51 protein-coding genes (1 of these 51 only partly in view) are annotated in these 55,470 nt (G+C 67.8%); 27 read left to right on the top strand and 24 right to left on the bottom strand.

What is annotated here, in order from left to right; translation table 11 throughout:
• The 3 genes in view from DDE23_RS23295 to DDE23_RS23285 are tightly spaced (at most 7 nt apart) and all read left to right on the top strand, a layout consistent with a single transcriptional unit that may run on beyond the window.
• A protein-coding gene (locus DDE23_RS23295) for an aromatic ring-hydroxylating oxygenase subunit alpha (protein ID WP_107750902.1) crosses the window boundary here: on the top strand, nucleotides 1–1,000 show its 3' portion. It extends 221 nt beyond the left edge of the window; 1,000 of the gene's 1,221 nt are visible here — the last part of the coding sequence; the start codon falls outside the window, past its left edge; it ends in the stop codon at nucleotides 998–1,000.
• Between the two features lie 2 nt (nucleotides 1,001–1,002).
• Complete coding sequence (locus DDE23_RS23290; RefSeq protein ID WP_107750903.1) at nucleotides 1,003–2,451, top strand: glutamine synthetase family protein; 1,449 nt, start codon at nucleotides 1,003–1,005, stop codon at nucleotides 2,449–2,451.
• A 7-nt stretch (nucleotides 2,452–2,458) separates the two neighbouring features.
• Nucleotides 2,459–3,061, top strand: coding sequence for a hypothetical protein (locus DDE23_RS23285; RefSeq protein ID WP_107750904.1), 603 nt, complete (start codon nucleotides 2,459–2,461; stop codon nucleotides 3,059–3,061).
• 6 nt (nucleotides 3,062–3,067) lie between these two features.
• Here the strand turns inward: DDE23_RS23285 and DDE23_RS23280 are convergent, their stop codons facing one another.
• The gene (locus DDE23_RS23280) at nucleotides 3,068–3,538 is read right to left on the bottom strand and encodes an Lrp/AsnC family transcriptional regulator (protein ID WP_107750905.1); all 471 of its coding nucleotides are present in this window, start codon (nucleotides 3,536–3,538) and stop codon (nucleotides 3,068–3,070) included.
• An 89-nt stretch (nucleotides 3,539–3,627) separates the two neighbouring features.
• Between DDE23_RS23280 and DDE23_RS23275 the strand changes: the two genes are divergently transcribed.
• Nucleotides 3,628–5,043, top strand: a complete 1,416-nt coding sequence (locus DDE23_RS23275) for an aminotransferase class V-fold PLP-dependent enzyme (protein WP_107750906.1) — start codon at nucleotides 3,628–3,630, stop codon at nucleotides 5,041–5,043.
• A gap of 63 nt (nucleotides 5,044–5,106) precedes the next feature.
• Here DDE23_RS23275 and DDE23_RS23270 read toward each other — a convergent pair whose 3' ends face one another.
• From DDE23_RS23270 to DDE23_RS23260, 3 genes are all read right to left on the bottom strand, one after another.
• Nucleotides 5,107–6,828 (bottom strand): OFA family MFS transporter, encoded by a 1,722-nt coding sequence (locus DDE23_RS23270; protein ID WP_107750907.1) that lies wholly within the window; start codon nucleotides 6,826–6,828, stop codon nucleotides 5,107–5,109.
• Nucleotides 6,829–7,085: 257 nt separating this feature from the next.
• Nucleotides 7,086–9,035, bottom strand: a complete 1,950-nt coding sequence (locus DDE23_RS23265) for a sensor histidine kinase (protein ID WP_107750908.1) — start codon at nucleotides 9,033–9,035, stop codon at nucleotides 7,086–7,088.
• A complete protein-coding gene (locus DDE23_RS23260) occupies nucleotides 9,036–10,391 on the bottom strand; it encodes a sigma-54-dependent transcriptional regulator (RefSeq protein WP_107750909.1) in 1,356 nt (451 codons plus the stop codon).
• Nucleotides 10,392–10,706: 315 nt separating this feature from the next.
• Here DDE23_RS23260 and DDE23_RS23255 point away from each other — a divergent pair, with 315 nt between their 5' ends.
• On the top strand, nucleotides 10,707–11,747 hold the full coding sequence (locus DDE23_RS23255; protein ID WP_107750910.1) for a tyrosine-type recombinase/integrase: 1,041 nt from the start codon (nucleotides 10,707–10,709) through the stop codon (nucleotides 11,745–11,747).
• 46 nt (nucleotides 11,748–11,793) lie between these two features.
• On the opposite strand, the gene DDE23_RS23250 is transcribed toward DDE23_RS23255, so the two are convergent.
• Both DDE23_RS23250 and DDE23_RS23245 read right to left on the bottom strand, forming a co-directional pair.
• Nucleotides 11,794–12,879: a ParB/RepB/Spo0J family partition protein gene (locus DDE23_RS23250; protein WP_107750911.1), complete on the bottom strand. Its 1,086-nt coding sequence runs from the start codon at nucleotides 12,877–12,879 to the stop codon at nucleotides 11,794–11,796.
• Nucleotides 12,876–14,180: an AAA family ATPase gene (locus DDE23_RS23245; protein ID WP_107750912.1), complete on the bottom strand. Its 1,305-nt coding sequence runs from the start codon at nucleotides 14,178–14,180 to the stop codon at nucleotides 12,876–12,878. Before DDE23_RS23245 ends, DDE23_RS23250 begins: the two co-directional genes overlap by 4 nt.
• A 534-nt stretch (nucleotides 14,181–14,714) precedes the next feature.
• Between DDE23_RS23245 and DDE23_RS23240 the strand changes: the two genes are divergently transcribed.
• From DDE23_RS23240 to DDE23_RS23195, 10 genes are all read left to right on the top strand, one after another.
• Nucleotides 14,715–15,395: a hypothetical protein gene (locus DDE23_RS23240; protein WP_107750913.1), complete on the top strand. Its 681-nt coding sequence runs from the start codon at nucleotides 14,715–14,717 to the stop codon at nucleotides 15,393–15,395.
• 120 nt (nucleotides 15,396–15,515) lie between these two features.
• The gene (locus DDE23_RS23235; RefSeq protein WP_107750914.1) at nucleotides 15,516–16,652 is read left to right on the top strand and encodes an efflux RND transporter periplasmic adaptor subunit; all 1,137 of its coding nucleotides are present in this window, start codon (nucleotides 15,516–15,518) and stop codon (nucleotides 16,650–16,652) included.
• 3 nt (nucleotides 16,653–16,655) lie between these two features.
• A complete protein-coding gene (locus DDE23_RS23230) occupies nucleotides 16,656–19,775 on the top strand; it encodes an efflux RND transporter permease subunit (RefSeq protein WP_107750915.1) in 3,120 nt (1,039 codons plus the stop codon).
• A gap of 115 nt (nucleotides 19,776–19,890) precedes the next feature.
• A complete protein-coding gene (locus DDE23_RS23225) occupies nucleotides 19,891–20,982 on the top strand; it encodes an aminotransferase class V-fold PLP-dependent enzyme (RefSeq protein WP_157958112.1) in 1,092 nt (363 codons plus the stop codon).
• Nucleotides 20,979–21,440: a RidA family protein gene (locus DDE23_RS23220; protein ID WP_107750917.1), complete on the top strand. Its 462-nt coding sequence runs from the start codon at nucleotides 20,979–20,981 to the stop codon at nucleotides 21,438–21,440. Before DDE23_RS23225 ends, DDE23_RS23220 begins: the two co-directional genes overlap by 4 nt.
• Nucleotides 21,437–22,168, top strand: coding sequence for a helix-turn-helix transcriptional regulator (locus DDE23_RS23215; protein WP_107750918.1), 732 nt, complete (start codon nucleotides 21,437–21,439; stop codon nucleotides 22,166–22,168). The genes DDE23_RS23220 and DDE23_RS23215 overlap by 4 nt, the downstream gene beginning before the upstream one ends.
• A gap of 157 nt (nucleotides 22,169–22,325) precedes the next feature.
• On the top strand, nucleotides 22,326–23,360 hold the full coding sequence (locus tag DDE23_RS23210) for an amino acid ABC transporter substrate-binding protein (protein ID WP_107750919.1): 1,035 nt from the start codon (nucleotides 22,326–22,328) through the stop codon (nucleotides 23,358–23,360).
• Between the two features lie 14 nt (nucleotides 23,361–23,374).
• The gene (locus tag DDE23_RS23205; RefSeq protein ID WP_107750920.1) at nucleotides 23,375–24,502 is read left to right on the top strand and encodes an ABC transporter permease subunit; all 1,128 of its coding nucleotides are present in this window, start codon (nucleotides 23,375–23,377) and stop codon (nucleotides 24,500–24,502) included.
• Nucleotides 24,499–25,620 (top strand): amino acid ABC transporter permease, encoded by a 1,122-nt coding sequence (locus DDE23_RS23200; protein ID WP_107750921.1) that lies wholly within the window; start codon nucleotides 24,499–24,501, stop codon nucleotides 25,618–25,620. Before DDE23_RS23205 ends, DDE23_RS23200 begins: the two co-directional genes overlap by 4 nt.
• A complete protein-coding gene (locus tag DDE23_RS23195; RefSeq protein ID WP_107750922.1) occupies nucleotides 25,620–26,381 on the top strand; it encodes an amino acid ABC transporter ATP-binding protein in 762 nt (253 codons plus the stop codon). The genes DDE23_RS23200 and DDE23_RS23195 overlap by 1 nt, the downstream gene beginning before the upstream one ends.
• Nucleotides 26,382–26,385: 4 nt before the next feature.
• Here DDE23_RS23195 and DDE23_RS23190 read toward each other — a convergent pair whose 3' ends face one another.
• A complete protein-coding gene (locus tag DDE23_RS23190) occupies nucleotides 26,386–26,895 on the bottom strand; it encodes a MarR family winged helix-turn-helix transcriptional regulator (protein WP_238150095.1) in 510 nt (169 codons plus the stop codon).
• 191 nt (nucleotides 26,896–27,086) lie between these two features.
• Here DDE23_RS23190 and DDE23_RS23185 point away from each other — a divergent pair, with 191 nt between their 5' ends.
• Nucleotides 27,087–27,506, top strand: coding sequence for a putative antibiotic biosynthesis monooxygenase (locus DDE23_RS23185; RefSeq protein ID WP_107750923.1), 420 nt, complete (start codon nucleotides 27,087–27,089; stop codon nucleotides 27,504–27,506).
• A gap of 3 nt (nucleotides 27,507–27,509) precedes the next feature.
• Here the strand turns inward: DDE23_RS23185 and DDE23_RS23180 are convergent, their stop codons facing one another.
• From DDE23_RS23180 to DDE23_RS23165, 4 genes are read right to left on the bottom strand one after another with little or no spacing between them, the layout of a single operon-like run.
• A complete protein-coding gene (locus DDE23_RS23180; RefSeq protein WP_133239606.1) occupies nucleotides 27,510–27,950 on the bottom strand; it encodes a hypothetical protein in 441 nt (146 codons plus the stop codon).
• An 8-nt stretch (nucleotides 27,951–27,958) separates the two neighbouring features.
• On the bottom strand, nucleotides 27,959–28,951 hold the full coding sequence (locus DDE23_RS23175; RefSeq protein WP_192883750.1) for a PhnD/SsuA/transferrin family substrate-binding protein: 993 nt from the start codon (nucleotides 28,949–28,951) through the stop codon (nucleotides 27,959–27,961).
• On the bottom strand, nucleotides 28,948–30,129 hold the full coding sequence (locus DDE23_RS23170; protein ID WP_107750925.1) for a Gfo/Idh/MocA family oxidoreductase: 1,182 nt from the start codon (nucleotides 30,127–30,129) through the stop codon (nucleotides 28,948–28,950). Before DDE23_RS23170 ends, DDE23_RS23175 begins: the two co-directional genes overlap by 4 nt.
• The gene (locus DDE23_RS23165; RefSeq protein ID WP_107750926.1) at nucleotides 30,119–31,063 is read right to left on the bottom strand and encodes a PDR/VanB family oxidoreductase; all 945 of its coding nucleotides are present in this window, start codon (nucleotides 31,061–31,063) and stop codon (nucleotides 30,119–30,121) included. Before DDE23_RS23165 ends, DDE23_RS23170 begins: the two co-directional genes overlap by 11 nt.
• A gap of 112 nt (nucleotides 31,064–31,175) precedes the next feature.
• Here DDE23_RS23165 and DDE23_RS23160 point away from each other — a divergent pair, with 112 nt between their 5' ends.
• The 3 genes from DDE23_RS23160 (at nucleotide 31,176) to DDE23_RS23150 (ending at nucleotide 35,710) form a co-directional block, all read left to right on the top strand.
• Entirely contained in the window at nucleotides 31,176–32,456 is a 1,281-nt protein-coding gene (locus DDE23_RS23160) for a Rieske 2Fe-2S domain-containing protein (RefSeq protein WP_107750927.1), read from the top strand.
• Nucleotides 32,457–32,804: 348 nt separating this feature from the next.
• The gene (locus DDE23_RS23155; protein WP_107750928.1) at nucleotides 32,805–33,791 is read left to right on the top strand and encodes a TAXI family TRAP transporter solute-binding subunit; all 987 of its coding nucleotides are present in this window, start codon (nucleotides 32,805–32,807) and stop codon (nucleotides 33,789–33,791) included.
• Nucleotides 33,791–35,710 carry a TRAP transporter permease gene (locus DDE23_RS23150; RefSeq protein WP_202863315.1) on the top strand — a complete coding sequence of 640 codons (1,920 nt, stop codon included), beginning with the start codon at nucleotides 33,791–33,793 and terminating at the stop codon, nucleotides 35,708–35,710. Before DDE23_RS23155 ends, DDE23_RS23150 begins: the two co-directional genes overlap by 1 nt.
• A gap of 148 nt (nucleotides 35,711–35,858) precedes the next feature.
• Here the strand turns inward: DDE23_RS23150 and DDE23_RS23145 are convergent, their stop codons facing one another.
• From DDE23_RS23145 to DDE23_RS23110, 9 genes are read right to left on the bottom strand one after another with little or no spacing between them, the layout of a single operon-like run.
• Nucleotides 35,859–36,839 (bottom strand): asparaginase, encoded by a 981-nt coding sequence (locus DDE23_RS23145; RefSeq protein ID WP_107750930.1) that lies wholly within the window; start codon nucleotides 36,837–36,839, stop codon nucleotides 35,859–35,861.
• Nucleotides 36,836–37,150, bottom strand: a complete 315-nt coding sequence (locus DDE23_RS23140) for a non-heme iron oxygenase ferredoxin subunit (protein ID WP_107750931.1) — start codon at nucleotides 37,148–37,150, stop codon at nucleotides 36,836–36,838. Before DDE23_RS23140 ends, DDE23_RS23145 begins: the two co-directional genes overlap by 4 nt.
• Before the next feature lie 7 nt (nucleotides 37,151–37,157).
• Nucleotides 37,158–38,099: a dihydroorotate dehydrogenase gene (locus DDE23_RS23135; RefSeq protein WP_107750932.1), complete on the bottom strand. Its 942-nt coding sequence runs from the start codon at nucleotides 38,097–38,099 to the stop codon at nucleotides 37,158–37,160.
• A complete protein-coding gene (locus DDE23_RS23130) occupies nucleotides 38,093–38,950 on the bottom strand; it encodes a dihydroorotate dehydrogenase electron transfer subunit (protein ID WP_107750933.1) in 858 nt (285 codons plus the stop codon). The genes DDE23_RS23135 and DDE23_RS23130 overlap by 7 nt, the downstream gene beginning before the upstream one ends.
• Complete coding sequence (locus DDE23_RS25235) at nucleotides 38,947–39,477, bottom strand: nuclear transport factor 2 family protein (RefSeq protein WP_157958111.1); 531 nt, start codon at nucleotides 39,475–39,477, stop codon at nucleotides 38,947–38,949. The genes DDE23_RS23130 and DDE23_RS25235 overlap by 4 nt, the downstream gene beginning before the upstream one ends.
• Nucleotides 39,474–39,764: a cupin domain-containing protein gene (locus DDE23_RS25230; protein WP_157958110.1), complete on the bottom strand. Its 291-nt coding sequence runs from the start codon at nucleotides 39,762–39,764 to the stop codon at nucleotides 39,474–39,476. The genes DDE23_RS25235 and DDE23_RS25230 overlap by 4 nt, the downstream gene beginning before the upstream one ends.
• The gene (locus DDE23_RS23120) at nucleotides 39,761–40,180 is read right to left on the bottom strand and encodes a cupin domain-containing protein (protein ID WP_107750935.1); all 420 of its coding nucleotides are present in this window, start codon (nucleotides 40,178–40,180) and stop codon (nucleotides 39,761–39,763) included. The genes DDE23_RS25230 and DDE23_RS23120 overlap by 4 nt, the downstream gene beginning before the upstream one ends.
• Before the next feature lie 10 nt (nucleotides 40,181–40,190).
• Nucleotides 40,191–40,541 carry a hypothetical protein gene (locus tag DDE23_RS23115; protein ID WP_107750936.1) on the bottom strand — a complete coding sequence of 117 codons (351 nt, stop codon included), beginning with the start codon at nucleotides 40,539–40,541 and terminating at the stop codon, nucleotides 40,191–40,193.
• Nucleotides 40,542–40,552: 11 nt separating this feature from the next.
• Nucleotides 40,553–41,836, bottom strand: a complete 1,284-nt coding sequence (locus DDE23_RS23110; RefSeq protein ID WP_107750937.1) for an SRPBCC family protein — start codon at nucleotides 41,834–41,836, stop codon at nucleotides 40,553–40,555.
• 251 nt (nucleotides 41,837–42,087) lie between these two features.
• Here DDE23_RS23110 and DDE23_RS23105 point away from each other — a divergent pair, with 251 nt between their 5' ends.
• From DDE23_RS23105 to DDE23_RS23075, 7 genes are all read left to right on the top strand, one after another.
• Nucleotides 42,088–42,756: a GntR family transcriptional regulator gene (locus DDE23_RS23105; protein WP_170121797.1), complete on the top strand. Its 669-nt coding sequence runs from the start codon at nucleotides 42,088–42,090 to the stop codon at nucleotides 42,754–42,756.
• Nucleotides 42,757–42,834: 78 nt separating this feature from the next.
• Nucleotides 42,835–44,058, top strand: coding sequence for an NAD(P)/FAD-dependent oxidoreductase (locus DDE23_RS23100; RefSeq protein WP_107750939.1), 1,224 nt, complete (start codon nucleotides 42,835–42,837; stop codon nucleotides 44,056–44,058).
• Between the two features lie 218 nt (nucleotides 44,059–44,276).
• The gene (locus DDE23_RS23095) at nucleotides 44,277–44,729 is read left to right on the top strand and encodes an SRPBCC family protein (protein ID WP_107750940.1); all 453 of its coding nucleotides are present in this window, start codon (nucleotides 44,277–44,279) and stop codon (nucleotides 44,727–44,729) included.
• A 232-nt stretch (nucleotides 44,730–44,961) separates the two neighbouring features.
• Nucleotides 44,962–45,453: a TRAP transporter small permease gene (locus DDE23_RS23090; RefSeq protein ID WP_107750941.1), complete on the top strand. Its 492-nt coding sequence runs from the start codon at nucleotides 44,962–44,964 to the stop codon at nucleotides 45,451–45,453.
• A 1-nt stretch (nucleotide 45,454) separates the two neighbouring features.
• A complete protein-coding gene (locus tag DDE23_RS23085; RefSeq protein ID WP_107750942.1) occupies nucleotides 45,455–46,771 on the top strand; it encodes a TRAP transporter large permease in 1,317 nt (438 codons plus the stop codon).
• Complete coding sequence (locus DDE23_RS23080; RefSeq protein WP_170121798.1) at nucleotides 46,768–47,613, top strand: FAD binding domain-containing protein; 846 nt, start codon at nucleotides 46,768–46,770, stop codon at nucleotides 47,611–47,613. The genes DDE23_RS23085 and DDE23_RS23080 overlap by 4 nt, the downstream gene beginning before the upstream one ends.
• Nucleotides 47,610–50,432, top strand: coding sequence for a molybdopterin-dependent oxidoreductase (locus tag DDE23_RS23075; RefSeq protein WP_107750944.1), 2,823 nt, complete (start codon nucleotides 47,610–47,612; stop codon nucleotides 50,430–50,432). The genes DDE23_RS23080 and DDE23_RS23075 overlap by 4 nt, the downstream gene beginning before the upstream one ends.
• A 67-nt stretch (nucleotides 50,433–50,499) precedes the next feature.
• On the opposite strand, the gene dctP is transcribed toward DDE23_RS23075, so the two are convergent.
• The gene (gene dctP / locus DDE23_RS23070) at nucleotides 50,500–51,453 is read right to left on the bottom strand and encodes a TRAP transporter substrate-binding protein DctP (RefSeq protein ID WP_107750945.1); all 954 of its coding nucleotides are present in this window, start codon (nucleotides 51,451–51,453) and stop codon (nucleotides 50,500–50,502) included.
• A 344-nt stretch (nucleotides 51,454–51,797) separates the two neighbouring features.
• A complete protein-coding gene (pcaD, locus tag DDE23_RS23065) occupies nucleotides 51,798–52,577 on the bottom strand; it encodes a 3-oxoadipate enol-lactonase (RefSeq protein WP_107750946.1) in 780 nt (259 codons plus the stop codon).
• Nucleotides 52,578–52,696: 119 nt separating this feature from the next.
• On the opposite strand from pcaD, the gene DDE23_RS23060 reads away from it, so the two are divergent.
• The gene (locus tag DDE23_RS23060) at nucleotides 52,697–53,614 is read left to right on the top strand and encodes a LysR family transcriptional regulator (RefSeq protein WP_107750947.1); all 918 of its coding nucleotides are present in this window, start codon (nucleotides 52,697–52,699) and stop codon (nucleotides 53,612–53,614) included.
• Here DDE23_RS23060 and DDE23_RS23055 read toward each other — a convergent pair.
• Both DDE23_RS23055 and DDE23_RS23050 read right to left on the bottom strand, forming a co-directional pair.
• Entirely contained in the window at nucleotides 53,587–54,222 is a 636-nt protein-coding gene (locus tag DDE23_RS23055) for a glutathione S-transferase family protein (RefSeq protein WP_107750948.1), read from the bottom strand. The two genes, DDE23_RS23060 and DDE23_RS23055, sit on opposite strands and share 28 nt — an antisense overlap.
• A gap of 2 nt (nucleotides 54,223–54,224) precedes the next feature.
• On the bottom strand, nucleotides 54,225–55,388 hold the full coding sequence (locus DDE23_RS23050; protein ID WP_107750949.1) for a muconate/chloromuconate family cycloisomerase: 1,164 nt from the start codon (nucleotides 55,386–55,388) through the stop codon (nucleotides 54,225–54,227).
• Nucleotides 55,389–55,470: the final 82 nt, after the last annotated feature.

Genomic DNA, 55,470 nt, shown 5'->3' with positions numbered 1-55,470 from the left:
GCATTACCCGGCCTCCGACGCGATCCAGATCGACCCCACCGGCCCGGTCTATCCGACCGAGACCCGCGCCGGGCTGGTCTTCGCCTATCTCGGCGATGGCGCCCCGCCGCCCTTCCCCGCCTTCGACTGCTTCCGCGCGCCCGACACCCATGTCTTCGCCTTCAAGGGCCTGTGGGAGTGCAACTGGCTGCAGGCTTTGGAGATCGGCATCGACCCGGCCCATGCCTCGTTCCTGCACCGCTTTCTGGAGGACGAGGATCCGGCCGACAGCTATGGCAAGCAGTTCCGCGACAAGGCCGGCGCGACCGAGATCCCAATGACCAAGCTGCTGCGCGACTATCCGCGCCCCGAGATCAAGGTGGACGAAACCGACTACGGGCTGAAGATCACCGCGCTGCGCCATATGGAGAACGGCCATACCCATGTCCGCGTCACCAACCAGATCTTCCCCGAGGCGATCTGCATCCCCATGTCGCGCGAGATGACCATCACCCAATGGCACGTCCCGGTCGACGATCAGACCTGCTATTGGGTCACCGTCTTCACCAGCTTCGACAAGCCGGTGAACAAGGACTTGATGCGCGCCCAGCGGTTGAAGGAACACCGCCTGCCCGATTACGCACCGCTGAAGAACCGCCGCAACGATTACCATTACGACCCGGCCGAGCAGGCGGCGCTGACCTATACCGGCATGGGGCTGGACATCAACGTCCACGACCAATGGGCGGTCGAGGGGATGGGCCGGATCCAGGACCGCACGCAGGAACACCTCGGCCGCTCGGACGTGGCGATCATCCGCTACCGGCGGATGCTGCGGCGGATGATGGACGCGCTGGAACAGGGCGACCGGGCGGCGCTGCCGATGCATGGCGCGGGCGCCGCAGGGATCCTCGGGCCCTTGTCCAACGACGCGATTGCCGAAACTGCCGACTGGCAGGCGGTGAGCCGGGCGGCCGATCTGGCGCGGCGGGCGGCCTGTCCCTGGGACGCGACGGTGTGAGCATGGACGGGGCGATCAAGGGAGCACTCTTCGAGCGCGGCTTGCTGAGCGAGGATCAGGCACAGGCCGGGGTCGAACTGGTCGCGCGGGTGATGGCCGAGGGGTTTGAGACGGTGCGCCTGCTGTTTGCCGACCAGCACGGCATCCTGCGCGGCAAGGCCATCGCGGCGCGGACACTGGGCTCGGCACTGGCCTCGGGGCTGTCGGTGCCGTCGACGCTGATCCTCAAGGACACGGCGCATCGGACGGTGTTCGACGTCTGGAAGGACGGGCTGACGCTGGACGGCGTGTCGCTGGCGGGGGCGGGCGATCTGCTGCTGGTGCCGGATGTCGCCACCTTCACCCCCCTGCCCTGGTCGCCGCATTCCGCGCTGATCCTTTGCGATCTGGCCTATCGCTCGGGCCAGCACGTCTCGGTCTCGCCGCGCGGCGTGCTGCGCCGGGCGATGGAGGCGCTCGCGCGCACTGGCCATGACGCGGTGATGGGGCTGGAGGTGGAGTTTCAGGTCTTCGCCATCGAGGATGACGGCCTTTCACACGATCAGGCCACCATGCCCCCCGCCGCGATCACCACCCGCAACACCACGCAGGGCTGGGCCTTCCTCACCGAAACCCGCTATGGCGCTGTCGAGCCCCTGCTCGACGAGATCCGCCGCGCGGCCGAGGCGATGGGCCTCGCCCCCCGCTCGATGGAGATCGAGATGGGGCCGTCGCAGTTCGAATTCACCTTCGACGCTTCGGACCCGCTGACCCAGGCCGACCGCTTCGTCCTGTTCCGCATGATGGTCAAGGACATCTGCCAGCGGCAGGGCCTGCACGCGAGTTTCATGCCGAAGCCCCGGGTGGCGAATGCGGTGGCCAATGGCTGGCACATCCATCAATCGCTGGTCTCGCGGCAGACCGGGCGCAACGTCTTCACCCCTTCGGTCGATGGCGAACCGACGGCCGAGGCGGGCGCCTGGATCGCCGGGCTTCTGGAGCACGCACCCGCCACCTGCCTGCTGACCAATCCCACGGTCAACGGCTACAAGCGGTTCAGTGCCTTCCAGCTGGCCCCGAACCGCGTGCAATGGGGCACCGACAACCGCGGCGCCATGCTTCGTGCGCTGCTCTATGCCGGTGATCCGGCATCCCGGATCGAGAACCGCGTCGCCGACACCGCCGCCAATCCCTATTACGCGCTGGCCGGGCAGATCCTGTCCGGGCTGGATGGGCTGACCCGTGGCGCCACGCCCCCGCCGCCGACGCTGACGCCCTATGCCGAGGATCAGGCGAGCCTGCCCGCCACACTGGACGCGGCCATTCAGGCGTTCGAGGCCTCCCCCCTCTATGCGCAGGCGCTGGGGCCGGATTTCGTCCGCTACCTCGCGCATCTGAAGCGGGCGGAATGGGGCCGGTATCTGGCGACCGTCTCGGAATGGGAACAGGCCGAGTATTTCACCCTGTTCTGAGGCGCGCATGGCCGATCTTCTCGTCGCCGGGCATTTCTTCGAGGATATCATCGACGGCTATTTCCCGCTGGGCGAGAGCCTGCGGCAGATGCTGTCGCGGCAGGGCTTCGGCGCGGCGCTGGTGGTGATTACCCATGCGCCGGTGCTGCATTGGCCGGGCGATGACGGGCAAGGCCCGGTCCCGATGCGGCTGAGGGCGGCAACGGCGGGATTGCTGCGGTGGTCCCTCGCCCTCGCGGTGCTGGACGGCAACGGCATGCGGCTGAGCGGCGTGGCCGACTGGCGCTGGCCCGAGGGCGAGCGCGGGTTCGGCCCGGAGACACGGCTGGCCGAACCCGCCTTCCTGCGCGGGATCGGGCTGCACCCGGGGCCGGAGGACGGCGGCGCCTTTGGCCGGGTCCGGCGGGACAACGCCTCGCGCCTCGGCATCGCCGGGCCGGGCGTGCCGGGCTGGGGTTTCACCCGCCCGGTTGACGGGATTGTCCGCGACACCGGGGCCATCGCCGCGCCGCACAGGCAGGGCGGCACCGGGCCCCGGCTTTCGGTCGATCTGACGGACCCGGACCACGCCAGAGCCTCGCACGCCATGGCGCGCGACCTCGGCCTTTGATCCCCGTCAGATCGGAATGTCGCGCCCGGCGGCAATCGATTCCATGGTGATAAGCGACGTCACATTCTCCAGCTCCAGCCGGGCGATCAGCCGCTGATAGACCTGATCGAACCCGTTCATGTCGGCGGCCACGACCTTGAGGATGTAATCGTATTCCCCGGCGATCCGGTACATGTCGATCACCTGCGGGATCGCCAGAACCTCGCGCCGGAAGGTTTCCAGCCACGGGCGGGAGTGGTTGCGGGTACGGATCATCATGAAGACGGTCAAGGGCAGGCCCAGCTCGGCCGCATCCAGCCGGATTGTCTGACCCTTGATGACCCCCTCGGCCTGCAAGCGGTTGAGCCGCCGCCAGCAGGCGTTCTGGCTGAGGCCCACGGCCTCGGCCAGCGCACGCTGCGGCTGGGATGCGTCCCGTTGCAGCGCGCGCAGGATACGGCGATCAATCTCGTCCAATTTTGGGGCTTCATCGTTCATGTGATCGAAAATAGCCGAAGGCCGGACAAAGTTCGATGAAATTTTTTGTGTCCAGCTTGGGTAGCCTTTGCCCAACGACAGGAGCCCCCATGCCCGAGACCCCTTTCTTCGACCGTTTCCGCAACCAGCTCGACGGCCCCGATTGCCTCCAGCGTCTGCGACAGGGGCTGATCGGCGACGGGCAGGTCATCGACGGGCCTTTCGGGCCGCGCCCGCTGATCTACGCCGATTACGTCGCCTCGGGCCGGGCGCTGCGTCAGGTGGAAACGACAGTGCTGGAAGAAGTGCTGCCCTTCTATGCCAACAGCCATACCGAGGGCTCGCATTGCGGCGCCTTCGTCACGCGTCTGCGGCGCGAGGCGCGAGCGGTGATCGCCCGGCATTGCGGCGCGGACCCGCGCTTCGCCACGATCTTCGCGGGCTCGGGCGCCACGGCGGGGCTGAACCGGCTGGTCGCGTTGCTGGGCGTACCGCAGGACGTGGCGGCGGGGCGGCGGCCGCTGGTGCTGATCGGGCCTTACGAGCATCATTCCAACATCCTGCCCTGGCGCGAATCCGGCGCCGAGCTGCGCGAGATCCCCGAGGATCCGGCGACCGGCGGCCCGTGCCTGAGCACACTGGAATCGGAACTCAAAGCGGCCAAAGGCCGGCCAGTGATCGGCGCCTTTTCCGCCGCGTCGAACGTCAGCGGCATCCTGACCGATACGGTGGCCGTGACGCGCATCCTGAAGCGCCACGGGGCGCTGGCGGTCTGGGACTACGCGGGCGGCGCCCCCTATATCGCCATGTCGATGGACGCGGGCACCGACCACGAGAAGGACGCCATCGTCTTTTCACCCCACAAGTTCATCGGCGGACCGGGCGCCTCGGGCGTGCTGATCCTCAGCAAAGACGCCGCGCGGCGCGATACCCCGGTCTGGCCGGGCGGCGGCACGGTAACCTATGTCTCGGAATGGGGACACGATTACAGCGCCTCGCTGGAGACGCGCGAGGAAGCGGGCACGCCCAACGTCCTGGGCGACATCCGCGCGGCGCTCGCCGTCACGGTGAAGGAGGCGATGGGCCAGGACTGGCTGGACGCCCGCCACGCCGCGCTGCGGGCCCGGGCGGTGGCAGCCTTCGACGCGCTGCCCGGCTTCCATTACGCGGGCAAGGGCACCTCGGCGCCCGCCCTGCCCTTCTTCTCGTTCTGGCTGGAGGGGCGCGACCGGCATCAGCAGATCACACGGGCGCTGTCCGATCATTTCGGCATCCAGACCCGCAGCGGTTGTGCCTGCGCCGGCCCCTATGGGCACCGGCTGTTCGGCATCGATCAGGCGGAAAGCGACCAGATCCGCCGGCGCATCCAGGCGGGCGACGACACCGCCCGGCCCGGTTTCACCCGCTTCAACCTGAGCGCGCTGATGACCGACGGGAAGGCCGATCTGATCCTCGACGCCATCGCACAGATCGCCCGGGACCCTGCGCGGTTCCTGGCCCCCGCCCCCCTCGCCCGGGTCGGCTGAAAGCAGAAACGGCCCCCGTGAGGGGGCCGTTCGCCGGACAGCGGTTGGGACTGTCCGCCCGGGTTATTCGCCCGGAACTCGGGCGGCCGCAGGCGCGTCGTGGTGATGGTGCTCCTTCACCGGCCGCATCATCATGTTGGCGATGAAGCCCACCACCAGCAGCGCCGCCATGCAATACATCGTTGTGTTGTAGAGCGAGGGCGTCGGGTCGATGGTCCCTGCGGGCGCAATCTCCATCAGCCGGGCGATGGTCACCGTCCGCGCCGCGACCAGCTGGTCGAGCTGGGCCAGCGGCGCGCCGAACCGCTCGGCAAAGGACGCCGCATCGACGCGCGAGGCGAGGTCGCGGATCGCGCTGTTGACGGACATCTCGCGCAGCGAGGTGATGGCCAGCGGCCCCAGCACCCCGGCCAGCGACCAGGCGGTCAGCAGGCGCCCGTGGATGCCGCCCACATGCATGGTGCCGAACATATCGGCCAGATAGGCCGGGATCGTGGCGAAGCCGCCGCCGTACATCGAGAAGATAATCATCGTCGCGATGTAGAAGCCGACCAGATAGATGATCGCCGGGTTGGTGGCCACCGCGCTCGCGAAATAGGGGATCGAGAGATAAAGCAGCGTCCCCAGCGCGAAGAAACAGGTATAGGTGGCCTTGCGCCCGATGTAATCCGAGGTCGAGGCCCAGAAGAACCGCCCCACCATGTTGAAGACCGAGATCATGAACACATAGGTCGAGGCAAAGGCGGCGGTCACGATCAGCGGCATCACCGAACCGAAGATCTCGGACATCATGGTCTTGGCCACGCCGATCACGCCGATCCCGGCGGTCACGTTGAAGCACAGCATGATCCACAGCTGCCAGAATTGCGGCGTCTTCAGCGCCTGGTCGATATGGACGTGGTTCTGCGAGACCATACCCGAGGCGACGGGCTTGGGCTCCCATCCCGCCGGTTTCCAGTTGGGCGCGGGCACGCGGTACTGGAAGGCGGCCAGGATCATGACGATGAAATAGACCACGCCCAGCGTCATGAAGGTGCCCGCAGCGCCGGTGTTGCCGGTACCGATGACATAGACGCCCGCCTCGCCGCCGAAGGGCGCGGCCTGGGCGGCGGTGGCGATCACCACCTCGACCCGGCCGGCGGCGGTTTCAGCGAAGACGCGGCCGTTCTCGACGATGGTGGCGACGGCATCCTGCGCGCCGAGGAAATCGGGCGCCGTCTGGAACATCTCCAGCAGCCAGCCCTTGACCGGCGTGGCGATCATCGCGCCGCCGCCGAAGCCCATGATGGCCATGCCGGTGGCCATGCCGCGGCGGTCGGGGAACCAGCGGATCAGCGTGGAGACCGGCGAGACATAGCCCAGCCCAAGCCCGCAGCCGCCCAGCACCCCGTAGCCGAGGTAGAGCAGCCAGAGTTGATGGGTCGAGATCCCGAACGAGCCGATGATGAACCCGCCGCCCCAGAGGATCGCGGCGACGACACCGACCATGCGGGGACCGACCTCTTCCAGCCACTTGCCGGCGAAGGCGGCGGCGAGGCCCAGGAAGACAATGGCGACCGAGAAGATCCAGACGACCGAGCTGAGGCTCCAGTCCTCGGCCGAGGAGGCGACGACGCCCAGTTCCCGCGTCAGCGGCGGGTTGAACACCGACCAGGCATAGACCGATCCGATGCACAGATGGATGGCGATGGAGGCGGGCGGCACCCGCCAGCGGTTGTATCCCGGTTCGGCGACGATGTGGCTCTTGTGCAAGAACCCCAGCGCGCCCCCTGACGCTTTGCTCATTCTCGATCCTCCCTGTCGGTTCCCCGGGGTCGCGGCCTCCTACCGCGGGTCCCTGTGGCAGCATGCGACGGCATGCCACAGACGAATGGCACCGTCCGCACCTTTCCTGTCAAGAATTTTCTACATAAATAACAATGACTTAGATTGGCAATATCGGACATTCTGTCCGCCTGCGCATGCCCCGGCCCGCCCCGTTTGGGACATTCTGTCCCGCGGGCACCGCGCCGACCGCGCCGATTTGCGTCAAAGTGACCGGATCACCCGCCCGGGGCGAGGGGCAAAGAAATTTCGAACCGCGTGCCCTTGCCGGGCTCGGACCGGGCCGAGATCCGGCCGCCGACCTGCCCCACCAGCTGCTGGCTGATCGACAGGCCCAGCCCGGTTCCCTGCGCCTGCTTGGTGGTGAAGAAGGGATCGAAGATCCGCGACAGGACCTCCGGCGGCATGCCGGTGCCGGTATCGGCCAGCGTGATGACCAGATGCCCGTCCCGCGCCTCGGTGCCGACGCTCAGCACCCCGCCCTCGGGCATGGCATGGACCGCGTTCAGCACCAGATTGACGATCACCTGCTGCAGCTCGGTGCGCGACATGCTGACCTGCCCGGCGCTGTCGAACCGGGTCTCGACGCGGATTCCCGCCGCCTCCAGCTGGCGCCGTGTCAGGACCAGACAATCGCGGGCCACATCGGCGGGGACGATCAGGGTGCGGGCGCCGGAATAATCCTCGGGCCGGGCGAATTGCAGCAGTTTCGAAACGATGACGCTGATGCGGTAGACCTGATCGTCGATCAGCCGGAATTCCTCGCGCACCGGAGCGGCCGCCTCGCCCAGGATGCTGCGCGCGAGGTCCAGATTGCCCTGGATCACCGCCACCGGATTGTTGATTTCATGCGCGACCGAGGCGGTGATCTCGCCCACCGTGGCCAGCTTTTCGGACATGATAAGCCGCTCGGTTGTGCGCTCGATCTGCCGGTTCGCCTCGCGCAGATCGGCGGTGCGTTCCTCGACCTTGGCTTCCAGGCTCTCGGCCCAGTCGCGCAATTCGCGGTCGCGCGCCTGCACCTGATCGAGCAACGTGTCCAGATGCGCGGCCACCTGCGTGATCTCGTCGGGATGGCCGTCCACGTTGTTGCGCGCCTGAAGGTCCCCCGCCTCGACCTGGGCCATCGTGCGGTTCATCCCCTCGAGCGGCAGAAAGATACGGCCCGCCCACCGCAGGAAGATCGGGATAGACATCAGTGCGATCAGCAGGAAGGCCCCGGTCAGGGCCAGCGCCGAATTGCGCTTGGCCTCGCGAAACGGGGTTTCCAGAAAGCCGACATAAAGCATGCCGACCCGCTGGCCGAAGCTGTCGACGATCGGCTCATAGGCCGAGATATACCAGTCGTTCACCACGAAGGCCCGGTCCAGCCAGATCCGCCCCTGATCCAGTACCTGCGCCCGCACCTCAGCCGAAACCCTTGTGCCGAGCGCGCGCACATTCTCGAACAGCCGCACATTGGTCGAGACGCGCACATCCTCCAGGAACAGCGTGGCGGTACCCTGGCTGCCCTCGGGCAGGCTTTGCTCGCGGTAGACGAGGTCGTTGATTGTGTCGATGAAGCCGAGGTTCTGGTTCAGGAGCGTCCCCCCGACCAGCGCCGCCAGCCCACCCCCGGGCAGCCGCACGGGCGCCGCGGAATGGATGACGATCCCGCGATTCTCGACGCTGCGCTCGGTCGGCACGGCGCCGCGGGTCGGCACCAGCGGCAGCGCGGCGCGGATCGCCAGCGCCGGGTCCAGCGCGGACAGGTCCTCGGCCGTGAAGATGTCGACGGCGCTGTGCCAGCGGCCATTCAATGCGGCGGTGACGACCGGCCAGCGCCCGGCGGCCTCTGCATCGGCCAGATAGAGGAAATCGAGGCCCAGCCGCTGCCGCTCCCCCTCAAGAAAGGCCGCCAGCCCCTCGGCCGTGATCGCATCCCGCAGATCGGTCGAACGCGCCACCGCATCGACCCGCTCCCCCGAGAATTCGACCAACCGGCGCAGGTATTGATCGGCGATCGTCAGATCGCCCGTCACCTTGTTGATGAGGATGTCGTCGATCTTGCCCGACCAGCGCCACATGGTCCCGCCCAGCATCAGGGGCAGCAGCACCACCATCGGCAACAGCGCGATGACCAGAAGCCGCACGCGCACCGAAGTGATCCAGCGCTTCTGCCGCTCCATTCAGAACCCCCAGGCCGCGCATTTCCGGTCGATGGTCTTGCGCGAAACACCCAGAAGCCGCGCCGCCTCGCTCCGGTTGCCGCCGGTCAGATCCAGCGCCCGCAGGATCTCGCGCCGCTCAAGATCTTCCAAGGGCGTGATCGGCGCATCGCTCGACGGCGCGCTCAGCGTCTCGATGGGGAAATGGCCGAAGATCAGCGAGCGTTCGATGAAATTGCGCAATTCGCGGATGTTGCCCGGCCAGTCGTGCCGCAGCAGCGCGGATCGCAGAGCGGGCGACAGGTCGAGCTTCGGCAACGAATGCGCGGCCGAGATCTCGCTCAGGAACAGTTCGGCCAGCTCCAGGATGTCGGTGCCCCGTTCGCGCAGCGATGGCATGGCGATCTCGACCACCGTCGTACGGAAATAGAGGTCCTCGCGAAAGGCCCCGCTTTCCACCGCGGGCAACAGCGGGCGGCTCGACGACAGCACGAAGCGCAGATCCAGCTGCTGGTCGCGCTCTGTCCCCACGGGGCGGATCACGCCATCCTCCAGCACCCGCAAGAGCGCATTCTGCGCCCCGGGGCTGAGTTCGGCGACCTCGTCCAGAAACACCGTCCCCCCGGCAGCCGAGGCCAGCAGCCCCTCGCGCGCATCCTTGGCCCCGGGGAAAGCGCCCGCCGAATGGCCGAATAGCTCCACCTCGATCATCTCATTGGGGATGGAGCCGCATTGGATCGCGACGAATGGCCCCGAGGCCCGGGCCGAGCGCGCGTGCAGATGCCGGGCCGCGACTTCCTTGCCCGACCCGCAGGGGCCGGTCAGCAGCACCGGCGTCGGCACATTTGCCACCCGCTCCAGCAGGGTCCGCACCTCGGACACCGCGGCCGAGGCGCCGACCAGCTCCGTGCGTCGCCGTTTTCCCAGACCGACCGTCTCCAGCTCGCGTAGCAAAAGCCGGTTTTCGCGCCGGAGCCGGGCGATCTCCAGACAGCGGCGCAGCGCGGTCAGGATCTGATTCGAGCGGAAGGGCTTCAGCACGAAATCCGATACGCCCGCCCTCACCGCCTCGATCGCGGTTTCCAGATCGGCATAGGCGGTAATCATGATCGTATCGCCGAACCCGCCCCGGAACCGCTGTTCGGCCAGCCAGTCGAGGCCGCGCTGACCGGGCATCATGTTGTCCAGCACCATCACATCGTACTGGCGCTGCCGCAGCAGGACCGAGGCCCCTTCGGCCGTCGCCGCCTCGTCCACCCGGCGGCAGAGCGGCTCCAGCGTCTTGACCAGAAAATGGCGCATCCCAGGCTCGTCATCGACGACCAGAACGCTGGCGCTGGCCAAGGGGTCCTGCCCCGGTGTTCCGCCCGCGCCCATGACGCAATTCCCTCCCCCGCCTGAGGGCCGAACGCTACCCGCCCGGCGTCGAGGTTGTCCAGCCGTGAGGCTCGGAACCGGGAACCAGGGTGGGTGCGGCGGATTTCAATCGCTCAATAGCATCAGAACATACGATCTTCAGTGCGCATAATTCTGATACTTTGAGCATCACATTGGTGGATGCTGGTATGACCAGTTACTCACGATAAGTATCCTTTATCGTGACTCTTGATCCGAGCGAGAAAATGCGCAAGGCTGGGCGCTGAAATCGTCCAGAACGCCCTCCCCCTGCCCGCTTTCGCCATCAGGTGCCCCATGCCTCTGCCCCTTATCCCGGGCTCCGCTCTTTCGTCGGACGACGAAGCGGCGTTGACCGACCTCTACCGCCGGGGCACGCCGGCCAATACGCTGCGCGCCTGGGAAAGCGACCTTGCTTATATCGCCGCCTGGAAGCAGGCGGTCTACGCCCGCCCCCTCGCCTGGCCCGAGGATGAAACCGTCGCCCTGCGCTTCCTGTTGCACCATGCCGAGGATCTGACCGGAGCAACCGGTCCCGCGCGGGACGCGGCCGAGGCGCTGATCGCCCAGGGACTGCGCCGGGCATTGACGCCCCCTGCCCCCTCGACGCTGGACCGGCGGATCGCCAGTTGGCGGGCCTTCCACCGGATGCGGAACCTGCCCTCGCCCTTCTCGGCGCCGCTGGTGCAGCAGGCCCGCCAGAAGGCCCGCAAGGCGCTGGCCCGTCCCCGTAGGCCCAAGTCGCCCCGTCCGGTCACCCGGGAGGTGCTGACCGCGCTGCTGGCCAGTTGCGACGACAGCCTGCGGGGCATCCGGGACCGGTCGATGCTGACGCTGGCCTTCGCGTCGGGCGGACGGCGCCGCTCCGAAGTCACCGGGCTGGATCTGGCGGATGTGGACCTCAGGCCGTTCAAGACCCGGGGGCTGATCTGGCTGCGGCTGCTGGAGACCAAGACCACCGGCAAGGGTGACGCCCCGCGCCTGCCGCTCAAAGGGCCCGCCGCCCGCGCGCTGGTGCATTGGATCGAGACGACGGGCCTGACCGACGGTCCGCTCTTCCGCCCGGTTTCGCGCAGCGACCGAGTGTTGAACCGCCGCCTCGCCCCCGACGCGCTGCGGGTGATCCTGCGGCACAGGCTGGCGCTGGCTGGTCTGCCCGAGGATTTTGCGACCCCGCACGGTCTCCGTGCGGGGTTCCTGACGCAGGCCGCTCTGGACGGCGCGCCGCTCGCCGCGGCGATGGCGCTGTCCTTGCACCGCTCGGCGGTGCAGGCGCAGCGCTATTACGCCGATGTCGAGATCAGCGCCAATCCGGCGACGGATCTGCTGGGGGAATGACCCCCCGGCGATCTGTCCCCCCGACGATCTGTCCCCGCGGGGACACTCACTGATCGAGCGCCGCGAAAAAGGCGGCAACCGCCTTTTCCAACCGCAGCCGGTCGATGGCCGAGAAGTCGCGCGGCAGCCGCAGCTCGACGCGCCCGTCCGAGGCCGTGCATTGCGCGATCTGTGCCCCGTGCGCGACGCGCAGCGTGGTCTTGGCGCCGGGTTTGCGCGGCTTGACCTCGCCCCCGGTCGCAGGCGCTGCCTCGGGCGTATCGGCCAGGACGCGCAGCAAGGACAGCTCGCGCTCGGCGTCCCGCTCGGGTTCGGCCCGCAGGCGCCGGGCCAGCCGGTTGACGAAGCCCGGCTCCTTCTCGACCCGCTTCCACAGCGACAATCCCAGCGCCCGCGGCATCGCCGGGGCATGCGCCAGCTCCTCGCCGATCGCATCGAGCAACATCGCGAAGTTGCGGATGTAGATCCGCTTCTGCCGGTTGGCCGAGGCAAAGAGTGTCTTGATCGCCTCGTCCAGCGACCCCGCCGGGCATTCCGGATCGCGGACATAGGCGCGCGCCAGCTCCGCCATTTCGGCAAAGGAGATGTCGCGCCGAACCAGGTTCTCATCGACCATCCGGCGGTAGAGCAGCTCGATCCCCTCGCCCGGCGGCACCAGCCCGGCCGGGATCGTGGCATAGGCCGCGTCGCCGGTTTCGGCCAGCAACTCCCGATACGCCGTGAGCCGCCGGAAGCCCTGGACCAGTTCATACCCCTCGCCGCGCTGGACGACGCGGATCGGGTTGGAAAGCCCGATCTCGCGGATCGATTCCTTCAGCTCGTCCAGTTCTTCATCCCGCTCGGCCGAGCGGTCCCGGGTGATCTCGTCGGCCCGGATGCGGTCCAGCGGGATCAGATCGACGACCAGCCCCAATTGCCGCAACCGCACGAATTCATGAGCGAGCGAATCATTTTCCTGCCGGATCCGCGCCTCAAGTTCGGCGCGCTCGCGCAGGGCCTCGGCGTTCTCCGAGATGGCCGAGGCCATCGGGCCCCGCCTGCTGGGCGCCTCTGTCCCCGCGGGGACAGCAGGCTCGGCCACCGGCGGCGTGTCGCCCGGAAAGCCGATGTCGAAGATGCGCCGCTTGCTCATGCCTCACCCCCCATCTGGTCCCAGGCTTTCAGCGCATGGGTGCGGAATTCCTCGTAGGCGCGGTCAAAGGACAGCCGCGCCCGGCGCCAGGTTTCGCGGGTCATCTGCCGGTAGTCGATCTCGTAGATCGAGGACAGGAAGCGCCCCGATTGCTCGACCGCGCGGGTCAGCTCTATCGGGTGCTCGGCCATGCGGTCGCCGAAGACCTTGCCGAAAGCCTCCTGCATCGCGCGGTGCAGATCGTTGTTCGGCTCGAACCGGGTCAGCAGGAAGCGGACATCGAGGAAGGTCTTGGGCAGGGTGAATGTCCCCGCGGGGACAATGCCGGAGAAACGGCTCAGATCCTCCAGCGCCTCGGACAGCTGGCCGATGAAGGAGGTGGTCGAATCGTATTCCCAATAGCCGGGGCCCGAGGGGATGTAGAGCATGTCCGCCGCGAAGACCGCGTTCATCGACTGGTAACCGATGGCGGGCGGGCAGTCGAAGATGATGAGGTCATAGCTGTCCGCGGGCAGCTGATCGAGGAACCGTGACACCGCAGCGAAGAAGGACCATTCCGGGTTCAGGTGCCGGTACTGGGCGCTGGCGAATTCCACGAAGGCGGCATTGGCGCAGCTGGGCACGATGTCGATGGTCGGCCAACTGGTCGGCTTGATGAAATCGGCAAGCCTCAGATCGGCGAGCCCCATCTCGGTGATCGAGGCGGGGAGCCGACGCTGGGGCAGGGCGGTGCCGCTCTGCGCACCGCGGGTCGAGGAATTCATCCGCTCTGTCTCACGCGTGAGGTCGCGGGCCATGATGCCCCAGACGGTGAATTCCTCGGCCACGTCCGAGAGGCCCATCGAATGGCTGAGCGTCGCCTGCGGGTCGAAATCGACCGTCAGCACGCGGTAGCCGTCCAGCGCCGCGGCATGGGCGAAATGCAGCGCCACGGTGGACTTGCCGGCACCACCCTTGAAATTGGCGATGGCCGCGCGCAGCGCCCGCTTGCCAGCGGGACGCGCCGGCAGCAGCGACTGGCGGTTGATGCGCAGCCGGCGGCGGATCTCGTTGATCTCGTCGAGGGTGAACCAGCGTTGCCGCCCGTCCTCCTCGACCAGACCCTGGGGCAGGGAGGGGTCTGCCGCGAGTTTGCCCCGCAGCGTCGATTGATTCACTTTGAGGATCAGCTCGCCCAGCTCCCAGCTGGAAAAGCGGCGCAGGGTCTTCTCATTCTCCGGCGAGAAGGTTTGCTGGCGAATCCAGCCCTGCATTTTCAACGATTGCGCCTGCAGGCGCGCCAGGTCTTCGTGTGTGTACATGGTCGCTCAACGCTGTTTGCTCGATGGCGGGAATTTACGCGGAATATCGGAAAACGCAAATCCAGAAGTTCCCCTGAACAACGTTTCCCGCTATTCTGTCCCCGCGGGGACACGGAACAGGCTTTTCCTCCTGTCTTCGCAGGCGTTTCTGCCCTGTCCTGATTCGGGCGCGCAACCGACGGAGCGGGGATCGCTGACCGGCGCTCGGCGCCCCCTGAAAACGGATTGGGGGACAATTCGGCGCCCGTTCCGGGATTTGAGGGGACAAGCGGCGGCCATTGAGGGGACAGTCAAGATGTCCCCCAATACCTATAAACCGGATTTTTCAAATCTGGTTTTGGGGTCTGAATTGCCCCGGTCACAGAATCGTTGACACCATCGAAGCTCCCAACGTAAATTCCCGTCATACCGGGAATAGCGTTGGGATGGCTGGCGAGAAGGCCAACAGCTCTGCGCCATATCCCGGACAATGGGCACCAAGACCCGACGAGAGCAGAGCAGCATCCCCGAATCGGGGACAGCGAAGGGACAGGCATGAGTACCGTCAGACCATTGGGCAACGGGGCGGCAGCGCGCAAATACGATCTGCTGACGGCGCTGGGGACCATGGGCCTTGCCGCGACACCGGGCGAGCAGCGGCTGGTGCTGCGCCTCATGGTGGCCATCACCGCCCGCTACAACTGGGCCAGCGATACGCTCGCCGTGGCGCAGAGCGAATTGGCGAAACTCTGGGCGGTGGACGAACGCACCGTCAAGCGCGCCATGGCCGAATACCGGGCACGCGGCTGGCTGCGGCTGAAGCGGCAGGCGGCGCGGGGCAGGGTGGCCGAATACGGGCTGGGGATCGAGCGGCTGATGGAGGATACCCGCCCGGTCTGGGCCATTGTCGGCCCCGATTTCGCCGCGCGCCTCACCCCGGCCGAACCGGCCCCGGCGCCCGATCCCAAGATCGTGCGCTTCCCGCTGCCCGCGACCGAGGGGATCCTCTGGCCGCGCGTCCTGCAGCTGATCGCCGAAAGCGATGGCGACACCGCCCGCGCCTGGTTGCAGGGTCTGGGCGAGGAACCGGGCCCGCAAGGCGTGCTCAGGCTTGTGGCCCGGGGCCGCTATCAGGCGAGCTATGTGCGAACCCATCTGGCCGGGCGACTGCTGGCCGCGGCCCGGCGTGTCGATCCGGCGATCACCAGCGTCGAGATCGCCTGCGAAACGGCCTGAGGCGCCGCCACCCGGTCAACCCTTCGACAGGACAGTCGAATTGACCTTGTTGCGACGTGCATTCATGTCATCGTACCTGATATCACCTATTTCGTATCTCGATGACGGCGGAACCGGCTCATGGCATTCTGGAAACAGCTCTTTCTGAGCCTCGTGCTGCTTTGCGGTGCCCTGTGGGCCGCCGCGCTCTGGGTGCCGGGGACAGCCGGTCTGCTGCGCTCCTGGGGCTTGGGTCCGGTCATGGATCAGGTGGGCATCCCGGCCGAGGCGGCTGAACCCGCGGCGCAGGACGCAGGACGGCCACGCGGGGCAGGGGGCGGCGCCATGGTCCGCGCGGAACCGCCGGGCGAGGGGCGCGTCGCCGATACCATTGCGGCCATCGGCGATGGGCGGGCGCTGCGTTCGGTGACGCTCTATCCCCAGACGCCCGGGCATGTGGCCGAGGTTCTGGTGCAATCGGGCCAGCGGGTCGAGGCGGGGGCGGTGATCCTGCGGCTGGACAGCGAGGCCGAGGAGATCGGTCTGGAGCGCGCCCGGCTGGTGCTGGACGACGCCCGCACCCGGCGCGACCGGGTGCAGCAATTGCGTGGCTCGGGGGCTGCGACCGATGTGCAGATCCGCGAGGCGGAGCTGGCGGTGCGTCAGGCCGAGCTGGGGCTGCGACAGGCCGAATTCGACCTCACCCAGCGCACGCTGCTGGCGCCGATCGACGGCTGGCTGGGCATCCTGAACGTGGAACCCGGCACCCAGGTCGGCACCCAGACCGAGATCGCCCAGATCGACGACCGCAGCGCGCTGCTGGTCGAGTTCCGGCTTCCCGAAAGCATGGTCGGCCGTGTCGGCATGGGTGACAGTGTCGAGGCCGAGATCCTCGCGGGCGGGCAGGGCAGGGTGACCGGCCATGTCAGCGCGATCGACAACCGGGTCGATGCCGCGAGCCGAACGCTCAGGGTTCAGGCCCGGCTGGAGAACACCGAGGACCGGCTCCGCGCGGGCATGGCCTTTTCCATCCGCATCGCGTTGCCGGGGATCCCGGCGGCCTCGGTCGATCCGCTCGCCGTGCAATGGAGCCGCGAGGGCGCTTTCGTCTGGGTGGTGCGCGGGGGCGTGGCGACCCGCCTGCCCATCGCCATCCTGCAACGCGCCGATCAGGCGGTCATGGTCGAGGCCGATTTCCAGCCCGGCGATCTGGTGATCGTCGAGGGGGTGCAGTCCGTGCGCCCCGGCGCCCCCGTGACCCTGCAGGGCGAGGGCTGAGCCATGGCCACCCGTATCGAGCGCAGCGCGCATCTGTCGGGCACCGCCACGCTGATCCGGCGGCCGATCCTGGCCTTCGTGCTGAACGCGCTGATCCTGCTGGCGGGGATCGCCGGGGGATTGGGCGGCGAGGTGCGGGAATTGCCGGACGTCGACCGCCCGGTCATCACCATCACCACCAATTACGCCGGCGCCGCGCCCGAAACCATCGACCGCGAGATCACCGCCCTGATCGAAGGCGCCGCGGGCCGCGTCTCGGGCGTCAGCGCGATTTCGTCGAGTTCGCGCTTCGGCCGCAGCCGAGTGACGGTGGAATTTTCCACTTCGACGGACCTCGATGTGGCGGCCACCGACATGCGCGACGCCATCGCCCGGATCACCAACAGCCTGCCCGATCAGGCCGACGCGCCCCGCATCGTCAAGGCCGATGCGAATGCCGATGCGGTGATGCGGCTGTCGCTGACCTCGGCCACGCGCAGCCCCCAGGATCTGACCCGGATCATCGAGGATCTGGTGCAGGACCGGCTTCTGTCGGCGGAAGGGGTGGCTGACCTGCAGGTCTATGGCAACCGGCAGGAAGTGTTCCGCATCGACATCGACATGCGGCAACTGGCGGCGCGGGGCCTGTCGCTGGCCAGCATCCGCGATGCCGTCTCGACCGTGTCCTATGATGCGCCGGCGGGCTCGCTGGCTTCGGAAAGCCAGTCGCTGGTGGTGCGCACCACCGCCGCGATCACCACGCCCGCTCAATTCGAGGCGCTGGTGCTGGCCGATGGGGTGACATTGGGCGATGTGGCGCAGGTCAGCATGGGGCCGGGGCTGGGCGAGTCGATCCTGCGGGCCAATGGCGAGGCCGGGATCGGTCTGGGCATCATCCGCGCGGCGCAATCCAACACGCTCAGCATCTCGGCCGCCGTGACCCGCGCCGTCGAGGAGATCCGCCCGCTGCTGCCGCCCGATGTCTCGCTGACCATCACCTCGGATGACGCGACCTTCATCCAGGGCGCGCTGGACGAGGTGATCTCGACCCTGGCGCTTGCCACGCTGATCGTCATCGCGGTGATCTATGTGTTCCTGCTGGACCTGCGCGCGACCTTCATTCCGGCCATCGCCATGCCGGTGGCGCTGATCGGCACGCTGGCGGCGATCTGGATCGTCGGTTTCTCGATCAACATCCTGACCTTGCTGGCGCTGGTTCTGGCCACCGGGATGGTGGTGGATGACGCCATCGTCGTGCTGGAAAACATCGTCCGCCGCCGGGCCGAGGGGATGGGCGCACGCGCCGCCGCGGTTCTGGGCACGCAGCAGGTGTTCTTCGCCGTCGTCACCACCACCGCGACGCTGGCCGCGGTCTTCGTGCCGCTGTCGTTCCTGCCGGGGCAGGCGGGGGGGCTGTTCCGCGAATTCGGCTTCACGCTGGCCATGGCGGTGATGCTGTCCTCCATCGTGGCGCTGACGCTGTGCCCGGTGCTGGCCAGCCGGTTGCTGCGCGACCACAAGGCGCCGACGAAACGTGGCCCGATGCAGCGGCTGGGCGATGCGCTGGCCGGTTTCTACCGGGTGACGCTGAAAGCGGCGCTGGCCGCACCGATGGTGGTGATCGTCGCCAGCGCGCTCTTCGCGGGCGGCGCGTTCCTCTCGGCCGGGCTGATCCATCAGGAACTGACCCCGCCCGAGGATCGCGCCGTCGCCCTTCTGCGCATCTCGGCGCCGCAGGGCGTTTCGCTGGACCATACCGCCGCCGCGATGCGCGAGGTCGAGGATCTGCTGCAGCCGCTGATGGACTCGGGCGAGGTGACGAACCTCTTCTCCATCGCCGGGGCCGGCGGGTCGACGAATTCCGGCTTCATGGTGATGACGCTGGCACCCTGGGACCAGCGGACCCGCAGCCAGCAGGAGATTGTCGGCGAGATCAACGGCTTGATGCGTCAGGTGATCGGTGTCCGTGCTTTCGCCATGCAGCCGAACAGCCTGCGGATCCGCGGGGCAGGGCAGGGGCTTTCCTTCGCCATCGTCGGCCCGAGCTATGACGCGCTGGCCGCGCAGGCCAGCGAGCTTGTCGCAGCGATGGAGCGCAATCCGGCCTTCGGCCAGGTGCGGATCGATTACGACACCACGCAGCCGCAGCTCTTCATCGAGGTGGACCGCGCGCGCGCCTCGGACCTCGGCATCTCGATCGCCGGTCTGGGCGAGGCGCTGCAGGCGGTGCTGGACGGGCGCACTGTCGGCACGGTCTTCATCGGTGACCGCAGCCATGACATCCAGCTCATGTCCACCGCCGATCCGGTGAACGACCCCTCGGATCTGGAACGGGTCTTCATGCGCACCGCCTCGGGGCAGATGGTGCCGATCTCGACCTTCGTCACGCTGGAGGAACGCGCCGTGGCGCCGGAACTGGGCCGCGAATCGCAGATGCGATCGATCCCGATCAGCGCCAGCCTGACGGACGACCTGTCGCTGGGCAGCGCGCTGTCGCAGGTCCAGGCGCTGGCGGCCGAGGTTCTGCCCGCCGGCAGCCGCATCGTGCCGCTGGCCGAGGCCGCGACGCTGGGCGAGACCAACGCCGGGATCTTCCTGACCTTCGGTTTCGCCATCCTGATCGTGTTCCTGGTCCTGTCCGCGCAGTTCGAGAGTTTCATCTCGGCCTTCATCGTCATGTCCACGGTGCCGCTGGGTCTGGCCTGCGCGCTGCTGGCGCTGTTGCTGACCGGGGGCAGCCTGAACGTCTATTCCCAGATCGGGTTGGTGCTGCTGGTCGGCATCATGGCCAAGAACGGCATCCTGATCGTCGAATTCGCCAACCAGCTGCGCGATCAGGGGCGCAGCGTGCGCGATGCGATCATGGAAGGCTCGGTGATCCGGCTGCGGCCGGTGATGATGACCATGGTCTCGACCGTGCTGGGGGGCGTGCCGCTGATCCTGTCGCAGGGCGCCGGGGCCGAAGCGCGCGAGGCTCTGGGCTGGGTCATCGTCGGCGGGCTGGGGCTGGCCACGCTGGTCACGCTTTATCTGCTGCCGGTGGTCTATCTGCTGATCGCCGGGTTCAGCACGCCCAAGGCGGCCGAGGAAGCCCGCCTGCGTCGCGAACTGGATCAGGCGGAAGCCCAGGCCGAGGGCACCTAGCCCAGGATATTTCACAGACTGTCGATCATTCAACTTTTTGTAGACTCGACTCCGGCCCTGTGCCAGTCTTCCGGAACCGCGCCCGATGGCGCCTTCGTTCCGAGGCTTGGTGCCCATGGCCGAAACCCTTGATGTCGACCGGATCCGCCGGGATTTCCCGCATCTCGACCGTTGCGTCTATCTGAACACGGCGGCGACCGGGCTCGCGGCGCCCGGCACCGGCGAGGCGGCGGCGCGGATGTATGCCGAGATGCTGGCGCAGGGCTATGACGCACAACCGCTCTGGATGGCCGAGCGCCAGCGGGTCGCCGGTCAACTGGCGAGGTTGCTGAACGTGGCGCCCGACTGGCTCGATTTCGCCTCGAGCAGCACGGATGCGCTGACCCGGGCGATGCAGGCGCTGCCCCTGACGGCGGGTCACCGCGTGGTGGTGCCCGAGGACGATTTCCCCTCGGTCAAGGCGGCGCTCGACGGGCTGGCGGCGCGGGGTGCGCGGGTGATCCGCGTTCCGGTCCCCGACGAAGCCGCCCGCACCGAGGCGCTGATCGCGGCCCTGCCGGGCGCCGACCTGCTGGCCGTCTCGCATGTCCATTGGGAGACCGGCACGCGGGTGGATCTGCCCCGCCTCGCCGCCGCCTGCCGGGCCGAGGGCACGATCCTCGCCGTCGATGGCGTCCATGCGGTGGGGGCGGTGCCGGTCGATGCCTCGCTGGCCGATCTCTATGTCACGTCCTTCTTCAAATGGACGCTGGCCGGGTTCGGCCTTGGCCTCAGCACGGTCAGCCCGGGCCTGCGCGCCCGGCTTGAGCCGCGGCAACGTGGCTACGCCAATCCCGCGCCCTCGCGCCACCTTGCCCATTCGCACGCCAATTACCCCGGGATCTTTGCCCTTGGCGCCGCGCTCGACTATCTCGACGCTCTGGGACATGGCCGGATCGAGGCCCGCGTGGCGCAGTTGCAGGCCGAACTCACCGCCCGGCTCAGCGAGGCCAGGTTCAGCGTCGCCACGCCCCGGGATGCCGCCGCCGGGATCGTCGCGCTGCGCTTGCCTGACCCCGAGGCAACCGCCCTTGCGCTGGACAGACAGGGCATCCGGACCAGCCCGCGCGGCGCCATGCTCAGGCTCTCGCCGCATTTCTACAATTCATCCGACGATCTCGCTGCCTGTTGCGCGGCGCTGGTCGCCCTCGCCGGACAGGATTCATGACCCCCGAAGACCGACTTTCCGCACTTGGCCTCGCTCTGCCGCCGGCGCAGGCACCGCTGGCCTCCTATCTTCCGACCCGTCAGCACCAAGGGCTGCTGCATCTGTCTGGACAGGGCCCGCTGAAGGGGGGCGCGCCCGTCCTGACCGGGCAATTGGGCGACGAGGTGAGCCTTGAAGCCGGGATCGAGGCGGCGCGCCTGACGGCGCTCAACGCCCTCGCTGCGTTGAAGGCCGAATTGGGCGAATTGTCACGGATCCTGTCGGTCCAGAGCGTGACCGCCTATGTCGCCTCAGCCCCCGGTTTCTACAACCAGCATCTGGTGATGAACGGCGCCTCGGACCTGCTGGTCGCGGTGCTGGGCGAGGCGGGGCGCCATGCCCGGGTTGCTGTCGGCACCAACGCTTTGCCGATGAATCTTCCGGTCGAGCTGTCTATGATCGTGGCGGTCGCCCCATGAGTGTGATCCTGAACCAAAGGCCCGACCCCGTGCCCACCAATGCCGACGCCGTTCCGATCCCGTCCAGCCCGCGGGAATGTGCGCTTGTGATCGCGACGTTGAAATGGGTGGTGAACCATACCAGCGCGCTGCTGGGGCCGGACCTGGAACTGGTGCTGCATGACCTGTCGCGGCCCGATACCTCGGTCGTCGCCATCTCGAACGGGCGGATCAGCGGGCGCGGGATCGGCAGCGCGATCATCTCGGGACCCTTTGACGACAAGGGGCTGAAGGCGCTGATCGAGAATGGCGAGGTCGACGAGGCCTGCACCGTCATCGCCGATTATCACACCCGCTTGCCGGACGGCCGCGCGCTGGATTCGCTCAGCCTGATGTTCCGCGACGACAAGGGGCGGGCCTTCGCCGCGCTTTGCGCCAATGCCGACCGCTCGCGTCTGGTCCAGCTGCGACAGCTGGTCGACGGGCTGTTCGCGCAGCCCATGGTCGCCGCCGCCGAGGCCGAAACCGAGGCTGCGGTCTCGGTCGATGCGATGGTGCAGAAGATCATCGAAGAAAGCATCGCCGCCGTGTCGCCCACGCCCGCCAATCTCAGCCGCGAGGAACGCGCGCAGGCGGTGCGGCTGATGAACGACCGGGGCCTGTTCCTGGTCCGCGCCAGCGTCGAGATGGCAGCCGAGCGGCTGGGGGTCACCCGGCACACGATCTACAACTACCTCGACAAAGAGTAGAGTTTCGCAGCCAAGTTTGCCATGGCGTCGAAGTTTGTGTTGACGCATTCGACCTTGCGTGCCAGTCTTTTACAAAACGTAGAAATGAAGACTGGAATTTCTCAAATAGTCGAATGCCGGAGCGCCGGTTTCGACCAGGCACTGGGGAGGGATAACCATGCCATTGAAGACCGGGACGTTCACCTTGGCCGCCGCGCTGACCGGCGCGACCGCCATGCTGTCGGCGGGCGCGGCAACGGCGCAGCAGGCATCACCCACCCTTGACGCGGTCCGCGCCCGGGGCGAGGTCGCCTGCGGTGTGATCGGCAGCAGCTTCGGCTTCTCGCTGCCGGATTCGCAGGGCGTGATGCAGGGCATGGACGCCGATTCCTGCCGCGCCGTCGCCGCCGCGGTGCTGGGCGACGCCAATGCCGTGCGCTGGGTGCCGCTGGTGCCGGCGCAGCGCCTGACCGCGCTGCAGACGGGCGAGATCGACGTGCTCTATGCCCAGCTCACCTGGACCATGTCGCGCGAGACGGATTCCGGCGTGCAGATGGCCTCGACCAATTATTTCGACGGCACCGGCTTTCTGGTGCCGACCTCGCTGGGCGTCGCCTCGGCGACCGAACTCGACGGCGCCAATGTCTGCTCGATCCAGGGCCCGGGCGAAGTGACAGCGCGCGATTATTTCACCTCGCAGGGGATGAGCTTCACGCCGGTCCTCTTCGCCGAGGGCGAGGAACTGCGCGCAGCCTTCCTCGCCGGTCGCTGCGATGTCTACATGATCGACCAATCGGCGCTGATCAGCTTCCGCGCCTCGCTGGGTGACAACGCCGCGAATTACACCGTCCTGCCCGAGATCATCAGCGCCGAGCCGCTCAGCGGCGCGGTGCGCAAGGGTGACCCGCTGTGGTTCGACATCGTCCGCTACGCCCATATTGCACAGGTCAACGCCGAGAACCTGGGCATCACGGCCGAGAATGTGGACAGCTTCGGCGCCGAATCCAGCCCCGCCATCCGCCGCTTCCTGGGCATGGACGGCACGTTGGGCCAGGCGCTGGGTCTGCAATCCAGCTGGGCGCATGACATCGTGGCGCAAGTCGGCAATTATGGCGAGATGTGGCAGCGCCACTTCGGCCGGACCGGGGCCGACCGCGGGGCCAACCGCCTCGCCCGCGACGGGGGGCTGCAATACCCCTATCCGATGCGCTGACCGGCAGTCGGGCGATGATGGCGAAAGCCCCCGGACGATGGCGTTCCGCCGCAGCACAGGCGCTGGTTTTCGCGCTGGTGGGGCTGGCGCTGCTCTGGGTCTTTGCCATCACCGGGGCCGAACTGCGCAGTCGCGGGATCGAGACGGGGTTCGCCTTTCTGGGGGAGCCCGCCCGCACCGCGCTGGCGAATGCGCCCTTCGCCTTCACGCCGGGCGAGGACAGCAATGCCCTCGCCCTCTGGGCCGGTGCGTTGAACACGTTGAAGATCTCGGCGATGGTCATCGTGCTGGCAAGCATCCTCGGGTTGGGCCTGGGATTGGGTCGGCTGTCGCGCAACCGCCTGTTGCGCGGCAGCTGCCTGTTCACCATCGAGCTGGTGCGCAACGTCCCGGTGCTGATCCATATTTCGCTCAGCTACGCGCTGGTCCTGTCCTTGCCCGCCCCGCGCGAGGCGCAGCCGGTGCTGGGCGTTCTGGTGACCAACCGCGGTCTTTATCTGCCGAGTCCGGTGGCGGAAGCGGGATGGCTGCTCTCGGGCCTGTGCGGGCTGATCGCCTGTCTTGCGCTGATATTCCTGCGCCGACGGGGCGGGCGCTGGTCGCCGGGCAGCGCGGTCATGACCCTGCTGACTCTTGCCGCAATGGCGCTGCCCTGGCTGGTCCTGGGACGGATCCCCGATCTGTCGACGCCCGCCGTTGCCGGTTTTCGGATCAACGGCGGGGTCTCGATCTCGCCGGAGCTGGCGGCCTTCGTCATCGCGCTCACGCTCTACACCTCGACCTTTCTGGCCGAGATCATCCGGGGCGCCATCCAGTCGGTGCCGCGCGGCCAATGGGAGGCGACGATGGCGCTGGCCCTGCCGGGGGCGACGGTGCGCCGCTCGGTCATTTATCCGCAGGCGATCCGCGTCGCGCTGCCCGCCATGGCCAATGAATACATCGGCGTCATCAAGAACAGCTCGCTGGCGGTGGTGATCGGCTATCAGGAGATCGTCGGCATCGGCAACACGGTGCTGTTCGACACCGGGCAGGCGGTCGAGGTGATGGCGGTGATCGCCGGGTTCTTCATCCTGGTCTCGCTGGGGTTCAGCGGGCTGATGAACCTTGTCAACACGCGGCTGAGCTGGGGTGACCGCCGATGACCCGCTTCCTTGCCCAGACCGAGGCCGCTGCCCGTCCCGCGCCCGACCGTCGCCGGGGTCTTCGCCAGATCCTGGCCGAGGATTTCTTCTATGCGCCCGGCGCGACGGTCTGGACCCTGGTCCTGGTCGTGCTGCTGGGGCTGGCGGCCTGGACGCTTTTCGACTGGGCGGTCCTGAACGCCGTCTTCGGTCCGACCGGGACGCTGGACGCCAGCCAGGCCTGCCGCGCCGAGGGGGCCGAGGGGGCCTGCTGGGCGGTGATCGGGGACAAGGTGCGCCTGATCCTCTTCGGTCTCTATCCCTTTGACCTGCAATGGCGGCCGGGCCTTGCCTGCTTGCTGATGATCGCGCTCTACGCACTGTCGGTGCAAAAGGCGCTCTGGCGTCCGGCGCTGGGGGTGATCTGGGCACTGGTCCTGGCCGCCGTGCTGGTCCTTATGCGCGGCGGTGTGGCCGGGCTGGCGCCGGTCGGCGACGATCAATGGGGCGGGCTGCCGGTCACGCTGATCCTGTCGACCTTCGGTCTGGGCCTTGCCTTCCCGGTCGCCATCGCCCTTGCGCTGGCCCGCCAGCAGCGCCGCTTCCCGATGCTGCAGGCCGCCTCGGTCGGGCTGATCGAATTCGCCCGCGCCGTGCCGCTGGTCGTGGTGCTGTTCATGGCCAGCGTGATGATGCCGCTGTTTCTGCCCGAATCCTGGCAGGTGTCGAAGCTGTTGCGCGTGCTGATCGCCTTCACCCTCTTCGGCGCCGCCTATCTGGCCGAGGTGATCCGCGGCGGTCTGCAGGCGATCCCGTCGGGGCAATACGAGGCCGCCTCGGCCCTGTCGCTGACCTATGCCCAGACCATGCGCGACGTGATCCTGCCGCAGGCCCTGCGTATCGTCATTCCGGGCATCGTCAACGTCTTCATCGGCTTCTTCAAGGCCACCGCCATCGTCGTCGTGGTCGGGATCTTCGACCTGATGACCGCGGCCAAGCGCGCCGTGGCCGATCCGCTGTGGCAAGGCTTCGGGATCGAGGTCTACCTCTTTGCCGGGCTGATCTATTTCGTCTTCTGCTTCTCGCTCTCGCGGTTCAGCGCCCGGCTGGAACGCGACCTCGCAAGGGATCGCTCGTGATGACCCAGCCGGACACGCCCCTGCTGTCCATCCGCGGCCTGAACAAATGGTTCGGCGCCTACCACGCACTGCGCGATGTCGATCTGCAGGTCGCAAGGGGTGAGCGGATCGTGGTCTGCGGCCCCTCGGGATCGGGCAAGTCGACGCTGATCCGCTGCATCAACCGCATCGAAGGGTTCGAGGAGGGCAGCATCACCCTCGACGGTCTGGGCACGGCCGCCAAGGGCCGCGCCGCCACCCGCGAGGTCGAGGAGATCCGCCGCCAGGTCGGCATGGTTTTCCAGCATTTCAACCTTTTCCCGCATATGAGCGTGCTGGAGAACTGCATCCTCGCGCCGATGCGCAGCCTGCGCGAGTCGCGGGCCACCGCCGAGGGCCGCGCGCGCGAATTGCTGGCCCGGGTGCGGATCGCCGATCAGGCGGACAAATATCCGGGGCAGCTGTCGGGTGGGCAGCAGCAGCGGGTGGCGATTGCCCGCGCGCTGTGCATGCGGCCGCGTCTGATGCTGTTCGACGAGCCCACCTCGGCGCTGGACCCCGAGATGGTGCAGGAGGTGCTGGACACCATGGTCACGCTGGCCGAAGACGGCATGACGATGATCTGCGTCACGCATGAGATGGGTTTCGCGCGACAGGTGGCCGACCGCGTGGTATTCATGGACCAGGGCCAGATCCTGGAAGTGGCGCCGCCGGGCGAGTTCTTCGACCATCCGCGCCATGACCGCAGCCGCGAATTCCTGGGCCGCATCCTGGCGCATTGAGCCCTCAGACGTCGCCGGTCCAGCCCCGCTTTGGCGGCACTTTCAGGCCCTTCTTCGACGCCTCGGCCTCGTCGCGTTCCAGATTGCGGATCAGGATCAGAAGGTAGCGGCGGAAATCCTCGCGCTCGGTGGCAGACAGGCCCTCGGCGGCGACTTCATTGGCCTCGATCGCCAGCGGTTCGAGGACCGCGCGCAGGGCCTTGCCCTGCTCGGTCAGATAGGTGTGCTGGCGGCGGCGGTTGTCGTCGGGATTCTCGCGCCGGATCAGCCCCTGAAGTTCGAGCTTTTTCAGCGCCGTATGGGTCGTGGGTTCGGTCACATTGGCGCGCTGGCTGAGTTCGCGCTGCGACAGCCCGTCCTCGACCCACAGGATGCGCAGGAAGATCCATTGCCCGAAGGTCACATCATGCTGTTGCAGGCGCAGCGACAATGCCCGGTTGAACCCGCGCGCGGATAGCCGGATCAGCCGCGCCAGCCTCTCGTCATCGTGCAGCTCTGATGCGCCGTCCTGCATGGCCTGATTCCGGTTAAATGTCGCAAGGTCTTCAACGTACTGGACATCAGGACCGGGCGCACCGGGTATTTTCTGTCGGGCCCGTCGGAGGGGAAGTCACCTTGACTGGCAGGCAGGTTGCCAATACTTAGATATCGAAGATAAGGCGCGGCAACCGCGCCGAACCAAGCTGCCTTTCGTCGAGCCTGTGCATGAAACCCGTCCCCCTCCTCGTTCCGCTCGCCAATCGTGACCGGGTTTCCGCCATCCTGTTTGCGCTGAACCCGGCGGCTGTGCCCGCCCGGGACTGGTGCCAGATCGGCGGGCATTGGCTGGTTCTGGCGGAGGGGGTCAGCGGTGCGACACTGCGGCAGGCACTTGCCGGACTCGCCGAGGTGCAGCCGGATCTGACCCCGGCACCGCGGCCGGTTCCCTTCCACAAGCGATGGCTCATCGCCTTTCTGGCGGTCTTTCCGGCGCTGGTTCTGCTGGTTTACGGGCTGGACCCCCTGATCGGCGGGCTGCCACGGCCGGTGTCGCTGCTGGTGGTGGCGCTGGCGCTGACCGGGATCAACACCGCCTGGACGCTGCCCTGGCTGCACCGGCGTTTCCACCGCTTCCTGGCGGGCTGAGGCTCAGCGCGTCAGACCGGCCAGGAAATCCTCGGCGCTCATGACCTCGCGCAGGGGCAGGGCGTCCAGATCCGTACCGGGCGCCACCTCGTAGCGCAGCGAAATGCCATCCCACAGCCACCAGTACAGCACCTCGCCCGACCGTCCCCGGATCGGCATGCGGAAGGTGGGGAAACCCGCGTCTCTGGCCGGGATCGTCTGCACGCCGAGCCGGGTCGCCGGCAGCCCCAACCGCATCAGGACCGACCCCAGCGGCAGCATCGCGGTAAAGGCCGTCGCCCCCGCCGCGATGATGGCCGGATCGTCCGACCGGGTCCGAGGGCGATTCTCCAGCACCCGCACCACCGGCGGATAGCTGGCGTGCAGATGCGTCACCTGCACATGCGCCAGACGATCGGGCAGAGCGATCTCGACCAGTTCGCCGGGTCGGAAGTCCAGTTCCAAGACCGCGCTCACAGGCTGTAGCTTTCGACCGAGGCCGGGTGGAACAGCTCCTCCGGCGTGACGCGGCGGGGTGAGAGGCCTTGCTCATGATGATAGCGCAGGAAGGTGTCCAGCACCGCGCGGTTCTGACCCAGGCCATAGCTCCAGGGATCGGGACCCATCAGCCGCCGCGCGCGGGCCAGCGTGTCCTCGACAAAGGGCATCGTCACCTTGGTGGCCGAGGTATCGGCAAGTGCCTCCTGCGCCAGATCGCGGGCGCGGGTGAAGGCCTTGACCAGCGCGCCGGGCAGCCAGGGATGCGCCTCGGCCAGGCTGCGACGCAGGCCCAGCACATGCATGATGGGGAAGATTCCGGTTTTCCCGAAATATTCCGACGCCTCGGCCACGGTATCGGACCAGAGCCGCCCGATCAGCGGATGCCCCTCGTCGTGGCAGCGCGGCGCGCGCGGGCCGATGAAGCCGTCGATCTCGCCCGCGACCAGCAGGTCGTTGAGCGAGCGGCCCTCGGGCGCGGCCTCCATGCGGATGCTGTCGGGCAGCGCGACCTTGATCTTCTCCGGCCGACCCGAGGTGTTCATGCCACCCCGCACCCACTGCACATCGGCCGGGTCGAGGCCGTAATGCTCCGCAAGGATCCCGCGCACCCAGACATTCGCCGTCAGCTGATACTCGGCGATGCCGATCCGCCGCCCCTTGAGGTCGGCGGGCGTCTGAATCCCGCGGTCGGTGCGGATATAGACCGAGGTATGGCGGAACGCCCGGCTCAGATAGACCGGCACGGCGACGTAATGCGCATCCCCCCGCGCGACCGAGATCGCATAGGACGAGAGCGACAGCTCGCAGATGTCGAAGGCCTGATGGCGGAAGGCGCGGAAGAACATCTCTTCCGGGCTCAGCAGCATCGGGATCGGCGACACGCCGTCGATGGCGACGCGGCCGTCGACGAGCGGGCGGGTGCGGTCGTAATCCCCCATGGCGAGCGAAAGCGAAAGATTGGTCATGGTTCCATCCCTGTGGTGATCTGATGGGAAAGGCGCTGCGGCTGGCCGCTGGCCGCCGAGGCGAGGATCGCGTGGCAGACCTCGAGGCTGGCCAGACCCCAGGCTCCGGTCTGAACCGGCGCGCGGCCCTCGCGCAGCGCGGTGACCAGCGCGTCGAGGACCGGCGCGCGGGGGGCGGCGGTCAGGGGGCAGGGGCGAAACTCGCGCCTCGTGTCGGCCGAGACTTCCACCCCGTCGGGCGTCAGCCGCAGGTCGGCCCGGTCGCACAGCGCGAGGATCGGCCCGAAATGCTCGTGATGCCGCGCGGGCGCGGGCTGATGGCCGCCGCCGAAGGTGCGGGCCTCCTTCAGCGCGATCTCATCGGCAGGGGTGGTGCTGGCCAGCGCCCGGCGGGCGGCGCCGTAGCTGTCGGCCGGTTTGTCGTGGCCCAGCTCGCCGACATTGCCCATCCAGACATCGCTGTCGAAATGCGCCATGCCGGAATAGCTGAGCGAGGCGAAGACGCCGTTGGCGAAGTGCATCAGCGCGGCATAGGCGCCCTCGGCGGGGCGTTGGGGGTCCCAGGCGCCGGTCATGGCGCTGACCTGCGTGACCATCCCCCCGGCCAGCAGGCGCACGATGTCGATCTGGTGAATCCCCTGGCTGAAGATGACGCCGCCCCCCTGGTCCGAGCGCAATTCCTCGGGCCTGCGCGGTCGATAGAGGAAATCGGTGTAGTTCAGCGCCTGCAGCATGCGCAGCCGACCGAATTCGCCGCTGTCGATGATCTGCCGGGCCAGCGCGACCGGGGCGTCGAAACTGTGGCTGGGGCCGACGATCAGATGCCGGTTCGCCTTTCGCGCCGCCTCGACCATGGCGAGGCCATCGGCCAGCGTCACCGCCAGCGGCTTTTCCACCAGCACATGTTTGCCGGCTTCCAGCGCGGCGATCACATGGGCGCGGTGCAGGGCGTGGGGGGTGGCGACATAGACCGCCTCGACCCCCGGATCGGCGCAGAGCGCGGCCACATCGGCGTGGCAGGGCCCGCCGAATTCCGCGGTGAAGGCGGCGGCCTCGCGCGGGGAGGGGCTGGCGGCGGCGACCAGCCGCAGCCGCGGATCGGCGCGGAGGCTGGGCAGCATCAGCACGAAGGCGCGGCCCAGCCCGGCGACGCCCAGCCGGATCGGCTCAGAGGTCAAGGACCAGCCTCCCGCCCTGACTGCGCGAGACGCAGATCATGATATGCGAGGGCTTTTCCTCGTCCATCAGCACCATGTCGCGGTGATCGGCCTCGCCCGCCAGCAGCCGGGTCTTGCAGGTCCCGCAGGTGCCGCTCTCGCAGGAGGAGACCGTGCGCTCCCCCGCCTCGCGCAGGGCCTCCAGGATCGAGCGGTCGGCGGGCACATTCATCACCCGGCCCGAGCGTTTCAGCTCCACCTCGAAGGCCTGATCGGTGGCGCGCACGATCTCGACCGGGCGGAATTCCTCGAAATGCACCCGGCCCTCGGGCCAGTGGCCGGTCAGGGCGGCAATCTCCTCCATCAGCGGTTTGGGGCCGCAGCAGAAGACGTGCTGCGGGCGGGGTTCGGCGAAATGGTCCCAGAAGTCATAAACCTGCGCGGGATCGCCCTGGTCATGGTGAAAATGCACCCGGGCGCCGAAGGCCTGCGCCAGAGCCTCGCGATAGGCGGTCTCCTCGGCGCTGCGGGTGCAATAGATCAGGGTGAAGGGCTTGCTCCGGCGTTCAAGCTCCTGCGCCATGGCATAAAGGGGCGTGATGCCGATACCGCCAGCGACCAGCAGGTAATCGGGGGCCTCGGTCAGGGCGAAGGTATTTTCCATCTCGGTCACGTCGAGGGTGACGCCGGGGAGCGCCTCGTCATGCATCGACCGCGAGCCACCGCGCGAGTCGGGTTCGCGCTTCACGGCGATCACGTAGTCGGTCGGCGCCGTGCCCTCGTTGACCAGCGAATAGCGCCGCATCGCGCCCGAAGGCGTCCGCAGGGTCAGGTGGGCGCCCGCGGCGAAGGGGGGCAGGGCGGAACCATCCGCGCGGGCCAGCCTGAACTCCACCACCGAGGGCGTCAGGTCGCGCCGTCCGGCCACCGTCAGCGCGATTGGAAAATCAAACATGCATCCTCCGCTCAGAAATTCCTTGAAAGACTTAGATAGCTAAGTATTATCTGTCAACAGGCTTGCAGCCGCCCCTTCCGGCGGGCGGTTGCGGAACAGAAGGACCCAAGCAATGCTGACCCAAGAAGAGAACGACCTGCTGACCCGCGTGACCGGCGACGCGCCGATGGCGCGGCTGATGCGCCAGCACTGGGTGCCGGTCTGCCTGATCGAGGAAGTGGCCGTGCCCGATGGCAAGCCCCTGCGGGTCGAGGTTCTGGGCGAGAAATACGTGGCCTTCCGCGATACCGAAGGGCGGCTCGGCCTGCTGGACGAACTCTGCCCGCATCGCAAGGCCTCGCTGGTTTATGGCCGCAACGAGGAATGCGGGCTGCGCTGCCTCTATCACGGCTGGAAATTCGACGTTCACGGCAACACGGTCGCCATGTCCTCGGAACCCGAGGCGAGCCCCCTGAAGAACAAGGTGAAGGCGCGCGCCTATCCGACGCAGGAATGGGGCGGCTTCGTCTGGGCCTGGCTGGGCGACAAGGAGGCGATGCCCGCCTTCATGCCGCCCGCCTTCGCCCCGACCGAAGACACCGATATCGCCATCCTCAAGATCCGCGTGCCGGCGAACTGGGCGCAGATCCACGAGGGGCAGATCGACAGCGCCCATTCCTCGTCGCTGCATTCCTCGGACATGAAGCCCGCGCGGGTCGAAAGCGCCTCGGCCGATGACAAGAGCTGGTATCGCCCCTCGACCGACCGCTCGCCCCGGATGCAGACCGAGACGACTCGCTACGGCTTCCATTACGCCGCGATCCGCACCCCGATCCGCAACGCGGCCACGCATAACTACCTGCGCATCACCGAATTCATCGCGCCCTTCTATTCGCTGATCCCGCCGAACAACGCCTATAACGTCGCCTCGGTCATCGTGCCGATCAACGACACCGAAACCGCCTTCCACTTCATTGCCTGGGGCGACCGCAAGACGCCCACGACCGAAGAATGGCGCCGTTTCAACCATGCCGTTCCGGGCGAGGATCTGGACCCGAAATGGCGCCCGCTCCGCACGCTGGAGAACGATTTCCTGCAGGACCGCGAGGCGATGGCAGCGGGCAATTTCACCGGCATCCAGGGGATTCCCAACCAGGATATCGCCATGTGGGTCAGCATGGGCCCGCGGGTCGAGCGGCATTCGGACACGCTGGGCGCTTCGGATCTGGCCATCGTTGAATTCCGCCGGCTGATGGTCGATGCCGCGCGCAGTGTCGCCGAAGGCGGCCGCGCCATCGGCACCGAGGAGCCGCGCACGCCGCAGGCAAGCATCGCCTCGCGCGAGGGGATCTATCCGAAAGAGGTCGACTGGCGGACGCTGGTCCGCGAGGTCACGAGCACCGCCGCCGAATAGAGCGGCGCCGAACGGGAAGGAGGGCCCCGGCTGCTGCCGGGGCGGAGGGGGAGCGCCTGCCGGGAAACCGGCCGGGCGGGGTGTCCATTTGGCGGCTGAAATCCGGCTTATATCAATGAAAAACAATGATAAAATGTCAAGTCCCCGGTGTTTCCCCTTGACGCAAAGAAAGGTTCCTCGCTACAAAATAGATGTCTAAGTTATATCTTTTCGCCTGCACGGACGCTCTGTGTCACCATGCGACGCGCGCCGGGGAATCAGACGGGAAGACGCAGCCGGACCACCCGGGAGGAGTGTCTCGACCAGGGCCGGTCCATCGCCACGACCATGTCTGAAAGGGAGGATGACATGACTTTCAAACCCCTGGTGACCGCCCTCGCGGTCGCCCTGTCTGCCGGATGCGCCCAGGCTCAGGCGGTGAACCTCAACCTGGCGGGCGCCAGCCCCGGCGGGCTCTGGTCGCTGGTCGGCGTCGGACTGGACCGGGTCGCCAAGGCGGCCGATCCCGCCTCGGTCGTGACCTATCAATCCACCGGCGGCGGTTTCGCCAATATCGGCCTTCTGTCCAGTCACCGCGTCGATCTGGGACTGTCCCATGACGCCGAGGCGACCGTGGCCCTGGCCGGCAGCGCCCCGTTCCGCGAGCCGATCGAGAATCTGCGCGCCATCGGCTACCTCTACAATTGGGCGCCGATGCATTTCTTCCTCGATCGCGGTGTCGCCGAACAATACGGCATCGACAGCCTTGACGATATCGCCACCAGCGGCGCGCCCTTGCGGATCGGGATCAACCGGCCGGGCAACATCACCTCGGACCTCGCGCTCTTCATGCTGGCCGAGGCGGGCGTGACCGAAGAGGCGCTGGCGGCCAATGGCGGGCAGCTGGTGCGGGCCGGGTCGAGCGAACAGGCCGAGCTGATGCAGGACGGCCGCCTCGACATGATAACCAACGGCATCTTCGTGCTGCATTCGAGCTTCCGCGCTGTCGACGAAAACAGCGATGTCGTGCTGCTGGAAGTGCCCGAGGCGGTGATCGAGGCCACCAATGCCCAATACGGCACCGGCCGGATGATCATCCCCGGCGGCAGCTATTCCAACCAGCCCAACGATGTGGCGAGTTCCGCGTTGGGGGCGCTGCTGCTGACCCATGACCAGCTCAGCGACGAGGTGGCCCATACGATCACCGGCGCCCTGATCGAGCATCTGGACGAAATGCGCGCGGTCCATTCCTCGATGGCCGACCTGACGGTCGAGCTGCTGGCGACGCCCAGCGTCATTCCGTTCCACCCCGGTGCCGCCGCTGCCTACCGGGAAGCCGGGTTGCTGGCGGAATGATGTCCGCGCTACTTTCCACGGGCCGCAGACGCGTGTTTGCGGCCCGCTGGAACAGGCTGCTGGTCCTTGCCGCGGCGCTGTTCTCGCTCTGGGTCATCTACGCCAATATCTTCACCATCTCGGACCCGCTGATCCTGGGGATCCTGTTCGTCAACGGGATCTTCACGCTGCTGTTCATCGCCATCGGCGCCACGCCGAACGCGCCCGACCGGGTGCCTGTCTACGACTGGGCGCTCAGCGGCCTGAGCCTGGCCTGCGGCATCTTCTTCTTCACCTCGGCCGAGACGATCTCGCTGCGGATCAGCCTGCTGGACGCGCTGACGCCGGCGCAATTCGGCTTTGGCAGCCTGCTGCTGGCGCTCACGCTCGAGGCGACGCGGCGCACGACCGGGCTGGCGCTGACCCTCGTGGTCAGCCTGTTTCTGGCCTACAATCTTTTCGGCAGCCTGCTGCCCCCGCCCTTCGGCCACGGCGTGGACGAATTCTCGTATCTGCTGGATATCCTGGTCTTCACCACAGACGGCCTGTTCGGCGTGCCGATCAAGGTGGTCGCCAGCTACGTCTTCCTTTTCGTCATGTTCGGCACCTTCCTGGCCAAGGCGGGCGGCGGCGATTTCTTCTTTTCGCTGGCCACGCTGCTGACCGGCCGCACCCGCGGCGGCCCGGCCAAGGTGGCGGTCATCGCCTCGGGGCTCTACGGCACGATGTCGGGCTCGCCCACGTCGGATGTGGTGGCCACCGGGTCGATCACCATCCCGGTGATGAAGAAGCTCGGCTACCGGGCGCGCTTTGCCGGCGCGGTCGAGGTCGCGGCTTCGACCGGCGGGTCGCTGATGCCGCCAATCATGGGCTCGGCCGCCTTCATCCTCGCCGAATACACCAATGTGGGTTATCGCGAGGTTATCATGGCGGCGCTGGTTCCGGCGCTGCTGTATTACCTCGGCGTGTTCCTGCAGGTGCATCTGCGCGCGGTGAACGAGGATCTGCGCCCGGCCGAAGGCGATATCCCCTCGGCGGCCGAGACCTTCCGCACCGGCTGGGTGTTCCTGATCCCCATCGCCATCATCGTCGGCGTGCTGGTCGCGGGCTATTCGCCCAACCTGACGGCAGGCATGGGGGTTCTGTCGGTGGTGGTGGCCTCGGCCATCCTGCCCAGCACGCGGCTCACGCTGTGGAAGATCATCGAGGGGCTGGGCGAGACGACGCTGAGCATCCTGCCCGTGGCCGGAGCCTGCGCCGCGGCCGGGCTGGTGATCGGCGGGCTGACCATGACCGGGCTCGGCATGAAGGCGGCGAGCGTCATCCTGTCGGTCAGCGGCGGGCATGCGCTGCTGACGCTGGTCATCGCCGCGGTGGTGACGATCATCCTCGGCCTCGGGATGCCGACGCCCTCGGCCTATATCCTGGCCGCGGTTCTGGTCGGACCGGCGCTGGCGGCGCTCGGCTATCCGCTGCTGCAAAGCCACATGTTTCTGCTGGTCTTTGCCGTGCTCTCGGCCCTGACACCGCCCATCGCGGTGGCGGCGCTGGCGGCGGCGGCGATAGCCCGGGCCGATCCGTTCAGCATCGCCTTCGACGCGATGAAACTGGCGAGCGTCGGCTTCCTGATGCCCTTCGCCTTCGTCTGGAACCCCGGGCTGATGCTGCTGGCCGACCCCCTCGCCAACACGCTGGCGGTGATCGGCGGGGTGGCGGCGACCGCGGCCATGGCCGTCTCGGTCGAGGGGGTGGCGGGCAATACCCCCGCCCGCTGGCTGCGCCCGCTGTTCCTGTGCGCCGCCGTTGCCGCCGTCGCCCCGCATGTGGTGCTGGCACTTTCGGGCACGCTGATCATCGTCGTGGCGATGGTGGTGGTCCGGCAGGCGGCGCGGGCGACGGGCGGGCAGGGCATGCTGCAACGCGCGCCCGACAACAGCTGAGGCTAGGGTCCCGGCACGGCCGGCGCGGGGCAACCCTGCGCCGGCCTTGTCATGGATGTCAGCAGCGGTTCAGGCCCGCGGAGGGGCAAAGGCCGTCCCTGCACCGCCACGCCGCGGCGCCGGACCCGGGCCCGGCTCGCCGATCGCGCTACCAGGACAGGAGGAGGTCCTGGATCTCGGCCGGCGTCATTCCTTCGGCCAAGGCCAGCATCACGAGGATCCGGGCCTTGGCCGGCGACAGACCGCCGCCCGAGAGGATCCCGGCCTCGGTATTCCAGCGCTGCAAGGGCACCCGGCCCCGGGGCGCGCGCGAGGATTGCACGACCAACACCCCGGCCCCGGCGGCGCGTTGCATCGCCGCGCGCTCGCCGGGGGTGGGGCGGCCGGGGGGGAAACCGGCACTGATCAATGCGGCAACACCCGAGGCGGTCAGCGCCTCGACCACCTCGCCCCCGGCACCTGGATAGGAAAGGACGACCCCGACCCGGGGCAGCGGCGCCCGCGGCAGGGCGAAGACCTGCGGCCTGGGCAGCGGCGCGGCGAACAGGGTCAGCGATCCGTCTGCGTTCACCGCTCCCAAGGGGCCGCTGCTCGGCGCTTCGAAGGCATCGAGTGCGTGGTTCGCGGTCTTGGACGCGCGGTCGGCGGGCAGGATCTGCGCGTCCATCACCAGATAGCCGCCGCCCGGCAGGGTGCCACTGGCGGCGACCGCGATGGCGTGGCGCATGTTGGCGGCGGCGTCGGAGCCTTCGGTGTTCGGCGGCCGCTGTGCGCCAGTCAGGATCACCGGCACATCGGCGCGTTGCGTCAGATGCAGGAAGAAGGCGGTATCCTCCATCGTCGCCGTGCCATGGGTCACCACGATCCCGGCGGGGGCGTCCGCGTGGCAGAGCGTGTCGATGGTCCGGGCGAGATCCAGCCAGTCCTCGGGCGTGATCCCGGTCGAGGGCAGCATGCGGAAGCTGCGCAGGTCCAGCGTCACGCCGGGCAGCCCGAAATCCATGCCAGCGACGATCTCGTCCACCGGGTTGATGATCCCGGTATCGCCGTAATCGACCCAGTCATAGGCATGAGCCCCCGCCATGGCGATGGTGCCCCCGGCGCCGAGAATGACGACGCGCCGGGTCATAGCTGCACCATCACGCGGCCGCCCTCGACCCGGATGGGAAAGGTACGGACGGGCTTTTCCGCCGGGTCGCCCTGCGGCGAGCCATCGCGGTAGCTGAAGAGACCGCCATGCAGCGGGCATTCGAGGACACATTCCTCGGCGTCGAAATACCCGTCGGACAGATAAGCCTGCCCATGGGTGCAGAGGTCGGCGACGACGAAGATCCCGGTCCCGTCATTGACCGCACAGAGCCTGAGCCCGTCGATGGTGAAGCCCCTTGCCTCGCCTTCGGGCAGGGCATCGGTGGGGCAAAGTTCGGTCCAGTCGCTCATCGGATCCTCAGAGAACGGCGCTTTGCAGGGGCGATTTCTGGTCGTGGCGGGGGCTCATGGCCCCGGTCAGGGCGCGGACCTCGGTGACGCCATGGCGGCGGCAATAGGCCTCGATCCAGGCGATGGCGTCCTCCATCGCCGCCGGTTCGATGAAGTTGACGGTGCCGAATTGCACGGCGGTCGCCCCGGCGAGCAGGTATTCCACCGCGTCCTCGCCATTGGCGATGCCGCCGCAGCCGATGATCGGGATCGACACCGCCTGCGCCACCTGGTGAACCATGCGCAGGATGACCGGCTTGACCGCGTTGCCCGTGAGCCCGCCAATCACATTGCCAAGGCGCGGGCGCATGTTCTCGGCATCGACCGCCATACCCAAAAGCGCATTCGACACCACCAGCGCATCGGCGCCAGCGGCCTCGGCGGCCCGGGCGATCTGGGCGATGTCGCCGACATTGGGGGTGAGCTTGGCCCAGATCGGCGTGTCGGTCCTGGCCTTCATGGCGCGGATCACCTCGGCCGTGGCCTCGGGGTCCATGCCGAAGGCCTGACCATGGGCGCGCAGGTTCGGGCACGAGACATTGGCCTCGATCGCCGCAACACCGGGGGCCGAGATATAGGCAGCGAGCGTGCCGAAATCCTCGACGCTGTCGGCCGAGACGCTGGCCACCACCGGCACCCCGAAACCGGCATAGACCGGCAGGGTCGACTCCAGCAGGTAATCCGGTCCCTTGGACGGGATGCCGATGGAGAACAGCGTGGCATCCGTGAACTCGGCCACCCGCGGCGGCTGCGTGCCCTGGCGGATGTCGGGGGTGATGGTCTTCAGCACGATCGCGCCCAGCCGGCCGAGGTCGACGATCTCGGCAAAGCCCTCGGCGATGGTCCCCGAGGCGGGCATCACCGGGTTGCGCAGCGTGACGCTGCCGATCTGGACGGACAGGTCTACCATGACTGGACCTCCTCGATGCTGAAGACAGGTCCTTCGCGGCAGACCCGTTTGAAGATGGTTTCGCCGGAGGGGGCGGTCACGGGCAGCACGCAGGCATAGCACATGCCCATGCCACAGCCCATGAAGGCCTCCATGGCCGCTTGTCCCGCGATCTGCCATTCGGCGCTCAGCGCCTTGGTCAGTTGCAGCAGCCGGTTCGAGCCGCAGGTGGCGGCGAAATCGAAGGGCTGTTCGGCGTGAAGGCGCCGCAGCAGCGCCTCGACCTGCGCCATGTCGCTGTCGCCCGCCGTGTCCGTGACCTCGATCACCCGGGCGCCCTGCGCGGCCAGCTCGTCGCGCGACATGACCATGGCGGGATTGCGGGCGCTGAGGATCGCCGTGACCTCGGCCCCGGCAGCGCGGGCCATCTGCACGAGCGGCGTCAGCGTGGCGAGCCCCACGCCCCGGGCCACCAGAAGGACATGCCTTGTCCCCGCGGGCAGGGTGAAACCCAGGCCCAGGGGACCGATGGCCTCGAGCGTGTCGCCCGGCACCAGCGTGGACAGGCCGCGCGTACCCTTGCCGGTCACCTTGTAGAGAAAACCGATCTGTCCATTCTGCCGGTCGATGCGATAGACGCTCATCGGGCGGCGCAGGAAGGGGCGGTCCAGCGTCGTCGGCGGGCATTTGAGCTGGAAGAACTGACCCGCTTCGGCGGTCAGCGCGGCGGGACCGGCCTCGGCCAGCAGCAGGCGGTATTCGGCGTTCACCGGCTCGTTCGAAACGACGCGGCAGGCGGTGTCGGCGATGGGAAAGGCGGCAGCGGGCGCCGGGTCGGGCGCGGTACTCGGCGCGGGGCAGGTTGCGGTCACGGGGTGTCTCCGGCGGGGATGAGGCAGCTGAGCGCCGCTGTGTCGGTGGCAAGGGTCAGGGCATGGAGCTGGTCAAAGGCCATGACGGCGATGCGCCAGCCTTCGGGCAGAAGGCGCCAGCTCTGGCGGACCACGCCTGTCAACAGCGTGACATGGCCCTGGGTGGCAGGGTTGCTCTCGTCGCGGACGCCCAGCTCCCACAGGCGCCAGCGGGCGTCGGCTGCGGTGCCCGCGACCTCGATCTGCGGCGCCGTATAGAGATGGGTGGCAAAGGACCAAGGGCCTTCACGGAAGAAATCCTCGATCGCCGCGCGGCCGTGCAGGCTGCCGCCGAAACCGCCGGCCTGCCATTCGGCGTCCGGGGTGAAACAGGCAGCCTGCGCGCGCGCGGCCTCGGCCACCCTTTTGGGCGCGGCCTTGCGGTGGCGGGCGGTGTATTTCGCATCCGCCGCCGCCGCATAGACCTGCATCACGGCCTCGATGCCCGCGCGGGCCTCGATCCGGGCGAGGCGGTCTTCGACGCTCATCCGGCGGCCCTGACGCGGTACACGAGGGCGGGGGTCAGAATGGTCCATTCGCGCGCCGAACCGGCCGGGATCAGCACGCCCGTGCCGGGGACCAGCGCATGCTCGCCGTCGTCGGCCCTGAGCGTGGCGCTGCCTTCCAGCAGCGCGACCATCTCCTCGGGCCCGCCCCGGGCCGAGAGCGCCGCCGATGCTCCGACCGGCAGACGTTCCATGGCGACCGAGAGCGCGGCACCCCGGACGGCGAAGGGGGCGGCACCCAGGCCGCTGTCGTGGATCCTGCAGCTCATTCCCTGGCCTCCGGTGCGCCCGGATAGAAGGGTTTGGCATTGCCGCTGGCGCCATATTCCTGGCGCGGCGGCGTCACCACGTTCAGCCGCAGGCATTCGCCCTCGGCGTCGAAACGGTTGATCCCGGAATGGGGCTGTTCGGCGGGCATCAGCATGACGATGCCTTCCTCAAGCTCGACCGAGCCTTCCGGTGCCTCGACCGACCAGCCGAGGTTGACGGTGCAGCCCCCCCGGATCTGCAGCGTCGCCTCCTCGCCATGGGCATGGGCCTTGGCGGCGATGCCGGGGCCGCCGGGCAGGCAGAAATTGACGACCCCGACGCTGAGCGCCTGGCCCACCACGGCTTTCATCCTGAGCCCGCCGGGCACGACCTCATCGAGGCCCTCCCGGAAGGAGAACAGCTGGCATTGCGGCATTGCGGCTTCCTCAGATCGCGGGACGCAGCTTGTGCGTCTCGTCAGGGACGAACTTGCGGGTGTCGTAGCCATCGACCACCTCGACCTCGGGGTCATAGGATTCGATGGCCGGGGCCACTTCGGCCAGCGACAGCAGCATGTGGAACAGGTTCAGGCTTTCGGGGTCATGGCTGCCATCCTCGGCCCGGTGGGCGTCGATATGGGCGCAAATCGCCTCGACCCGGGGCAGCATCGCCTCGGCAAAGGCGTTGATCTCGGCAAAGCCCAGGCTCACGCGGCGCAGGTTGCGCTGGGATTCCAGCGGCAGGCACCAGTCGGAAAAGGGTTCGAGCGCAGCGAAGTCGGGGGGGAGTTTGGACATGGTCTGGTTCCTCATTCCGCGGCCTGAAGCTGGCCGTCGCGGCGCAGGCCCTCTTCGATCAGCCGGTCGATGGCCACCGCCTGGTGGCGCACCATCAGCTCGAAATCCTGGATGACCATTTCCTGCTTGGCGCCGGTCGCCGCGGCGGCTTGCGTGGTTTCCAGCGTGCTCAGATCCTCGAGCAGGACGTCGCGCAACGCCGTCTTCATGTATTCCTGATAGAAGCGGCCGCCCGCGGTCACCATCTCGGGGTAATAGACCCGCGCCTCGAACAGCGTCTTGTCGTGCGAGATCGGGCGGAAGTTGTAGGCCTGAAAATAGTTCGGTCGGCAGGACAGGTAGAAATCCGGGAAGACGACGTTGATGTCGAAGGCCCAGGACGGGTGTTTCGTCCAGTTCAGAAGCTCGGGCAGCTTGATGCCGCTCAGGTCGTGCCGGGTGCCACCCTGCGCCACTTTCAGCGCCTTGGCGGCAATGCGGTGGCCGGTCTGGTTGACGCCCACGTCCTGCTCGGCTGCGGCGGTCGCGGCTTGTGGGTTTCCGTAGACGGTATCCGGATCACCGGCAATCGACAGGCGGCGGTGAAGGTCACCGCAGATCCCGTCGATCGGGTGCAGGTTGCCGTCCTCGTCCTTCAGCAGGGCATAGGCGATCGAGCGGCCGTGCAGGTAGTTGACGTGGTAGGTCTCCTGGAAGGCGTCGAGCGCGACCTTCCAGTTGCAATTGACCACCGCATTCCAGGCGTAACAGGCGGTGAACTTGTCGAACGGGTAGGTCTCGAAGCCGGCATAGACCGGTTCCATGAAGTCCTTGAGCGAGGTGTCGGGCGCTGGATTGGCGTTGATGAAGATGAAGCCGTTCCAGGTGTCGACCGAGACCCGGGTCAGGCCAAGGCAGGATTTATCCAGGTCCATGAAGGACTTCTCGTCGGGAACTCCGGTCAGCGTGCCGTCGAGGTCATAGGCCCAGCCATGGAATTTGCAGAAGAATTTCCGCGTCGTGCCGGTCGGCTGATAGGCGATCTTGTTCAGACGGTGCGAGCAGACATTGTGGAAGGCGTAGAGCTTCTTGTCGCGCGCCCGGGCGATGACGATCTCGGAGTCGAGCACGGGGATGTTGCGCAGCATGTAATCGCCGACCTTCGGCAATTCCTCGACCCGGCCGACATGCAGCCAGGTGTTCTTGAAGAGATACTTCTTCTCAAGCGCGAAATAGGCCGGATCGATATAGGGCGCGACGGGGATCGGACCCGTGCCGAGTTCGGGATAGCGGTCGTGGAGCCGGGCGGCGGTCATGGATAACTCCTCTGCGGATTACGTCTACCGTATACGTTAATTTCCGAATGGCAAGCGAAACCTGCATGCCGGGCCGACAAGCGGCGGGCGCTGCGCAAAGCTGCGTCATCGGTTGCCTGAAACGCCCTGTCGTGCCACATGTCGAGAAACGTCGATCCCGTGATCGTATCCCGTCCCGTCCGTTTTCCGCGTCCCGTCGCGGCCGCGGTCCCCGTGGAACGGCGGCGATCCCCCAGCAACGGACAATTCCCATGATGAATTCCATCCAGCGCGTCGCCGACCTCCGCCAACAGGTCTACGAGACGCTGAAGGCGCGGATCACCGAAGGGGGGTTCGATCCTGACACCAAGTTCCAGGAGATCAACCTGGCCCAGGAGCTGGGCGTCTCGCGGACGCCGGTGCGCGAGGCGCTGGCCATGCTGGTGCGCGACGGGCTGCTGGTTCAGGCGACGCGGGGCTTCCGTTTCCCGAACTTCACGCCGGAAGAGATTTCCGAGGTGATCGAAATTCGCCTGCTGCTGGAGCCGCATGCCGTGGCCAAGCTGGTGCGCGAGACCGATGCGGGGCGACTTTTCGCGCTGGCTGGCCGCATTCACCAGACGCTCGACGAAACGGGCGAGAGTGACGCCTATGTCGAGGCGCATCGCAAGATCCGCGACGACATCTATTCGCATGTCTCGAACCGGCAACTGGTCGCGGCCATCGCGCGGTATGAGGATTTCATCCATTTCATCCGGATAAACACCCTTCGCCGACCGGACATGCGCCGGGTCTCGGTCAACGGCATGGCGAAGCTCGCGCAGGCCATCGGCACCGGCAACGAGGATGAGGCGCGCGCGGTGATGACCATGCTGCTGACGCAGGCGGGTGAGGCCTTCAAGACCTGGGCGGCAGAAAACGCCGAGCCACGGCAAGGCTGAGTATCGGATCAGACCGGCGCCTTCTTGACAGATTTAGCGTATACGGAATACGATAAATCCAGATGTGAGGAGAAGGCGATGCCCGAAGTGACGGACGAGGTGGTGGTGATCGTTGGGGCGGGGCAGGCGGGTGGCCGCTGTGCCCTGGCTCTCCGCAGCGAGGGATTCACCGGGCGAATCACTCTGATCGGTTCCGAACCGCACCCCCCCTACGAACGTCCGCCGCTGTCCAAGGCGGTGTTGAAAGGGGCCGAGGGGGAGGCAGGCCTTTTCCTCGACCCGGACGGGGGCTGGCAGGGCATTGACCTGAGGACCGGCGAAACCGTGGTTGCGCTGGATTGCGCCGGGCGCCGTGTCATCACCGCCGCCGGGGAGCGGATCGCCTACGATCATCTGGTGCTGGCGACCGGCGGCAGGCCCCGCGACCTGCCGGTTCCCGGGGGCGAACACGCCCGCACCCTGCGCAGCCTCGACGACAGCCTGGCGCTGAAGGCGCGCCTCACGCCGGGGTTGCGGCTGGCGATCATCGGCGGTGGGGTCATCGGCATGGAGGTCGCGGCGACGGCAACCGAACTGGGCTGCGCGGTCACGGTGATCGAGGCGGGCGCGCGCGTCATGGCGCGGATCCTGCCGCCCGAAACCTCCACCTGGCTGGCTGCGAAACACGCGGCGGCGGGGGTGACGGTCCTGACCGGAATCGCCGTGCAGGAGATCCGTGAAGACAGCGGCGGCCTGGCGATTCACCTCCGCGATTCGGCAGGGGAATCCCGTGTTGTGGTGGCTGATCTGGTGGTCTCGGCCATCGGCATCCTGCCCGCGTCCGAGCTGGTCCCGGCGGCGAATCGCGGCCCCTCGGGCGGGATCTTGACCGATTCGGCGGGGCGCGTGCCCGGCCTTGCGGGTGTCTTTGCCGCGGGCGATGTCGCCGAAAGCTGGAATCCGCACCTGGGTCGCGAACAGCGGCTGGAAACCTGGCGCAACGCTGATCGGCAGCCGCGCGCCATCGCCCGCTCGATCACCGGAGAGGCGACCGAGCATGCCGAGCTTCCGTGGATGTGGAGCGATCAGCTCGGCCATAACATCCAGGTGGTGGGACTATGGGCCGAGGGCGCCCGGACCGTTGCCCGGGGCGAGGGGGGCGAGATGCTCTTCTGGCTTGACGACGATGGGGCCGTGGCCGGTGGCGTGTTGCTGGACCGCGGACGCGAGCGGCGCTTCCTGGAGAAGCTGGTCGAGGGGAAGGTCAGGGCCGACCCGGCCAAGCTGGCTGATTCGGCGATTCCGCTGAAGGCGCTTGTCTGACCTTGCCGTGCGCCCCTGGTCGGTGCCGCTTTTCCGGGCAGCTCGCCCGAGGCCCGGGCAAGGGAAATCTGCGTCACCGCAGGCGGAGGAAACGGGCGAAAATCGTTGACACGCGGAAATAACGTATACAGCATACACGAAACTGGATCGGCACCCCGAACTCCGCCACGTCCCCCACGGGGCGGCGGGGAACGGCCCGCAGACAAGGAACACTTCCCATGGAAATAACCGACAGCCGGCTGGTCGCGGCTAGCCAGCGCGATGTCTGGGCCGCGGTCCACGATCCCGAGATCCTGCGCCAAGCGATCCCGGGCTGCCAGTCGCTGATCGCGACCGGGGCCAGGATGGAGGCCGAGGTCACGCTGAAGATCGGCCCGGTGAAAGCGACCTTCAAGGGCGATGTGACCTTCGACGAGGAACACCCCCATGACAGCATGGTGCTGCAGGGCGCGGGAAAGGGTGGCATCGCTGGATTCGCCAAGGGCCGTGCCCGGGTCACGCTGACGCCCGAGGGCGCCGGAACCCGGATCGACTATTGCGTCGACGTGACCGTCGGCGGCAAGATCGCGCAATTGGGCGCCCGCCTCATCCAGGGGACGGCGACCAAGCTGTCGGCCGAGTTCTTCGACCGGCTCGAGGCGCAGCTTGTCACCGAAACGCCCGCAGGTTGACCCGGGCGCGCGCGACTGCGACGCCTTCGGGGCAGGGGGCGCTTTGCCCGTCTTCCCCCCGGCAGCCCCCTTGTGCGCTCTGGCCGATCCGGCCTCTATTGCCGCGAGACGGGTGCGCCCGGCCGCAGACCGTTCAGGCGCGCCGTCTCGCGGGGACCGCTCCGCTGCGCCGTGCCGGGTTTCAGAGATTTTCGAGCGCGATCGCCCCGCGGGGCTCCAGCCAGGACGAGACATGAAGACAGCCATTGCCCTCTATGACCTTGTGGTGACCGCTCTTGCGGTCCTGTCGGGGATCATCCTCGCGCTCATGACCTGCGCCATCGCCGCCGAGTCGATCCGGCGGGGGCTGGGTTTCGGCGTGTTCCGGGGCCTGATCGACTTTTCCGAGATCGGGCTTTTCTGCATCGCCATCCTGACGGCGCCCTGGTTGCTGCGCCGCAACGCCCATTTGTCGATCAACGTCTTTCTCGAACGCTTTTCGCCGCCCGTCCGCCGCGGCGTGCAGCGGTTGATCGACCTGATCGGATTGTCCTGCTGCGCGATCCTGTGCATCTGGGGCACAAGGGTGCTGATGCGCTCCTACCAGACGCAGCAGATGGTCTTTGGTGACTACGTGCTGATGGATTGGTGGCTGCAATGGCAGATCCCGCTGGCGGCGCTGCTCATGGCGCTGACCTTCGCCGGGCGGCTGCTCTCGCCCCTTTACACGCAGCATGGGGTCTGAGATGCCGGAATGGATCTTCGCCCTTGTGCTGATGCTGGGCGGTATCGTCGCCCTTCTGATGCTGGGCCTGCCGATTGTCTTCGCCTTCATTGCCGTCAACATCGCCGGGGCCTGGCTGTTCCTCGGCGGGGACATCGGCCTCATGCAGATGCTGCGCAACATGCGCTCGCCAGCGGCGCAATATTCCCTGGCGCCCATTCCCCTCTTCGTGCTCATGGGCGAGATCATGCTGCACAGTGGCCTCGCTCAGCGTGCCATTGATGCCATCGACCGACTGATTTCCCGCGTGCCGGGGCGGCTGTCGATCGTTGCCGTGCTGTCGGGCACGCTGTTTTCCTCGCTCTCGGGCTCGACGATTGCCAATGCGGGTGTGCTGGGCAAGTCGCTTTACCCGCAGATGAAGGCGCGCGGCTATCATGACAGCATGGCGGTCGGGCCGATCCTGGCAGTCGGCGGCATTGCCATGCTGATCCCCCCCTCGGGGCTGGCGGTGATGCTGGGCAGCCTTGCCTCCATCTCGATCAACGATCTGCTGATTGCCGGGATCGTGCCGGCGATCATGATGGCGGTGCTGTTTCTTGGCTACGTCATGCTGCGGTGCCGGTTGGACCCGTCCCTCGCCCCGGTCTACGAGACCGAGACGATGACGCTGGGCGAGCGGCTCAGACCGGTGCTGGTGAATGTCCTGCCGCTGGCGCTGATCTTCGTCTGTGTCGTGGGCTCGATGTTCGCAGGCATCGCCACCGCGACCGAGAGCGCGGCTCTGGGCGTGGTGGCGACGGTGATCGCCGCGGTGATCTATCGGCGTTTCAGCCTGACGATGCTGGTGCATTCGCTGAAGGAGACGCTGATCTTCTCGGCGATGATCCTGGTCATCATCTGCACCTCGGGCACCTTTTCGCAGGTGCTGGCCTTCACCGGCGCCACGCAGGAGATCAGCCGTCTGGTCGTGGACTCGGGTATCGGTCCCCTGATGCTGTTGCTGGGAATGCTGGCGGTGCTGGTCTTCCTCGGCTGCTTCATGGACCAGGTGTCGATGATGATGCTGACCCTGCCGATCTTCATGCCGATCGTCGGCGCGGCGGGGATCGACCCGCTGTGGTTCGGGGTCCTCGTGTTGATCGCGCTGGAGATTTCGCTCATCACACCGCCTTTCGGGCTGTTGTTGTTCGTCATGCAGGGCGTGGCGGGGCCAAAGCTGCGGGTGACGGCGGTCTACAAGGCGGTCCTGCCGTTCCTGGCGCTGGAATTCCTGGTGATGGGGTTGCTCATCCTGTTCCCGGGGCTGGTCAGCCTGTTGCCGGAGCTGATGAAGTGAAGGCGCCCAGAACCGAGATCGCCCGCCCTGCGACGCTGGCCGAGGCGCTGGCGCTGCTGGCGACCGAGGACGCGCGGATTCTGGCTGGCGGGCAGAGCCTTGGCGCGGCGCTGAACCTGCGCCTCGATGCGCCGGCGCTGCTGGTCGACATCAACGGCATCCCCGGGCTGGACCGGATCACGCTCGAGGACCGGCATCTGGTCTTCGGGCCGCTGGTCCGCCACCGCGCGGTGCTGGAAAGCCCGCTCGTCGCGCGCGAGGTGCCGGTGCTGGCGCAGGTGATGCCGCATGTCGCCCATCCGGCGATCCGCAACCGGGGGACGACGGCGGGCTCCATCGCCTATGCCGATCCGGCAGGCGAGATGCCGGCGGTGGCGCATCTGATGGCGGCCGAGCTGGTGCTTGCCTCGGCCTCGGGCGAGCGGGTGGTTTCGGCGCGGGATTTCTTCCTTGGCATCTATGACACGCTGCGCGCCCCCGAGGAGATGCTGGTCGCCATCCGCTGGCCGCGCACCGGCCCGAACGAGCGTTTCGCCTTTGGCGAGGTGACGCGCCGCCGGGGCGATTTCGCCAGTGTCGGCTTCGTCGCCCGGGCGGTGATCGAGGCGGGCCTGGTGCGCGGGATCGCGCTGACCGCCTTTGCCAGCGAACCCGCGCCGGTGCTGTGCCCGGCCGCCGAGGGGGCCATCGGGCAGAGGCTGACGCCTGGGCTGGCGGCGGACCTGGCCGGAGCCATCGCCGCCGACCTCGACCCGATGCCGAGCCTTGCGGGCTCGGCCGAGCAGAAACGCGCCCAGGCGCGGGCGCTGGCCCGCCGGGTGCTGATGGACCTTGCCGCATGACTGATGCCGCCCCGATCGTGAATTTCCGTGTGAACGGCAAGGAGGTGCGCGTCGATGCCCGTACCCGCGGGCATCTGGCCGATTATCTGCGCCATGACCGGCGGCAGACCGGCACCCATCTGGGCTGCGAGCACGGGGTCTGCGGTGCCTGCAACGTCATGGTCGACGGGCAGGTTGTTCGCGGCTGCCTGACGCAGGTGGCGCAATTGCACGGTGCCGAGGTCCAGACCATCGAGGGGCTGACCGCCGAGGGACGGCTCCATGCGCTGCAAGAGGCCTTCGTCGCCCGCAACGCCCTGCAATGCGGGTTCTGCACGTCGGGTATGCTGCTCACGGCGGTGGAACTGCTCGACCAGAACCCTGACCCTTCGCGCACCGAGATCCGCGATGCGATTTCCGGCAATCTCTGCCGCTGCACGGGCTATCACGCCATCGTCGATGCCATCGAGGATGTGGCGCGGGGTCGCGAGCCCGTGGCGCCTGAGGCCGAGGGGATCGGTGCCCCGCTGCCGCGCGCCGCGGCACGGCGGCCGGCGACAGGGACGGGGCGCTATCTGGACGACATCACCCCGGCGCATTGCGCCCATATCGCCTTCCTGCGCAGCCCCCATGCCCATGCCCGGATCCTGTCGATCGACACGGCCGAGGCTCTGGCCATGCCCGGCGTCCTCGCCTGTTTCACCGGCGAGGATCTGGCCAGGGTCAGCCCGCCCTGGGTCACCAGCCTTGCGGGGGTGAAGGGCCACAGCTCTCCGCCCCAGCCCTGCCTCGCCCTGGGCGAGACCTGCTGGCAGGGCGAGGCCGTGGTCGCGGTGGTGGCCGAAAGCCGGGCCGAGGCCGAGGATGCCGCCGAGCTGGTGATGGTCGAGTTCGAGGAACTTCCCGCCGTGACCGACACCGAGGCAGCGCTGTCGGACGCGGCCATAGTGCACGCCGCCCAGGCAACGAACCTGATCCTGGATCAGGTCTTCACGGTCGGCGATGCCGAATCGGCCTTTGCCGGCGCCGCCGTGGTCGCGGAACAGGATTTCGTCTTCACCCGCCAGACCGGCATGTCGCTGGAACCGCGCGGTGTCATCGCCGAATTCGATCCGGCCCGGGGCGAGATGCGGGTGCATCTGTCGCATCAGGCGCCGTTCCAGCAGCGTGAGATCTATGCCGAGCAACTGGGCCTCGATCCCGGCGCCATTCAGGTGATCGTGCCGGATGTGGGTGGGGCCTTCGGGCTGAAGCTGCACGCCTATGCCGACGACATGGCAGTCGTTGCAATCGCGACGCTGATGGACCGGCCGGTGAAATGGGTGGCGGACCGGCTGGAATCCTTCACCGCCGACGCCCATGCGCGCGAGGCCTCCGGCCATGCCCGCATCGCCGTCGATGCCGACGGAAGGATCCTTGGCTTCGAGGTCGATCTGCTGGCTGGTTTTGGTGCCTATTCCATGTACCCGCGCGGGTCGGTCGGGGAAGCCCTGCAGGCCTGCTCGATGGTCGGCGGCCCCTATGCCTTCGCCGCCTTCAAGGGGCGCCTGCGCGGTGTCTTGCAGAACAAGGCACCGACCGGGGCGTATCGCGGCGTCGGCCAGCCGATCGCCACGGCGATCACCGAGCAGCTCATGGACCTTGCCGCCGATGCGCTGGGTATCAGCCCCGAAGAGATCCGGCGGCGCAACTACATCGCCGAGCCGGGGGAAACGACCAGCCCGCTGGGCCTCAGATTCGAGCGGCTGTCGTTGCAAGAATGCCAGGCCACGCTGGAAGGGCTGGCCGGGCTGGCGGCGAAACGGGCCGACCATGCGCGGCTCAGGGCCGAGGGGATCCATCGCGGGTTGGGACTGGCGGCTTTCGTGGAGATGACGGGGGTTGGCTCGCGTCTTTACGGACCGCTGGGCGTGGCCGTCGCGGCGCAGGAAAGCGCCCGAGTGACGCTTGAGGCGGGTGGCCGGGTGAAGATCGAAACCTCGGTCACCGATCAGGGGCAGGGGACGGTGTCCGCCCTGGCCCAGATCGCGGCCAGCGAGCTGGGCGTCTCGGTGGGGCAGATCGGCCTCGGCAGCACCGACACGGCGCGCAATCCCTACGGCGGCGGGGCCTGGGCCTCGCGCGGGGTGGCGCTGGGGGGCGAGGCTGTGCTGAGGGCCAGCCGGGGACTGAAAGCCGCGATCCTGGCCATCGCCGGGGCGCTGACCCAGCGCCCGGCCGAGGCCCTGCGGATCGTGGGGGCGGAGGTCACCGATGCCAGCGGCACGCCCCTGATCGCGCTGGACCGGGTGCTGAGGCTTGCGCGCTACAACCCGTCCGAGATCCCGCTCGCGGTGGTCCCTTCGCTCAGCGTCGAACAGAGCTTCCTGCCCGGCGCCTTGCCCTATCTCATGTCGAACGGCGTGGTGGCGGTCGAGGTGGAACTCGATCCCGACACCGGGCTGGTCGACGTGCTGGGCGCCTGGGTGGTCGACGATTGCGGCCGGGTGGTGAACCCGCTGCTGGTCGACGAGCAATTGCGCGGCGGGTTGGTGCAGGGGATCGGCGCGGCGCTTTACGAGGAATGCGTCTATTCGGCGGACGGGCAGCTCGAAACCGGAACGCTGGCCGATTATCTGGTGCCGATGGCGGCGGAAATGCCGGATATCACCATTGCCCATGTCTCGACCCCCAGCCGGGCGACGCTGCTGGGGGCCAAGGGGGTGGGCGAGGCGGGGCTGGTGGCGGGCCCGGCGGCTCTGCGCTGCGCGATCAACGATGCGCTGCGGCCGCTGGGTGCGCAGGTCACGCAGCAACCCTATTCACCGGCACGGATCCTTGCGGCGCAGGGCATCGTCTGAACCGCAGCGTGATGGCAAGCAGAAAGGGCCGGGTTTCCCCGGCCCTTTCCTGTGGCTTTCCGCCGGTTCAGCGTTCCAGCATCGGCCGCAGGCGGGCGATTTCCGGGCTGAGCGATTCCAGATCCTCCCAATAGACGCGGGTGGCAAGCTCGGCCAGTTCAGGCCCGGCGTCGAAGGCGGTGACGCCCGCCGCTTCCTGCGCCGCGTATTCCTGTGCGGTGCGCTCGGCCGACCATTCGACCATGTAGTCCTCGAACCAGACGGCGGCGTCGTTCAGGATCGCCTGCTGCTCGGGCGACAGGCGGTTGTAGCTGTCGTTGTTGATCAGGACGTTGATGATGACGTTGTAGAACCCGGGATCGACGCGGGTGGTGATGAGGCGGTCCCAGCCGAAATCGCCCAGCCCCCAGAAGGCCCAACCGACCCCGCTGATCACGCCCCGCTCCAGCGCGGTGAAGACTTCGGGCGCGGCGACGGCGGTGCTGTCGATGCCGAGCGCGTTGAACAGCAGATTGTAGGTGGTCTGCCCCCGAAGGCGCTGGCCGTCGAGGTCATCGAGCGAGGAAATCGGCTCGGTCAGGTAGATGTGGAAGGGCACGCCCGTGCCATAGCCGGTCAGGTAGCGCGCGTTCATCCGTTCGACCGCGAGTTCCGACAGCGCCTCGACAGCGCCGCTTTCGCGCTGCTCGGCGAAGGAGAGATTGGTCAGCGATTGCGCATCGGCCTCGACGAACTGGCCCTTGGTGTAGGAAGGGGGCGTGGCAATGATGTCGAGCACGCCTGCCGTCAGCGCGTTCGGCTGCTCATTGGCCGGGATCGCCTCGGGCCCGCCCACGACGCGGATCTGCACGAGGCCGGCGCCGGTCTCGTTCACCCGGTCGACATAGAGCTGGAACGGCACGCCATAGGTGGTCGAGGTGGGGACGAAGGCGCTGGCGCGCAGCGTCACCTCGTCGGCATGGGCCAGCCCCGCCACCGTGCCGAGCGCGAGCCCGGCGAGATAGGTCTTCCAGTGTTGCATTGTTGGTCTCTCCTGTTGAAGGGCGCAAGCAGCGGTTTTGATCTTTGAGCTACTTATGGATACGGTATACGATAATTCTGGTGAAAGCGATGATTCTTGGTCCTGCCAGACTTGTCGAGCGCATCGCGGAGGGGAATGTCATGAAATTCAGCGTCTGCTCAGTTGCTGAGCATGGCAAGGATCATGCGGGCGGAAAAGGCCCGTCCCGACGGCGCCCGGCCGGGTCGGCGACGGACAGGAAGACCGCGGCGACAGGCCAGGAAAAGCGCAGGCGACAGATCGGCGCGCTGCGATTTCGTTGGTATGCTGCATACGCCAAATGCCAAGATCCTGTCGCCCCCCGCTCATCCCAGATGCGCACGAAGCAGCGCCGCATAGGCCCGGGGATCCTCGACGCAGGGCAGGTGGCCCGCGCCCTCCATCAGCACATACCGGACGCCGGGGATCAGATCGGCCATGCCGCGCACCAGGTCGGGCGGCGTCGCGCCATCCTCGGCACCGGCGATGACCAGGGTCGGCGCGGTGATCGAGGCGCAGGCGTCAGTCAGGTCCGACGCGGCCAGGGCCTCGCAACAGGCAGCGTAGCCCGGGGCATCGGTCCGCGCCAGCATCGTCTGCCAGAGCGCCAGTCGGGCCGGATGCTCGGACCGCCAGCGGGCCGAGAACCAGCGTTCCATGACCCCGGGCGCCATGGCGTCAAGGCCGGTCTCGGCAACGGCGGCAATCCGCGCCCGCCAGGCCTCGGCGGTGCCGATCCGGGCGGCGGTGTTCGACAGGACCAGCCGGTCCAGCCGCTCGGGCGCCCGCCGGGCGATGTCCATGGCGATCTGGCCGCCGATCGACAGGCCCACCACATGCGCGCGGGGCACCCCGGCGGCGGTCATCACCGCCAGAGCCATCCGCCCGAGGTCGGCGATGCCGAGGGGGCCTGCGGCCTTCTGCGACAATCCGTGCCCCGGTTTGTCGAAGCGCAGGACGCGCCGGTCCCGGGCGAGGTCTTCGACCACGTCGTCCCACATGCGCAGATCGGTGCCGAGCGAGTTGAGCAGCAGCACGGCTGGCGCATCGACGGGACCGTCGGCGCGGGCGTGCAGGACGAGGCCCTGATCGGTGACTGGCAGCATGCTGGTTCCTTCCTTCTGAGGGGGCATGGAACACGGGCGCGGCGGGTGGTGCAATATGTCCGCCAGTCTTGCATCATACCCGGCGGGTATCGGGCGGGCCGTGCAACAGGGAGGCAGCCATGGAGCTGAGGCATCTGCGCTATTTCCTCGCCGTGGCGGAGGAATTGCATTTCGGCCGGGCGGCGGCGCGGCTGGACATCGCCCAGCCGCCGCTGTCGCGGCAGATCGCGGCGCTGGAGGCGGAGCTGGGCGCCACGCTTTTCGACCGCGGGCGCGGTGCGATCCGGCTGACGCAGGCGGGCGAGCTGCTGCACGAACATGCGCGCGAGATCCTTGCCCGGCTGGACAGCGCCAGCCGCGAAGTGCGGCTGGTCGGGGCAGGGCGGGCCGGAAGGCTGCGGCTGGCCTTCGTCGGCTCGGCCTCGCATGGGGTGCTGCCGCAGCTCATTCAGGGCTACCGCGCGGCCTGTCCGGAGGTCGATCTGGCGCTGTCGACCATGAACAACGCCGAATTGCACCGGGCGCTGGTGCAGCGCGACATTGATGTGGCCGTTGCCCGGCCGGATCTGGAGGACGACGAATTCCGCCGCGAGACGCTGGTGCGCGAGGATCTGATCCTGGCGCTGACGAGCGATTCACCGCTGGCGTCGCGCGAAGGGCTGAGTCTGGCCGATCTGGCAGACCAGACCTTCATCCTCTATCCGCGTCGGCCGCGCCCCTCTTATGCCGATGTGGTGCTCGGCCTGTGCGAGCGCGAGGGGTTCCAGCCGAAGCGCCTTGAACTCACGCAGGATTTCCAGAGCGCGATCTCGCTGGTGTCGGTCGGCGCGGGTCTGTCGGTCGTGCCGCAATCGGTGGCGCAGACCCAACGGCCGGGTGTGGTCTACCGGCCCTATCTGGGGTTCAATCCCGGGACCGGGCTGTCGGTGCTGTCGCGGCTCGACAACCGGTCGCCACATGTGGTGCATTTCCTCGACCTGACGCGGCGCTTTGCCCGAAGCCTGGCGGCTCAACCCGGGGGGCGCGGGTCATCCTGAAAGGGCTCGCGCCGGACGCTGGGGCGGGCAAGGAAGCCTGCATGCCATGCGGCCAGCGCCGGGCGGTGCTTGCGCCATTCCTCGGCGGCGAAGCGAAAATCCAGATACATCAGCGCCGTGCCGATGGTCAGGTGGCCGATATCGAAGGGCCGCGCGGCAAGGCTGGGTGCATGGACCTCCAGCCAGTCCAGAACCGCGGCAGTCTTGGTCTGCCAAACGGCCAGCATCGCCTCAGATCGTTGCGGCGCATCCCTGAGCCGGCCCTCGATCAGCCAGTTGAGGGCGATGTCCATGAGCCCGGCACCAAGCGCCTCGTCGCGTTCCGCCAGAAGGCCCGCCTCGCCCTCGGGGAACAGGCGCGGGCCCTCGCTGCCGGTCCGGTCCGCCCAACGGCAGATGACATGGCTGTCGATCAGGACGCGACCGTCCTCCAGTTCCAGCGTCGGGATCTTGGAGAGCGGATTGACCGCCATCAACCCCGGGTGCGGGATCATCGGATCGGCGCCGGTCCGCACCGTCCGCACCTGGTCGGACAGGCCCTTCTCATGCAGGGCGATCATCGTCTTGCGGACATAGGGCGAGCGCGGGGACCAATGCAGCAGCGGCATGGTCAGGCCTTCCGCGTCACGTCGCGCAGCGCGTCGTGGTCAATGCTGATGCCCAGTCCCGGCCCGGTCGGGCAGTGAATCTGGAAGTCGCGGAAGACGATCTCGCCATGGGTCAGGTCACGCTTGGCGATGCGCGGGCCGAAATGCTCGCATCCCCATTCCAGCGTCGGAAGCGAGGCGAAGACGGCGAGATGCGCGGCCGTGCCGATGGCGCCTTCCAGAAGGCAGCCGCCATAAAGCTCCATCCCCATCGCTGCGGCAATCGCCGCCGCGCGCTTCATCTCCAGCAGCCCGCCGCTTTTCACCAGTTTCAGCGAATAGACGCTGCCGGTGGCGGCGGTGGCATTGGCGGCAATCTCGGGGCCGGTGAAGGCGGCCTCGTCGACCATGAAGGGGATCGGGCTGCGGGCGGCCATCCGCGCCGTCGCCGCCTGATGGCCGGGCTTCAGCGGCTGTTCGATCAGCACGACGCCGATCTCGGCCAGCCGGGGCAGGAAGCGGATGGCGGTGGCCTCGGTCCAGCCCTGGTTCACGTCGCAGACGATCTCGCAGCCGGGCAGCGCCTCGGCGATGCGGGCAACCCGGGCCACGTCCTCGGCCGGCGGGTGGAACCCCAGCTTGATCTTGAAGCGCCGGTGTTCGCGGGCCTCCAGCTTGCGCCGGGCTTCCTCGATCTCCTGCTCGGCATCGCCCGAGGCCAGCGCCCAGAGGACCTCCATCTGTTCGCGCACCCGGCCGCCGAGGAAGGCGCTGACAGGCAGGCCCAGTGAATGGCCCGCGGCATCGAAGAGCGCCGCCTCGACCGCCCCCCGGGCCGAGGCGTTGCGGGTTGCCGCCCTGGCCATCTTCAGCGCGTTGGCTTCGAACGACAGGGCATCGGCGCCCAGGATCGCGGGGGCGATATAGGTGTCTATGTTGGCCTTGATCGCCTCGACGCTTTCCTCGGCCCAGCGGGGGCCGCCCAGGGTCGCCGCCTCGCCCCAGCCCTCGGCGCCGCAGCTCAGGACCGCCCGCACGATGACGCAGGATTGCACGCTGATCTCGGTGTTCGACAGGCGGTGCCGACGCCAGGTCGGAACGTCGACAATCGCCGTCTCGACGGCAACGATCCGCCGCGAGAGCAGCGCCTGCGCGTCTGTGCGGTCGAGGGTTTGGGGCGTGTTCATGGCGCGGTCTTTCGGTCTGCTGGTCGGGCCCGGGCCCCGTCCTCGGCAAAGCGCTGCCGGGGGCGGGTGGTGTCGGGCCGCG

Origin of the sequence: Pararhodobacter aggregans, from assembly GCF_003075525.1 — a bacterium.
GTDB classification, from domain to species: domain Bacteria; phylum Pseudomonadota; class Alphaproteobacteria; order Rhodobacterales; family Rhodobacteraceae; genus Pararhodobacter; species Pararhodobacter aggregans.
Note: the sequence above shows the minus strand (reverse complement) of the source record. Positions and strands in the feature narration are given on the sequence as shown.

Excerpts from the sequence above, each read along its gene's own strand:
- DDE23_RS23290 (WP_107750903.1), top strand. The coding sequence starts at position 1,003 with ATGGACGGGGCGATCAAGGGAGCACTCTTCGAGCGCGGCTTGCTGAGC.
- DDE23_RS23285 (WP_107750904.1), top strand. The coding sequence starts at position 2,459 with ATGGCCGATCTTCTCGTCGCCGGGCATTTCTTCGAGGATATCATCGAC.
- DDE23_RS23280 (WP_107750905.1), bottom strand. The coding sequence starts at position 3,538 with ATGAACGATGAAGCCCCAAAATTGGACGAGATTGATCGCCGTATCCTG.
- DDE23_RS23275 (WP_107750906.1), top strand. The coding sequence starts at position 3,628 with ATGCCCGAGACCCCTTTCTTCGACCGTTTCCGCAACCAGCTCGACGGC.
- DDE23_RS23270 (WP_107750907.1), bottom strand. The coding sequence starts at position 6,828 with ATGAGCAAAGCGTCAGGGGGCGCGCTGGGGTTCTTGCACAAGAGCCAC.
- DDE23_RS23265 (WP_107750908.1), bottom strand. The coding sequence starts at position 9,035 with ATGGAGCGGCAGAAGCGCTGGATCACTTCGGTGCGCGTGCGGCTTCTG.
- DDE23_RS23260 (WP_107750909.1), bottom strand. The coding sequence starts at position 10,391 with ATGGGCGCGGGCGGAACACCGGGGCAGGACCCCTTGGCCAGCGCCAGC.
- DDE23_RS23255 (WP_107750910.1), top strand. The coding sequence starts at position 10,707 with ATGCCTCTGCCCCTTATCCCGGGCTCCGCTCTTTCGTCGGACGACGAA.
- DDE23_RS23250 (WP_107750911.1), bottom strand. The coding sequence starts at position 12,879 with ATGAGCAAGCGGCGCATCTTCGACATCGGCTTTCCGGGCGACACGCCG.
- DDE23_RS23245 (WP_107750912.1), bottom strand. The coding sequence starts at position 14,180 with ATGTACACACACGAAGACCTGGCGCGCCTGCAGGCGCAATCGTTGAAA.
- DDE23_RS23240 (WP_107750913.1), top strand. The coding sequence starts at position 14,715 with ATGAGTACCGTCAGACCATTGGGCAACGGGGCGGCAGCGCGCAAATAC.
- DDE23_RS23235 (WP_107750914.1), top strand. The coding sequence starts at position 15,516 with ATGGCATTCTGGAAACAGCTCTTTCTGAGCCTCGTGCTGCTTTGCGGT.
- DDE23_RS23230 (WP_107750915.1), top strand. The coding sequence starts at position 16,656 with ATGGCCACCCGTATCGAGCGCAGCGCGCATCTGTCGGGCACCGCCACG.
- DDE23_RS23225 (WP_157958112.1), top strand. The coding sequence starts at position 19,891 with ATGGCCGAAACCCTTGATGTCGACCGGATCCGCCGGGATTTCCCGCAT.
- DDE23_RS23220 (WP_107750917.1), top strand. The coding sequence starts at position 20,979 with ATGACCCCCGAAGACCGACTTTCCGCACTTGGCCTCGCTCTGCCGCCG.
- DDE23_RS23215 (WP_107750918.1), top strand. The coding sequence starts at position 21,437 with ATGAGTGTGATCCTGAACCAAAGGCCCGACCCCGTGCCCACCAATGCC.
- DDE23_RS23210 (WP_107750919.1), top strand. The coding sequence starts at position 22,326 with ATGCCATTGAAGACCGGGACGTTCACCTTGGCCGCCGCGCTGACCGGC.
- DDE23_RS23205 (WP_107750920.1), top strand. The coding sequence starts at position 23,375 with ATGATGGCGAAAGCCCCCGGACGATGGCGTTCCGCCGCAGCACAGGCG.
- DDE23_RS23200 (WP_107750921.1), top strand. The coding sequence starts at position 24,499 with ATGACCCGCTTCCTTGCCCAGACCGAGGCCGCTGCCCGTCCCGCGCCC.
- DDE23_RS23195 (WP_107750922.1), top strand. The coding sequence starts at position 25,620 with ATGACCCAGCCGGACACGCCCCTGCTGTCCATCCGCGGCCTGAACAAA.
- DDE23_RS23190 (WP_238150095.1), bottom strand. The coding sequence starts at position 26,895 with ATGCAGGACGGCGCATCAGAGCTGCACGATGACGAGAGGCTGGCGCGG.
- DDE23_RS23185 (WP_107750923.1), top strand. The coding sequence starts at position 27,087 with ATGAAACCCGTCCCCCTCCTCGTTCCGCTCGCCAATCGTGACCGGGTT.
- DDE23_RS23175 (WP_192883750.1), bottom strand. The coding sequence starts at position 28,951 with ATGACCAATCTTTCGCTTTCGCTCGCCATGGGGGATTACGACCGCACC.
- DDE23_RS23165 (WP_107750926.1), bottom strand. The coding sequence starts at position 31,063 with ATGTTTGATTTTCCAATCGCGCTGACGGTGGCCGGACGGCGCGACCTG.
- DDE23_RS23160 (WP_107750927.1), top strand. The coding sequence starts at position 31,176 with ATGCTGACCCAAGAAGAGAACGACCTGCTGACCCGCGTGACCGGCGAC.
- DDE23_RS23155 (WP_107750928.1), top strand. The coding sequence starts at position 32,805 with ATGACTTTCAAACCCCTGGTGACCGCCCTCGCGGTCGCCCTGTCTGCC.
- DDE23_RS23150 (WP_202863315.1), top strand. The coding sequence starts at position 33,791 with ATGTCCGCGCTACTTTCCACGGGCCGCAGACGCGTGTTTGCGGCCCGC.
- DDE23_RS23145 (WP_107750930.1), bottom strand. The coding sequence starts at position 36,839 with ATGACCCGGCGCGTCGTCATTCTCGGCGCCGGGGGCACCATCGCCATG.
- DDE23_RS23140 (WP_107750931.1), bottom strand. The coding sequence starts at position 37,150 with ATGAGCGACTGGACCGAACTTTGCCCCACCGATGCCCTGCCCGAAGGC.
- DDE23_RS23135 (WP_107750932.1), bottom strand. The coding sequence starts at position 38,099 with ATGGTAGACCTGTCCGTCCAGATCGGCAGCGTCACGCTGCGCAACCCG.
- DDE23_RS25235 (WP_157958111.1), bottom strand. The coding sequence starts at position 39,477 with ATGAGCGTCGAAGACCGCCTCGCCCGGATCGAGGCCCGCGCGGGCATC.
- DDE23_RS25230 (WP_157958110.1), bottom strand. The coding sequence starts at position 39,764 with ATGAGCTGCAGGATCCACGACAGCGGCCTGGGTGCCGCCCCCTTCGCC.
- DDE23_RS23120 (WP_107750935.1), bottom strand. The coding sequence starts at position 40,180 with ATGCCGCAATGCCAGCTGTTCTCCTTCCGGGAGGGCCTCGATGAGGTC.
- DDE23_RS23115 (WP_107750936.1), bottom strand. The coding sequence starts at position 40,541 with ATGTCCAAACTCCCCCCCGACTTCGCTGCGCTCGAACCCTTTTCCGAC.
- DDE23_RS23110 (WP_107750937.1), bottom strand. The coding sequence starts at position 41,836 with ATGACCGCCGCCCGGCTCCACGACCGCTATCCCGAACTCGGCACGGGT.
- DDE23_RS23105 (WP_170121797.1), top strand. The coding sequence starts at position 42,088 with ATGATGAATTCCATCCAGCGCGTCGCCGACCTCCGCCAACAGGTCTAC.
- DDE23_RS23100 (WP_107750939.1), top strand. The coding sequence starts at position 42,835 with ATGCCCGAAGTGACGGACGAGGTGGTGGTGATCGTTGGGGCGGGGCAG.
- DDE23_RS23095 (WP_107750940.1), top strand. The coding sequence starts at position 44,277 with ATGGAAATAACCGACAGCCGGCTGGTCGCGGCTAGCCAGCGCGATGTC.
- DDE23_RS23090 (WP_107750941.1), top strand. The coding sequence starts at position 44,962 with ATGAAGACAGCCATTGCCCTCTATGACCTTGTGGTGACCGCTCTTGCG.
- DDE23_RS23085 (WP_107750942.1), top strand. The coding sequence starts at position 45,455 with ATGCCGGAATGGATCTTCGCCCTTGTGCTGATGCTGGGCGGTATCGTC.
- DDE23_RS23075 (WP_107750944.1), top strand. The coding sequence starts at position 47,610 with ATGACTGATGCCGCCCCGATCGTGAATTTCCGTGTGAACGGCAAGGAG.
- dctP (WP_107750945.1), bottom strand. The coding sequence starts at position 51,453 with ATGCAACACTGGAAGACCTATCTCGCCGGGCTCGCGCTCGGCACGGTG.
- pcaD (WP_107750946.1), bottom strand. The coding sequence starts at position 52,577 with ATGCTGCCAGTCACCGATCAGGGCCTCGTCCTGCACGCCCGCGCCGAC.
- DDE23_RS23060 (WP_107750947.1), top strand. The coding sequence starts at position 52,697 with ATGGAGCTGAGGCATCTGCGCTATTTCCTCGCCGTGGCGGAGGAATTG.
- DDE23_RS23055 (WP_107750948.1), bottom strand. The coding sequence starts at position 54,222 with ATGCCGCTGCTGCATTGGTCCCCGCGCTCGCCCTATGTCCGCAAGACG.
- DDE23_RS23050 (WP_107750949.1), bottom strand. The coding sequence starts at position 55,388 with ATGAACACGCCCCAAACCCTCGACCGCACAGACGCGCAGGCGCTGCTC.